Origin of the sequence: Streptomyces sp. NPDC050619 (genome assembly GCF_040654815.1) — a bacterium.
Taxonomy (GTDB): Bacteria; Actinomycetota; Actinomycetes; order Streptomycetales; family Streptomycetaceae; genus Streptomyces.
Genome location: NZ_JBFAIR010000009.1, coordinates 264,878 through 305,738, shown reverse-complemented (window position 1 = coordinate 305,738; position 40,861 = coordinate 264,878). Strand labels below are relative to the sequence as shown.

Below are 40,861 nucleotides of genomic sequence, written 5' to 3'. Positions count from 1 at the left end.
AACGCTCGGCTGGGAAACCCCAGCCGAGCGCCTGCATAAACTACTCACGGCCTGATCAAACCGACCACGTGTTGCGACGACCCCTAGAAACCGCCCTCCTCAAGAGGCCCTCTTGGGCATTCCGTAGGCCCGCTCCACCCTCAGCCGCAGCACCAGCCGGCGGTCGCGGACCATCGCGGCCCGGTAGTCGTCCCAGTCCGGATGCTCGCCCTGGACATCGCGGTAGAGGCGGACGAGTTCCTCGACCGTCTCGTCGTGCGGATCCCGCGCCACGGGCGTGAGGTCGGCCGTGCCCTCGGCGACCGTGTACGCCCACCGGTCCGGGCTGGTCACGTGGTACGACGCCCGCGGGTCGCGGCGCAGATTGCGGGTCTTGGCGCGGTCGTCGGTGATCGAGACCCGGATGATCCGCTCGTCCGGGTAGTAGGCGTGGCTGACGTTGGACAACTGCGGCCGGCCGTCGCGCTTGAGGGTCACCAGCACCCCGCCGTGGCTCTCGGAGAGCAGCCGGAGCAGTGCGTCCTCGTCCTGTGTCGCGTCATGGGTCATGCCTCGATCAACCGGCCGGGATGCCTCGCGCATTCCCGGCGAGCTCCAGGACGAGGGCTCGGTAGACACTGTCTACGTCCCACTGGTAGACAGTGTCTATGAACGAACCCGAGCCGGGCCTGCGCGCCCGCCTGGTCGATGTGGGCGTCGACCTGGTCACCCGCGAGGGCGCCCAGGCCCTCACCCTGCGCGAGATCGCCCGCCGGGCCGGCGTCTCCCACGGGGCCCCGCGCCGCTACTTCCCCACCCACCTGGAACTGCTGTCCGCCATCGCCCGCCGCGGCTTCGAGGAGCTGGCGTCCGAGGCGGCGGGGGTGACGGAGGCGACCGGCGACGGCATGGCCGACCCGCGCGCGCAGCTCACGGCGCTCGGGCGCCGCTACCTGGGGTTCGCGTTGGGCAACCGTGGCATGTACGAGCTGATGTTCCGTCACGATATTCTGGAAAGTGGGCACTTGGGCCTGCGAGGCACCAGCCTCCCGCTCTTCGACCGACTGGTGGACCTGGTCGGCCGGGTCCGTCCCGACGTCGACGCCCGGGCGGTCGCGGGCGCGTTGTGGGCCAATCTGCACGGCATCGCCCAGCTGTGGGGCTGGGGCAGCCTCCAACTCGCCACCGGTGCCGACGACTTCACACCACTGCTGCGAGCCGCCCTGGACGCGCATCTCGGTCCGGAGACCGCCGTATGAGCGACGTGACCGCCCGCCGCCGGCTCACCCTCGTGAGCAGCGTGGTCGGGGCCGTGATCGTCGCCCTGGACGGCACCGTCCTCACCGTCGCGCAGCCCACTCTGCAACGGGAGTTCGACGCCTCCTTCGCACAGGTCCAGTGGACCAGCACCGGCTATCTGGTCGCGGTGGCAAGCCTGTTGGTGTTCGCCGGGCGGCTCGGTGACCGCTACGGACATCAGCGGCTGTTCGCGGTCGGGATGCTCGGCTTCGGGGCCGCTTCGGCGGGCGTGGGGCTCGCGTCCGGTGTGGGCTGGGTGATCGGACTGCGGGTCGTGCAGGGGGTGTTCGGCGCGCTGTCGCAGCCCGCCACGCTCGGGATGCTGCGCGCCGCCTTCCCGCCGGAGCGGCTGCGGGCGCCGATCGCCGTACGCACGGCGGCCATCGGGGTGGCGGCCGCCGTCGGGCCCCTGGTGGGCGGGGCGCTGGTGGCCGGGCCGGGCTGGCGGGCGGTGTTCTTCCTCAGCGTCGTGCCCGCCGGCGTCCTCGGCGGGCTCGCCCTGGCCGTGCGGGAGCCGCGGCGGCCTCTGCCCGACCGTCCGGGCATGGACCTGCCGGGTGCTCTGCTGCTCGCGGTGAGCCTGGCGTGCCTCGTCCACGTCCTCGTCGCGCTGCCGGACGCCGACGCGACGACGGCGGCCGAGGCGGGCCTCCTGCTGGTCGCGGCCGCCGCCTTCGTCCGGCACGAGCGCCGCAGCGCGAGCCCGCTGATCCCACCGGACGTCGTCGGCTCGGCGGCCGTCGGCTCGGCGCTCGGCATCCTGGTGGCCGCCTCGGCCGCGCTCGCGGGCACGCTGTTCGTCGGCACGTACCTGCTTCAGTACACACTCGGTCTGGACGCTTTCCAAAGCGCCCTGCACAGCCTGCCGTTGGCGGTGCTGATGGTGCTCGCCGCGCCCGGCTGCGCCGTACTGCTGCGCCGCCTCGGCGCCCGCCGTACGACCATGGCGGCGATGGCCGTCCTGGCCCTCGGGATCCTGGTGCTCGCCCGGGCGTCGGGCACGCTCGCGCTCTGTGCCGGGTTCGGACTGCTGGGGGCCGGGTTCGGCACGGTGATGGTGGCGGCGACCCATGTCGTCGTACGGCACAGTGCCGTGGAGTCGGCCGGAGTGGCGGGCGGGCTCCAGCAGACCGCCATGAACGTGGGACCGGCGGTAGGTGTGGCCGCCGCGAGCACACTCATGGGGCCCGGCGGCGGCCGGGTACCGCCGCTCATGGTCCTCGCCGCGGTGGCCGTGGCCGGTGCGGTGGCGGGCGGTGCCCTGCCGGGACGACCCGCCCCGATCGACGATCATGGTGAAGTGGGGACCCGTTCACGTGTTCCTGCGCGACGATGATGTCTGAGGTTGTTCCTGCTGGGTATGCCGGAGCGCACCTCGCCCAACGTGACGGAGGAAAGCGATGGCACAGCTGCGACAAGAGGTGGACCCAGGTGAGGCCGGCCTGGATCCGAAGGCGCTGGACCGCCTCGACCAGCATGTCGCCCACTACGTCGACGAGAAACGCCTGCCCGGCTTCCTCGTGGCCGTCACCCGCGGCGGACGCGTCGCCCACCTCACGACGCACGGCCACCGCGACATCGCGGCCGGGCTGCCCGTCGAAGCCGACACACTGTTCCGGATCTACTCCATGACCAAGCCGGTCACCGCGGTCGCCGCGCTGATCCTGGTCGAGGAGGGCCGGCTGTCGCTGGACGACCCGGTCGACCTGCACCTTCCGGCCTTCGCCGAGCCCCGGGTGTACGTCAGCGGATCCGGCGCCGACACCGTGACCCGCCCGGCCGCGGGCCCCATACGGGTACGGCACCTGATGACCCACACCGCGGGCCTGACCTTCGGCTTCTACCACTCCCATCCGGTCGACGCCCTCTACCGCGACGCCCGCCTGGAGTCGTCGGTGGTACCGGGCTCGACCCTGGCCGAGACGACCGACGTGTACGCGAGCCTGCCGCTCCAGTTCGAGCCAGGCACGCAGTGGAACTACTCGGTCGCCTCGAATGTGCTGGGCCGCATCATCGAGGTGGTGTCCGGGCAGCCGCTCGACACGTTCTTCGCCGAGCGGATCTTCCGCCCGCTCGGGATGACCGACGCCGGCTTCCAGGTCAGCGACGAACAAGGCCGCCGACTCGCCGAGTTGTACGGCGACGCCGACGGCGGCGGTATCGAGCCGATCCCCGGACTCCCGCTGCACGGCCGCCCCCGCTTCCTGTCCGGCAGCGGCGGCATGGTGGCCTCCGCGCACGACGTCCACCGCTTCATGGAGCTGCTGCGCCACCGCGGCGAACTCGACGGGACGCGCCTCCTGGCCCCGGAGACCGTGGACCTCATGACCACCAACCGCCTCCCCGGCGGCGCCGACCTGCGCGCCTTCGGCAGCCGCCCCGCGCACGACGAACCCGGCAACGACGGCGTCGGCTTCGGCCTCGGCGTCTCCGTGGTGATCGACCCGGACCGCACGCAGGCCCCCTCGGGCCTGGGCACGTACGGCTGGAGCGGAGTGGCGACGACGACGTTCTGGGTCGACCCGAGCCGCGATGTGACGGTGCAGTTCATGACCCAGGTGCGGCCGAAGAGCTCCCTCGGGGTCGTCCCGGACCTCAAGAGGCTGGTCCACGAGGCGGTCGTCGGCTAGGACCTGACCGAACAGCACACCTAGGGCCTGGTAGGACCTGCTGAGCACCGGTCAGCAGGTGCGGGTCTCCGGGTCCCAGGTGAAGTGCGCGCGCCCGACCCGGCCTGTAGTGCGTAGGCACCAGGACAGGTGAGGGCTGGTCCGGGCGCACCAAGGGAAGACGGCGGCAGCGGACGATGCCCGGCGGGGCGCCGCGGTGAAGGGTTGAAGGCGCGTGCATCTCGCGCATTCCCCTCGCCCACGAGAGTGAAAAGGACGTCCATGTCCGAAGCTGTGTTTTCCCCCGCCGCCGTGGTTCCCCCGGTCCGCATCGGGAGGCTGTCGATCGTCGCCCTCGGCATCCTGGCACTCGCCCTCGGCACCCTCCAGTCCGTGGTGGAGCCCGCGCTCCCGCTGCTGCAACGTGAGCTGGGGGTGAGTCCTTCCGAAGGTGCGTTGATCGGCAACACCTTGCTCATCACCGGCGCGGTCGTCACACCCGTCGCGGGCAAACTCGGCGACCGCTACGGCGGAAAGCGGGTGCTGGTCCGGCTGATGGCCGTGGTCTCGGCCGGTGGTCTGCTGGCCGGCCTGGCGCCGAATTTACCGGTGTTGTTGCTCGGTCAGATATTGCAGGGCGTCATGGTGGGTGCGCTGCCCCTCTCCTTCATCCTGGTGCGCAAACACCTCTCGGCACGAGAGTCACAGGTGGCGATCGGGCTGGTGGTCGCGCTGTTCACGGGCGGCGCCGTGGTGGCGATGCTGTTCGCGGGGCCGATCGCGGAGGGAATGTCCTGGCATTGGATGTTCGCGATACCGACGACCGCGATCATCGCGACGACGTTGGTCCTGACTCGGCTGATGCCGCATGATCCGCCGATCCAGCCGGACAACAGGATCGACTGGCCTGGCGTTCTGCTGCTGAGCGGCACGTTGCTCGCGTTCATGCTCGGGCTCGTGACGGTGACGAGGGACGGCGGCCTGCCGCCACTCGCGGTCGGTGCCATCGCGGTGGGCGTGGCCGCCCTGGTGACCGGATGGGTCGTCGTCGAGCGCCGGGCGGCCTCGCCGATGGTCGATCTGCGCATGCTGGCAAAGCCTGCGACGCGGAATGCGTTCGTGTTCACCTTCGTCATCACCACCAGTTCCGGGATGGTGGTCTTCCTGCTCCCGCAGCTGTTCGGGATATCGGGCGACGGCTACGGCTTCGGAGCCGACACCACCGACATCGGACTGTTCCTGTTGCCCGGCACCATCGCCGGCTCGGTGAGCGATTCGGTCGGCGGGATCGCGGCGCGGCGTTTCGGTCCGCGTGCCGTGGTCATCGTGGGCACCGTCGTCACGGCGGCCACGATGATCGCCCTGGCGTCGGCGCACTCCGCGGAATGGCAGCTCGTCCTCGCGAAGGCGCTGACCGCGTTCGCCGCGGGCATCGGTACCACGGCGTTGCTCGCCGGCACCGCCACCGCCATCGAGACCAAGGACATCGGCATCGCCACCAGCCTGCTCGTGGTGACCCGCGTGATCGGCGTCGCCCTGGGCGCCCAGATCGGCGGCGCGATCCTCGACGCCGGGGCCGACCCGGTGTCGGGCCAGGCGACCGAAGCGGCCTTCGTCACAGGTTTCGCCGTCGCCGGCGTCGTCGCCGCGTTGTCCCTGCTCGTTGTCCGTATCACGAAGAAGGAAGCCCAGGCATGAGGTCCACCGGTCGGTCGAGGGACATGCGTACCACCGGCGCGAAGCGCGAAGTTCTGATCTCCGGGGCCAGTATCTCCGGACCCACGCTGGCGTACTGGCTGCACCGGTCCGGATTCGCGGTCACCGTGGTGGAGAAGGCAGGCGCGCTGCGCGGCGGCGGTTACCCGATCGACGTCCGCGGCACCGCGATTGAGGTGGTCCGGCGGATGGGGATACTGCCGCGACTGCGGGACGCGCACATCGACTCGCGTCGCTGCACTTTCCTCAACGCCGATGGCGGTGAAGTGGCCTCGGTCAACCCGAGCGCCGTTGCCGGCAGTGTCGAGGGACAGGACCTCGAGGTGCGTCGTGGGGATCTGGCCGCGAGCCTCTACGCGTTGGTTCGCGACGACGTGGAGTTCCTGTTCGGCGACTCCATCGACACCCTCGACCAGTCCGGACAAGGGGTCGACGTCACGTTCCACAGTGGGCGACGGCGCACGTTCGACCTGGTGGTCGGCGCCGACGGTATGCACTCACACACCCGGGAGTCCCTGTTCGGCCCCGAAGAACAGTTCCACCGCTACCTCGGCTACTGCTTCGCCATATTCACCCTGCCGAACACTTTCGAGCTCTCCCACGAGCTCGTGATGTGGAACACCCCCGGGAAAGCCGCAGCCCTCTACGCGGTCGGGGACAACGACGAGTTGCACGCCTTCCTGAACTTCCATCGACCAGAACCGCCGTTCGACGCCCTCCGGAACCCCGACGCCCAGCGAGACCTGGTCGCCACGGTCTTCGCAGGCGCGGGATGGGAGGTCCCCGGCCTGGTCGACGCCATGCGCGACGCGGACGACCTGTTCTTCGACACGGCCGGTCAGATCCGCATGCCCCACTGGTCCAGCGGCCGCGTCGCGCTCGTGGGCGACGCCGCGTACGCGCCCTCGTTCCTCACCGGACAAGGATCGAGCCTCGCGCTGGTCGGCGCCTACATGCTCGCGGGCGCCCTGGCCACGAACCGGGACCACACCGCGGCCTTCGCCGCCTACGAACGCGACGTCCGTGAGTTCGTAGCCATGAATCAGGCCCTGGTCGACAACGGCGCGGCCACGCTCTTCCCCACCACGACGCGGGCCCTGGAACAACGCAACACCATGCTGCGCAACCTCGACACCATGCCCTCCACGACAGCACGACCGGCCCACTCGGCCCTTGCGCTGCCCGAATTCGCTCCGATGCCGTGACCTGATACTCCAGAAATACTCCAGAAACCACCCCCATCAGGGATGCTCAGGGTTGCTCCGCTATTCCGGAATAACGTAATGTCGTGCCATGGCTGCTGAGTCTCTCCAGGAGCGGATCGCCGCGCTCGAAGAACGGGTGTCGCGGCTGGAGTCCGTACCGCACAAGCCCGTGTCGCAGGTGTCCCGGGGCGAGGCGTTCTGGGCTCTCGAGGGCCTGCGTCAGCGGCTCACGGGGAACGGGCAAGTGCTGTTCACCGGCGTGTTGGACCTGCCTACGGGCGAACACTACGAATGGCAGCAGGGTGCGGTGGCGGAGAGGCTGCTCGAAGCGGACTGGTCGGAACACGCCGCGCCATACGCCGCGTTGGGGCACCCGGTGCGGCTCACCCTGCTGCGCGCGGTACTGCGAGGGACCCGTTCCGCGGCCGAGTTGCAGGAGACGGCCGGACTCAATACGACCGGTCAGCTCTACCACCACCTCAAGCAGCTGACAGCAGCCGGCTGGCTCCATGCCGAGGGGCGCGGTCACTACCAGGTGCCCGCGGGCAGAGTCGTGCCGCTGCTCGTGCTGTTGTCCGCGGTGGTGCCGGCAGGGAACCGAACGACAGAGGAGTAGTTCATGGACCGACGGTCATTTCTCACCGCGGCGACGGCCGCGGCGGCCGGTGTGCCGCTGCCGGCCGGGAACGCCGTGGCGGCCGACGACGACTTACCGGCGCGGGTGCGGCGCTGTCTGGACCGGGCCCTGGCCGTGGGCAGCCCGAGTGCGGTGTGCGGGGTCATCCACGGTGCACGACGCTACGTCGCGGGCGCGAGTGGAAGCCGGGGCGCGTCGGCGCCGGACGGCAGGACCGTGTTCCAGCTCGGCTCGATCGCGAAGACATTCACCGCCACCGCTCTCGCCCGCGCCGTGCGGGCCGGCGAGACCCGCCTCGACGCACCGCTCGTTCTGCCCGCCGGGTTCCCCGTCCCGCGCGAGGGCCCTCGGCGGATCACCCTGGCCGACCTGGCGACGCACACCTCCGGTCTGCCCTCGCTGCCGCCGAACCTCCTGGCGGAAGCGGATCCGTACGACCCGTACGCGCACTACACGCTGGACGACCTGGCCGCCGGCCTGCGGGAGACAACGCTGAGCGCCGAGCCCGGCAGCTCTTACGCGTACTCGAATCTCGGTGTCGGTCTGCTCGGCCAGGCGCTGGCCTTCGACGACGTGGACGCGATGCTGCGGCGCCGCGTGACAGCGCCGCTGCGCATGCCCGACACGACGACCGCCCTGAGGCCGGACATGGCCTCCCGCAAGGCCGTCGGCCATCTCGAGGGCCGGCCCGTTCCCGACTGGCACGACCACGTTCTCAGCTCCGCGGGCACCTCGATGTACAGCACCGCCGACGACATGGTGCGCTTCCTGGGCGCGCAACTACGCCCCGATCGTTCGCCGTTGCGGGACGCGATCGAACTGACCCAGCGACCCCACTTCACTGTCGACCGGAATCTGCGGCTCGGTCTCGGCTGGCACCTCAGCCCACTGCCCAGCGGCCGGACCGCGACCTGGCACAACGGCGGCACCGGCGGATTCAGCACCTGCGCGGCGTTGAGCAGACGGAGCATGACGGCGGTGGTGATGATGGTGAACACCGCCAGTGAGGCGACCACGACCGACCCCCGCCCGGTCGATGCCCTGACCCTCGCCCTGCTCGGCGAACTCGACGCGGCCTGAGGCGCATCGCGTCCTCGGACTACGGCAGGCGGTCGGTGCCGCCGTCGGGGGTGGCGTGGGCCAGGCCCGTCCGGTAGGCGATGACGACGAGTTGCGCCCGGTCGCGGGCCTCCAGCTTCGTCATGGCGCGCTGCACGTGGGCGCGGACGGTGAAGGGGCTGAGGTACATCCGCTCGGCGATCTCCTGGTTGGACAGGCCGGTCGCGACCAGCGCCACCATCTCCCGTTCGCGCGGGGTGAGCGCGGCGAGCTGTTCGGTTTGGTGCGGCGGGGCGTTGTCCGGTGTGGCCAGGAAACGGGCGACCAGGGAGCGGGTCGCGGCGGGGGACAGCAGGGTGTTGCCGTCGGCGATCGTACGCACGGCGTCCAGCAGGTCCTCGGCCCCGATGCCCTTGCCGATGAAGCCGCCGGCCCCCGCGCGCAGCGCCTGAGCGACGTACTCGTCGGTCTCGTACGTGGTGAGGATCAGGATGCGGCTGGCACGCAGTTCCGGGTCCGCGCAGATCTCGGACGTGGCGGTGAGACCGTCCACCTCGGGCATACGGATGTCCATGATCACCACGTCCGGGCGCAGCTGCCGGGTGAGCCTCACCGCCTCCCTGCCGTCGGCGGCCTCGCCGACCACGGTGATGTCGTCGGCGGAGTCGAGAAGCAGCCGGAAGGCACCGCGCAGCAGGGCCTGATCGTCGGCGAGCAGCACCCGGAGCGTCATGGCGCATCACCGGCCTCTATGTCGCCTGTCGCTCCGTCAGTGTTCCGTGCCGTGTCCTTGACGGGCGGGAGGGGCAGCTGGGCGGAGACGAGGAAGCCGCCCCCCGGGCGCCTGCCCGCCAAGAGGTGTCCCCCGACCGCGGTGGCACGTTCCCGCATCCCGATCAGACCGTAACCGGGCGGACGGTCCCCCGCCGTGGACCCTCTCGGTCCCGTGGACGCGGTCGGCGCCGTACGAGCGCCCCCTCCGCCCCCTCCGTCGTCGGCGACGGTGATGGTCACGCGATCGCGGTTCCAGGCGAGGCGCACCCGGGCGCTGTCAGTACGGGCGTGCTTGGTCACGTTGGTCAGGGCCTCCTGGACGATGCGGTAGGCGGTGAGGTCCACTCCCGGCGGCAGCGGCCTGGCCGTGCCCTCCTGGTGCACCGACACCTCCAGCCCCGCGCGGCGGAAGGACTTGAGGAGTGCGGGAAGCACGGAAAGGCCGGGCGCCGGTTCGGCGGGCGCGGGCGCGTCCCCGGACTGACGCAGCAGACCGACCGTGGCCCGCAGGTCGTCGAGCGCGTCGCCGGTGGTCTCGACGAGCTCCTTCAGGCTCTTGCGGGTCTGCTCCGGGCGGGCGTCGAAGAGGTGGGCGGCGACCGTGGCCTGCGCGTTGGCCAGGGTGATCTGATGGGCCACCAGGTCGTGCAGTTCCCGGGCGATGCGCACCCGTTCCTCGGCCACTCTCCGGCGCGCCTCGCTGTCCCGGCTCTCCTCGGCCCGCCGGGCCCGCTCCTCCACGGCCGCCAGGTAGGCCCGTCGGTTCCGCACCGAGTAACCGAGTACGCCGGCCACCAGCGAGAACGCCGCCACCGCTGCCATCCTGCTCGCGTCCTTCCACGAGAGGTCCCCGGACAAGGGGGTGGAGGCGACCAGCAGCACCGCGGCGCTGAGCGACACCGCGCTCGCGGCGCGCCGTTCGGTGCGCGCGGCGAGCGAGTAGGAGAAGGCGGTGATCAGGGCGGGGGCCACGATGGGCGGGCTCAGCAGGAGGCCCAGGGGCTGCACCAGCACGCCGACCGCGGTCGTGGCCGCCAGGGCGGCCAGGGGCGCCCGGTGCCGCACCGGCAGCACGGCGCAGGACACCACGGCGATGAAGTAGGCGGCGGCCGGCGGCGCCGACAGCGTGTCGTCGACCTGTATCACCCCGCCGAGCAGACAGAGCGCGAACGCCGTCGCCGTGATCGCTGCCTCCCGCGACCACGTGCCGCGTGGTCGCGGGCCACCGCCACCCATGTTCGTCATGGCTCAGTGCCGGTGCCGGCCGACGGGGAGCGGCCGCACCGCCGCGTCCGGCACGGTCGCGGAGGCCGGGACACGCCTGCTCAGTTCCTCGCCCTCGATATCCACGTTCGGCAGCACACGGTTCAGGATACGAGGCAGCCACCAGGCCCGGTGGCCCAGCAGTGCCAGGACCGCGGGCACGATCGCCATCCGGACCACGAAGGCGTCGAAGGCGACTGCGGCGGCCAGGCCGACGCCCATCGTCTGGATGGTCGGCATGTGTATCCCGATGAATCCGGCGAACACGCTGACCATGATGATCGCCGCCGCGGCCACCACACGTCCGCTGTGCCGGAAGCCGCCCACGACTGCCTCGCCGGGCGAGGCGCCATGGACGTAGGCCTCCCGCATCCGGCTGAGGAGGAAGACCTCGTAGTCCATGGCGAGACCGAACACGATTCCGATGATGAGGATCGGCATCAGCGACATGACCGGTCCGGTCGTCTCGATGCCGATCAGGTCTGCCCCCCAGCCCCACTGGAAGACGGCGACGAGGACCCCGAAGGCGGCACCCACCGACAGCAGGAAGCCGAGCGCGGCCTTGACCGGCACCAGGACCGAACGGAAGACCACCATCAGCAGGAGCACCGCCAGGCCGATGACCACGGACAGGTAGGGGATGAGGGCGTCGGACATGGCTTCGGAGATGTCGATGTTCATCGCGGTGGCACCGGTCACCAGGACGGCGGCGCCCGTGTCGGCCTCGACGCCGGAGACCGCGCCCCGGATCTCGTTCACCAGGTCCTTGGTCTCACCGCTGGTCGGCGCGGTCTCCGGGACGGCGGTGAGGACGGCCGTGTCCTCGCTCTGGCTGAGCACCGGATCACCGACCGACGCGACCCCGTCCAGGCCCCGTACGGTCTGGACGACCTGGTCCGTGGCGGCCCGGGTGTCCCCGGACTCCGGTGTGTCCACGACCACGGTCAACGGGCCGTTGAAGCCGGGGCCGAAGCCTTCCGACAGCAGGTCGTAGGCGCGGCGCTCGGTGGTCTGCGTCGACTTGGTCTCGTCTCCGGGCAGCCCGAGTTCGAGGCTCAGCGCCGGTAGGGCGACGGCGCCGAGACCGAGTCCGGCGATCATCAGTACGGGCACCGGCCGGCGCAGCACGAACCGCGCCCAGCGGGTGCCGAGCCCGGGCCGGCCGGTCGCGACGGGCGCCCGGTGCGGGCACTCGCTTCCCGGCCGGGTGGCTTCGCGGACCTTGCGGACCTTGCGGACCTTGCGGGTCAGTATCCGCCGGCTGCCGAAGAAGCCGAACAGCGCGGGGACCAGAGTCAGTGCGACCAGTACGGCAAGGGCAACGGCGCCCGCGCCGCCCATGCCGATCCTGGTGAGTTCGGGGATTCCGACGACCCCCAGCCCGACCAGGGCGATGAAGACGGTCGCGCCGGCGAAGACGACGGCGGATCCGGCCGTGCCCACCGCCCGTCCGGCGGCCTCCTCCGGCTCGCTGCCCTGGGCGAGTTCGTCGCGGAAACGGGAGGTGATGAAGAGTGCGTAGTCGATGCCGACCGCGAGGCCCAGCATCAGGGCCAGGATGCCGACGGTGGACGTCAGGCCCAGCGGCACGGCCAGCGCGGTGATCAGGCCGAAGGAGATGACCACGCCGACGATCGCGGTCAGCAGCGACAGTCCGGCCGCGACCACCGACCCGAGGGCGAGGATCAGCACCAGCGCGGCCACCGCCACGCCGATCAGCTCCGTCGTACCGCCCGGTTCCTCCTCCGTTTCCAGGGCCGAGCCGCCGATCTCCACGGTCAGCCCCGCGTCCCGGGCCTGGTTCGCGGCGTCTTCGAGGGCGCTCTTCGTCGGCTCGGTCAGGTCGACGGCTGACTCGGTGTAGGTGATCGTGGAGTAGGCGATGGTGCCGTCCTCGCTGACGGCGCCGGTCTCATAGGGGTCGGTGGTCGACGCGACCTGATCGCCCCCGTCCAGCGATCCGAGCGTGTCCTCGACGGCCGCCTTGTTCTGGCTGGCCGTCACCTGCTGCCCGTCCGGGGCCTGGAACACCAAGCGGGCCTCGGCACCCTGGGAGTTGCTCTGGGGGAAGCGCTCGTCGAGCAGGTCGAACGCCTTCTGTGACTCGGTACCGGGCATGGAGAGGTCCTCTTCCTCCCCGGCCGGCGCCATGGCGGCGGCGATGGCCAGCACCAGGGCACCCAGCCACAGACCACCCACGAGCCGGCGCCGCCTGAAGGCCCACCGTCCGATCCGGTAAAGAAATGTCGCCACCTGTTGATCACTCCAGACGCCACTGGGCAAGGGGAATGCGCGAGATTCGCGCGCCTCCCACACTTCCCCGCGGCGCCCGGCCGGGCATCGTCTTCCGCCGCCGTCTTCCCCTGGTGCACCCGGACCAGCCACGCACGTGTCCCTGGTGCCTACGCACTACACGCCGGCTTGCCCACCAGCCGTGAAGTGGACGCCCTCCCGGGCGAGTTCGGCCAGCCACTCCTGGGACCGGGCAGCCGTCTCGGCGGCGCGGTTCAGGCCCGGTGGCAGGGAGCCGTCCAGGACGTGGCGGACGCCGAGTGCGAGCGTGCGGGAGACACAGCGGGCCATCGCGCTGTCCTGATCGTCCCCCACCAGGTCGAGCAGGTAGCCGCCCGACCAACTCCCTCCCGGCCCGCCGCGCACATCCAGCGACACGGCGAGGACGACGCGGTCCCGGTCGGCGTCCGTGGTCGGGTACTTCGCCGCCAGCCCCTGGGCCAGGGCCGCGATACGGGCGTCGTCGCCGGCCTTCAGCTCCGCGAAGACGGCGTTCCAGGCCCGCAGCCAGCCGTCCAGCCGCAGGGTGCCGCGCACGAAGGTACGCGGCTTCCAGGCGGGCGGCAGACCGTACTGCTCGACGAAGGGCAGGCTGTCGCGGTTGGGGTAGGCCTCGAAGGTCTCGCCGTCGACGACGTGCCGCCGGGTCGCCTCCCAGGGCCGGTCGGCGGTGGTCTCGGCGCCGTCCTCGATGTAGCGGGCGGGTGAGCGCAGGGCGTTGAGGACACCCAGGGGTGCCCAGCTGAAGCGGTAGCGGAAGTCGTTCGGTTCCGCGGGGACGCCGCCGCAGTAGGAGGTGAGGCTGTACGAGGCCGCCGTGTCGTCGCCGACCGCCGCCCGGGCCCGGGCGACCAGGCTGTGCGCGAAGAGGTGGTCGATGCCCGGGTCGAGACCGGCCTCGGTGAGAACGACGATCCCGGCCCTCGTGGCCTCGGGCACCTGCTCCAGGACGGCGTCGGACACATAGCTGGAGCAGGCGAAGTGCGCCCGCTCGCGGACGCAGAGGGCCAGCAGCGGGGCGTGCTCGGGAGCCGGCAGCATCGACACGACCACGTCACCGGGGGCCAGTTCGGCCCTCAGCGCGTCCGGCGTGTACGCGCGAGGTTCGGCACGGCCGGTGAGGTCCAGCGACGCGAGGGCCTGGGCGGCGCGTTCCTCGGTGCGGTGCCACAGCCGTACCCGCTCGGCCGCCTCGCACAGCGCGGCCAGACCGCTGCCGGTGGACAGACCCGCGCCGATCCAGTGGACGGTACGGCTCGCGGGAACGGCCTCGGACACGACCTCAGACGTCACGGAACTCCCTCTCTACGATGCCCAGTTCGCGGCAGGCCTGATGGAACCGGTCCAGACAGCGCCCCCACGGTCCGCCCACGCCGAAGTCGAGCAGCTGGGGCAGCAGCGACGCCGAGAAGTCGGTGCTGGACTCCTTCGGCAGCAGGGACGGCAGGTTGTCGATGGCGATCAGGTCCAGCGGCGGCTCCTTGCGCAGTCGCCGGGCCGGCTGAGTCCAGTCGGTGGTGCGGTCGTAGACCGGCAGGACGTTCAGCGGTGAGCCGACATCGCAGGTGACGTCGCAGAGGGTGCGCAGCCGGCGGGCGGGGGCGTCCAGGTCCGCCTCGCGCAGGAAGGGCGGGACGGGGGTGGTGGCCAGTACCGCGTTCACCATCACGTCGTGGTCCAGCAGGGCGCGGCGGTCCAGGTCGCGGGTCTCGGCGAGGTCCCAGCAGGTGGGCTCGAGCCCGGCCGTGTGGAAGGCGACGCGGGCACCCCGTCCGCTGCGGCCGAGCGCGCCGATCACCAGGGCGGTGAACTCCGCGTCCCCGGGGGCCGGGCGCAGTGTCTCGTCCAGCGCGTCCTTGTCGGTGGGCGTCAGCGGCGCGACGAGCCTGCCGCGGTGCTGGAGCACGGCCAGGGCGGCGCCCAGGTAACCGGCCCAGAACCCGAAGGCGGCGAGCCGTCGGCCGTTGTCGTCCACGAGGTATTCGAGGTCGAGCAGCGCCCCGCCCCCGGCGGCGAACCGCCCGAGGAGCTCGCCGGCTCCCGGCTGCCGCTTGTAGGCATGCCCGAAGAAGATGTGCCGGTGCCTCAACTCGGCGGGTTCGTCGGGAAGTTCCTTCAGCCCGAGGACGACGGCGTCCTGAGGCGCCGACACCCACGAGCCGGCCGGCGCGACCCGGCATCCGGCCGCGGCGTACTGAGCCACGGGGAAGATCCGCTGCGGGGACTCCTCGACGGTGAGGGTCACTCCGCTGTCGACGAGCCGCCGCGCGTCGGACGGGACGATCGGCGTGCGCCGCTCGGTGCCGCGGGCCTCGTGGCGCAGCCACAGATGGAGCTCGGTCATACCAGGTTGCCCTCCGGGCGCGGGGCGTCGGCCGCGAACCGGCCGGCGCTCAAGGGGCTGACGTCCACGAAGGGTACGCGGCCCAGGTACAGGTCGCGGACGACCTCGCCGACGGCGGGCCCTTGCAGGAAGCCGTGCCCGGAGAAGCCCGTCGCATACAGAAAACGGGATACCGAAGTCGCCTCGCCGATCAGGGCGTTGTGGTCCGGCGTGATCTCGTACAGGCCCGCCCAGCCGCCGGTGCGGCGCAGATCGAGGAGCGCGGGGGCGCGGCGCTCCATGGCCTCGTACAGGCGGGGGATCCAGCGGTCGTGGGTGTCGGTGGCGAAGCCGGGCCGCTCGTCGGGGTCGGACATCCCGACGAGCAGGCCGGGCCCCTCGGCGTGGAAGTAGAGGCTGGAGGTGAAGTCGATGGTCATGGGGAGATCCGGCGGCAGCCCCTCGACCGGCTCGGTGACCGCGATCTGTCGGCGCAGCGGATCCACCGGCAGGTCCACGCCGGCCATCGCGCCGACGGCTCGCGACCAGGCGCCGGCCGCGCAGATCACCGTGTCGGTGGTGATCCGGCCCAGGCTCGTCACCACGGCCGTGATGCGCTCGCCGCTCAGTTCGATGCCGGTGACCTCGGTGTGCCGCAGGATCCGCGCGCCGTGGCGGCGGGCGTCGGCCGCGTAGCCGGTGACGACGGCCTCGGGTGTGCAGTGGCCGTCGTCGGGCGAGAACGCCGCCGCCAGCAGCCCGTCCGTGCTGATCAGCGGGGAGAGCCGGCGGGCCTCCTTCGGGGTGATCATGCGGCTGGGGACCCCGAGGGAGTTCTGGAGGCGCACCCCCGCTTCGAAGGACGCGACCTCCTCGGGCGTGGACAGCAGGAACAGGTAGCCGACCCGGTGCAGCCCGATGTCGTGTCCCGTCTCCTCCTCGAACCGCCCGAAGGCCTCCAGACTGCGCGCGCCCAGCCGCACGTTGAGGTCGTCGGAGAACTGCGCCCGCACCCCGCCCGCGGCCTTCGAGGTGGAGCCGGCGGCGAGTTCGTCCCGCTCGACGAGGACGACGTCCCGGACGCCGGCGCGGGCGAGGTGGCGGGCGATGCTGGTGCCGATCACCCCACCGCCGACGATCACGGCCTGAGCCTCAAGATTCACGGGCGTGTCTCCTATGACCTAGGACCCGGCCTATGACCCGACTCTGCCCCGACCTGTGACCGCGCACACCGCACGGCGCACAGTCAGGACAGATGCGCCATCGCGTCCAGATGGGGCAGGTGGTGGTCCATCCGCTCCCGCTTCGTCCGCAGATAGGTGATGTTGTTCTCGGACGGCGGTATCAGCAGCGGCACCGTCTCGGCGACCTGGATGCCGTGCCGCAGCAACGCCTCCCGCTTGCGCGGGTTGTTCGACATCAGGCGTACGGAGTTCACGCCCAGGTCGTGCAGGATCTCGGCGGCGACGCCGTAGTCGCGGGCGTCCACCGGCAGACCGAGCGCCAGGTTCGCCTCGACGGTGTCCAGGCCCTCCGCTTGCAGGGCCATCGCCCGCAGCTTGGCCAGCAGACCGATGCCCCGGCCCTCATGCCCTCTCAAGTAGACGACGATGCCGCGGCCTTCGGCGGCGACGGCGCGCAGCGCGGAGGCCAGCTGGTCGCCGCACTCGCAGTGCTGGGAGCCGAAGGCGTCACCGGTCAGGCACTCGGAATGCAGCCGCGTGAGAACATCGTCCGTGCCGATCTCGCCGTAGACCAGGGCCACTTGTTCGTCACCACGGTCGTGGTCGAGATAGCCGACCGCCTGGAAATTCCCGTACACCGTGGGCAGCGAGACATTCACGACGCGTTCCACACCCGTGCACTGTGGTGGCTTCTTGCCGAGTACACCAATTTTTTCTGTCATGATCTGGTTCCTAAGCAGAGACGAAAGGCCGTGAAAAGATGAGTGGTTCGGGAATACGGCCGACGGCATACGGTCTGGTGCCGGCGGACACTACGGAAGACGTACGGACACGAGGCGCGGGCGTCTCAACGCAGGTCGCGGTCCTTCCCGTCGGGAGCTTCGAGCAGCACGGTCCGTTCCTTCCGCTGGCGACCGATACCCTCGTCGCCTGTGCCGTCGCCCGGGAGATCGCCGCCGCGTACCCGGTGCACCTCCTTCCTCCGGTGACCATCGCCTGCTCGCACGAGCACGCGGCCTGGCCGGGAACCGTCAGCATCTCCTCCGTCACCCTTCACGCGGTGGTACGGGACATCGCGGCGTCGCTGCGCCGATCGGGCGTCGAGGCCCTGGTGGTGGTCAACGGGCACGGCGGGAACTACGTCCTGGGCAATGTCGTCCAGGAGTCCTCCGCGCGTGGTGAGCGGATGGCGCTGTTCCCGGCCCCGGAGGACTGGGAGGCGGCGCGGGAGCGGGCCGGGGTGTCGACCTCGCTGCTCACCGACATGCACGCCGGGGAAATCGAGACCTCCATCCTTCTGCACGCCCATCCCGAAATGGTCCGACCCGGTTACGAGTCCGCCGATTTGGTCGCGGACGACCGTCGTCATCTGCTTACCGTCGGGATGTCCGCCTATACCGATTCGGGTGTCATCGGCCGTCCTTCCCTCGGGTCCGCGGAAAAGGGGAAGGAACTGCTCGCGAGCCTCGCCGATTCCTTCGAGACGTATTTCTCGATGCTCACTTCGGCAGCGGGCACCACCGCGGAGGCCGCGGAAAGCGCGCGCGGGTAGCGGCCCTTGAGCGCGTGGTCGTGGGGCTCCGGGTCCGTTTCCGCTACGACGGTCCCTGCCCCGTCTCCGTCCCCGCGCAGGCCCGTGTACCAGCGGGCGACCAGGACGAGGGCGCCCGGCAGACTGGCCACGAAGCTGAGCACGCCGTACACCACGGCGACCGCCAGTCCGCTGCTCGCGCCGAGGCCCGCCGCACTGAACGCCCAGACGGTGACGCCCTCGCGGGGCCCCCAGCCGCCGACGTTGAGCGGCACGCCCATGGCGAGCAGGGCCAGGACCGCCAGGGGCAGCAGGACGGCGACGGAGGCCGCGGATCCGGCGACCCGGGCGGCGACGACGAACATCGCGAGGTGGCCCGCCAGGATCACCGCCGAAGACAGGGCGACACCGGGCCAGTTGCGGCGGGACAGCAGTCCCTCGCGGGCCTCGACGAGGACGGCGCGCAGGGCGCGTCCACGGCGGGAGCCCCGGCGGGAGGGGGCCCGGTTCATCCGGAGGGCCACGACGACCGCGAGCGCGCCCAGCGCGGCGAGGCCGATCAGCGGGGCGAGTTGGCGGGCCTCGGTCAGCACGGGCGACGGCATCGTCAGCAGCACCGCCGCGCCGACGACCGCCAGCACGGCCTGTCCCGCGGCCCGTTCGAGGACGACCGCGCGGACACCGCGGCCGAGGTCACCGGCGCTCTGCCCGTGCCGGACCGCCCGGTGGACGTCGCCGATGACACCGCCGGGCAGGGCCGCGTTCAGGAACAGGGCGCGGTAGTAGTCGGCCACGGCCGGCCCGAGCGGCAGCCGGATCCTCAGGCCCCGCGCCACCAGCGCCCAGCGCCAGGCGCTGAACACGGTGGTGACCAGGCCGATCCCGACGGCCGCCAGCAGCGTCGGCCCGTCGATCCTGCGCAGCCCGTCCAGGAAGACCCCGGTACCGAGGCGCCACAGGAGTACGGCGAGGATGGCGATCCCCGCGACCGTGCCCAGGTGGGTGCGTACGGCACGGGAGTTGAGGCGGGCCAGGACGCCGCGCAGGGCGGTGCGCCACCGGGGGGAGTCCGGTGCGTCCGGGGTGGCGCGGGACCGGTCCTCGGTCACGATCACGCCGATCCGCGCCTGGGAGACGGCCACATCCGCGGGGGGCCGCGCGAGCACCTCGGCCACATCCGCGGGTGCCGTCGCCGGGCCGCCGACCCGCACGAACACCTCGCCCACGTCAGCCTGCTCGGCCACACCCGCCGGTACCGTCCCCGGACCGCCGACCCGCACGAACACCTCGCCCACGTCAACCTGCTCGGCCACACCCGCCGGTACCGTCCCCGGACCGCCGACCCGCACGAACACCTCGCCCACGTCAACCTGCTCGGCCACATCCACCGGTACCGTCCCCGGACCGCCGACCCGCACGAACACCTCGCCCACGTCGACCTGCCGTGCGCACGGCCCGGCGTCGGGCCGGACCGCCCGGGTCCGCACCGTCTCGATGCTCATGACGCCCCGCCCGTCGGCCGGGACAGGGCGAGCAGGTCGCTGTGGTGGACCACGACCCGCAACTCCCCCGCCGCACAGGCGGCGAGGCGCTCCCGCAGATACGGTTCCGCGCGCGGCGCCAGCTCGGGCCGCTCCTCGACAGCCGCGCCGACCCAGCCGCGCAGCCACTGGGCCGTCAGCGCGGATTCGGCGGGACCGAGCCGCCAGGGGCTCGGGTGCAGCCGTACGGTCGCACCGCGTTCGGAGAACGCCTCGCAGGCCGCGGTGACCGCGTCCGGGCCCAGCAGACCGTCTCGGCGCTGATGGGCGTTGAACGCCTGGGTGATCTCCGCGTCGAGCGGATGGGACGGGGTGAGGTCGACGCGGCCGGCCACCGAGAGCGTCAGCAGGGCCGGGCAGCCGGCTCCGGTGCAGGCGTCGGCGAACGTGTCGATCTCCTCGCGGGTGAGGACGTCGAGCAGCGCGGAGGCCGTCACCAGGGACGCGCCGGCGAGGGCGTCCGCGGTGAGCCGGCCGACGTCACCGCGCCGGGACTCGACCGTGACCCGGCTGCCGTCGGCGGCGGAGCGCGGTGAGGCGACGGCGGCGAAGTGGAGCAGGTAGGGGTCGCGGTCGTGCAGGATCCAGTGCTGGGCGCCGTCCAGGCGGGGCGCCAGCCAGCGGCCCATCGAGCCGGTGCCGCAGCCCAGGTCGTGCACGACAAGACCGGCCTTCCCGGGCAGGTTGGCGAGCCGGATCCGCAGCGGGTCGAGCAACTCGTGCGCCCGCGCGGCGGCGTCGGCGGGCTCCCGCAGCTCCAGCCATTCGGGGGCGTAGCGCGGCGGATCGTCGGGCCCGGCGTCCCGCAGCCGTACGGTGGGCCGCTCACCGGGGCGGAGGGTGGGGCCGGCCCCGGCGATGACAGGTGTCGTCGCCCCGGATCCGTCCCCGGTCACCGGTTGGGTCGGCGGGGCGGCGTCCATCGCGTCCGCGAGGGCGAGGAACGATCCCGCCGGGCGGGCGGCGTCCGCGGGAGCCGTGCCGGCGATCACCGATTCCGTCGACTCGACGGTCCCCCCGGGACCGTCCTGCGCCGCAGTCCACTCCGCCTGCTGCGTCATTGACGTCCTCCTCATGCCGCCCTCCTGGGTTCGCTCGGCAGCCGGCCCAGTACTCCGGCCAGGCTGCGGGCCGTGGTCGCCCAGCCGTCCAGGGCGGCCCGGCGGCTGCGGGCCGCCGCTTTCAGACGGCGTCGTACGTCCGCCTCGCCGAACCAGCCGCGCAGTTCGGCGGCGAGGGCGGCGGGGTCCTCCGGCGGGACGAGGATGCCGGGCACGCCGCCGTCGGGGGCGCGGCCGATCGCCTCCGCCAGACCGCCGACGTCCGTCGCCAGCACGGGGATGCCGCGGGCGAGCGCCTCCGTCACCGCCATGCCGTAGGTCTCGGCGTAGGAGGCGAGGACCATGAGGTCGGCGGCGCCGTAGCTGGCGTCGAGTTCGGCACCGGCCTGCGGGCCCGCGAGGTGCAGGCGGCCCTCGAGGCCGTACTTCCTGATCAGGACCCGCAGTCCGGCGACGTACGCGGGATCGTGCGTGAGTCCGCCGACGCAGACGCAGCTCCACGGCAGGTCGGTCACCGTGGCCAGCGCCTCGACCAGCCGGTGCTGCCCCTTGCGCGGGGTCACCGCGGCGACGCACAGCAGCCGGGAGACGCCGTCGGTGCCGGAGGCGAGGGGGGCGATGTCGGCGCCGGGGGCGGCGACATGGACGCGCTCGGGGGCCAGGCCGTGGTGGGAGACGAGGCGGCGGACGGCCCAGTCGCTGGTGGCGATGACCGCGGGGACGGCCCGCAGGACGGTGCGTTCCTTGGCGTCCAGCTCCGCGGCGACGGCGGGTTGGAGTCCCGTCTCGTCGCCGAGCGGGAGGTGGACCAGGACGGCCAGCCGCAGGCGCCGCGCCTCGGGGACGACGATCTCGGGGACGCCGCAGGCGACCAGACCGTCCAGCAGGACGACGGTGTCGTCCGGCAACTCCCCCAGCGTGCACGCGAGTTCCGCTCGGGCGTCCGCCCCCGGCCGGGGCCAGCCGCCGGCCACCGCGTGCTTGTGCACCTGCCAGCCGAAGCCGGCCAGGTCCAGACTCACACGCCGGTCGTAGGCGTTGCCGCCGCTCGGCGCGGTGAGGTCGTCCACGCCGCCCGGCATGACGAAGTGCACGGAGCGCAGGGACATGGGGATGATCTCGGCGTTCTTGAGGGCGGAGTGCTGTACGGGCACGTAGTCGAGCCCGGTCGCCCGCTCCATCGTCGTGTCGGTCACAGGGCACGCTCGTAACTCGCCCAGGCGACGTGCGACTCGTGCAGGGCGACGGTGAGGCCGGCGAGCCCTCTGGCGCCCTCGCCGAGCGCGCCCTTGTGGATCCGTTCGGCGAGGCGGTCGGCGATCACCTTCGCCAGGAACTCCGTGGAGGTGTTGACTCCGGCGAAGTCGGGCTCGTTGTCGAGGTTGCGGTAGTTCAGTTCGCTGACTACGGCACCGAGTTCCTGTGTGGCCAGTCCGATGTCGACGACGATGTTGTCGTCGTCCAGCTGCTCGCGCCGGAACGTGGCGTCCACCAGGAACGTCGCTCCGTGCAGGCGCTGCGCGGGCCCGAAGACCTCGCCGCGGAAGCTGTGGGCGATCATGATGTGATCGCGGACGGTGATGCTGAACAACGGACGACCCTCCAGGTGCGGCGCGTCTGGTCCCCCGCCTGACCCTGCCGGGGGATGCCGTGTAGTACGGCTCTTCGCTTCCCGTTGTTCAGCCGACGCTCACCCTTTTCTCAGGTCAGGCGCTCACACGGGCGTTCAGTACCGGATCCGGTGGCAGAGCGCCTCAATGTCGCCCGAGGCCAGCTTGGGCATCACCTCGGGCAACTCCTCGAAGCCTGACTCACCGGTGACGAGGGCGTCGAGGGCCGGGTCGGCGAGCAGGTCGAGGGCGAGGGCGAGCCGGTCGGCATAGGTACGGCTGGAGCGGCGGGCCGGGGAGACGGTGCCGACCTGGCTGCTGCGGACCACCAGGCGCCGGGAGTGGAATGCCTCGCCGAGCGGGAGGGCGACCTTCCGGTCGCCGTACCAGCTCAGTTCGAGGACGGTGCCTTCGGCCCTCAGCAACTCCAGGGACCGGGCGAGTCCCTGCTCGGTGGCGCTGGCGTGCACGACGAGGTCGCAGTCGCCGAGGGCGTCCTCGGGTGCGGCGAAGTCGACGCCGAGGGCCTCGGCGGTCCTGGCGCGGGCGGGATCGGCGTCGACCAACTCGACGCGCACACCGGGGAACCGGGCCAGCAGTGCGGCCACCGAACTGCCGACCATGCCGCCGCCGACGACGGCGATCCGGTCGCCGACCAGGGGCGCGGCGTCCCACAGGGCGTTCACGGCGGTCTCGACGGTGCCGGCGAGCACGGCCCGTTCGGCGGGGACCTTGTCGGGTACCACCGTCACCGCGCTCGCCGGAACGACGTAACGCGTCTGGTGCGGATAGAGGCAGAAGACGCTCCGCCCGACGAGAGCCTCCGGCCCCTCCTCCACCACCCCCACACTGAGGTAGCCGTACTTCACCGGCCCCGGGAAGTCGCCCTCCTGGAACGGCGCCCGCATGGCCGCATACTGGCTCTCGGGTACCCCGCCACGGAAGACGAGGGTCTCGGTGCCACGGCTGACACCGGAGTGGAGCGCCCGGACGACGACTTCGCCCTCGGCGGGGTCCGGGAGGTCGACTTCGCGTATCTCACCCTGCCCCGGCGAGCTGAGCCAGAACGCACGTGCGGTGCGCTTCATCGGCATCCTCCTGAACGATCGGGAATCGGTTCACGTACCGAGGTGTGCACAGGCCGCGCACAGTACGCGGCCTTGATCGACTCTGTCACCTGGCCGGAGGAATGTGCGGTGGCCCTGAACAACACTTACGACGCGAGGCTGGTCCAGCAGGAGACCGCGGTGGGAGCGGGCTTGCAGATCCTGCTGCTGGCCCTGCTCGGCACGGCGATAGGCATGGGGCCGGCGGGCTGGCTCACCGGCCTCGCCTTCGCCATCGCCACCTGGGCGGTGCTCTCCCGGGCGCTGCATCGCGCCCGGCCGTGCTCCTTCGGCCCGGCCAACCGCGTCACGCTCGGCCGGGCCACCCTGGTGGGCGCGGTGACGGCCCTGGTCGCGGACTCCTTCCAGAGCTCACCACCGGTGACCCTCTTCGTCGGCCTGACCGCGGTGGCCCTCATCCTCGACGGGGTCGACGGCAAGGTGGCCCGCGCCACCGGCACGTCGACCCCGCTGGGCGCCCGCTTCGACATGGAGGTCGACGCGTTCCTCATCCTGGTGCTGAGCGTGTACGTCTCGATGTCCTTGGGCCCCTGGGTCCTGCTGATCGGCGCCATGCGCTACGTCTTCGTCGCCGCGGCCCGCGCCCTGCCCTGGCTGAACGCGCCCCTGCCCCCGAGCACGGCCCGCAAGACGGTGGCCGCGCTCCAGGGCATCCTGCTCCTGGTGGGCGCCTCGAACCTCCTGCCGTACGCGGCGACGTTCGCGGTCGTCGCGCTCGCGCTGGGGCTGCTGGTCTGGTCGTTCGGCCGGGACATCCTGTGGCTGTGGCGGACTTCGCAGACTTCGCTGCCCCAGGAGGCCGCGGTGGCGAAGGTGCTGGAACTGGAGTTCGCGCCGGAGCCGGAGCGGGAGCCGTTGGCGTCCTGAGGCGTCAGCCCTTCAGCGGCACCCGGTACACGGTCGACTCCCTGGGCCGGAAACCCAGCCGTTCGTACACGCGGTTCGCCGCGGCCCGCTCCGGGCGCGAGGTGAGGTCGACGGTGCGCGCCCCGGCCTCCCGGGCCAGCCGCAGGGCCTCGTGCGTCAGCAGCCCCGCGACTCCGTGGCCGCGCGCCGCATGGTCGACGACGACGTCCTCGATGCGGGCCCGCAGCCCGCTCGGCACGGGAAACATCACCAGCGTCAGGGTGCCGACGATCGCGCCGCCCGAGCGGGCGACCAGCACGGTGTTCGTGTCGCAGGTCAGGATGCGGTCGACCGCGGCGAGATCGAGGGACGCGGCGGCCCGGGACAGCTGCGGCAGCATCCGGCCGAACGCGTCGACGAGTTCCTGGTCCGCTGCCCGGACGATCTCCACCTGGATGTCCTGATTCTCCATGGCGTGGACCCTACCGGCGCGACAACGACCGGACCGCCGCGGCCGGCAGGAGCGGTGTGGCGGGCACTGGACACTTCAGGGGCCTCCGCGTCGGTGGTGATTCTGCGCAGCACCACGTCCACCGCCCGTTCGGCCCCGCCGCCGTCAGCGTCACCGCGTTTCCGCCAACTCCCTTGTGGGTGAAGGTTGTTCGGGCGCCGCCTCGGACCTGTGAGGTCGAGCCCGCCGCGGCCGGCGCACTCCGCCCGCCGCGCTCACCGCGAACGCCCCGAGCAGGGCGAGTACGGCGGCGGGGGCGAGGACCGCCCAGGGGGCGCGCTCGGCGTAGGGCTGGTTCTCGGCGAGCAGGAGGCCCCATTCCGGGGAGGGCGGTTGTGCGCCGAGGCCGAGGAAGGCGAGCGAGGCCAGGGCGAGCGCGATGCCCGGCAGGCGCAGCAGGGCGTGGCGGGTGACGGGCGGCAGGACGGCGGGAAGGAGTTCGTGGCGCAGGAGGTAGCGGCGGTTCGCGCCGAGGCCGCGGGTGGCGGTGACGTGGAGGGCGGCTCGTTCCTGGCGCAGGAGGGCGGAGGTGTGCGCGGCGAGGGGCGCCCAGGCGACGGCGCCCACGGCGAGCGCGGGTGTGGCGGATCCGCTGCCCGCGACGGCGGTGACGAGCAGGGCGAGGAGTACGGGCGGTACGGCGTTGACCGTGTCGACGAGCGGCCCCGAGAGCCGGGGCAGCAGCCCGAGGACGACACCGGTGAGCAGCGTGGCGGCGCCGATCGCGAGGGCGAGCAGCAGGGTGTCGAGGGCGCCGTGGGCGACCCGGGCGAGCAGGTCCCGGCCGAGGGCGTCGGTGCCGAAGGGGTGGGTCCAGGAAGGTGGTCGCAGGCGCCGGCCGGTGTCGAGAGCGAGCGGATCGCGGGGCAGGCCGAACGCGACGACGCCGAGCAACAGTCCACCGTATACACAAGGCAGGATCCTGCGGGCGGGTGGCGTCGGTCGGTGGAGCGAGGTCAGCGCGCCGTCGCGCAGGGCGGGGCCGACCAGGAGGCGAGCGGCGAGGGCGGCGAGGGCGGTGGCCGCGGCGGCGAGCAGCAGGAGCGCGAGCGTGCCGGCCTGGAGGACGGGCAGGTCCTGGGCGAGGGCGGCCTGGAGGGTGGTGCGGCCGAGGCCGGGGATGTCGAAGATCTGCTCCACGGCGACGGCCCCGCCGGTCAGGCCGACCACGAACAGCCCGAGGTTCGGGAGCAGTCCGGGCAGGCAACGGCGCACCGCCTGGCGGGCGATGCTCCGGCCCGGCAGTCCGCGCGCGGCTGCCGCCAGCGCCCAGGGCTCGGCGAAGGCGCCGGGCAGCAGGTCGTCGAGGAGCCGCCCGACGACGGCTCCGGCGGGCAGGCCGAGGGCGAGGGCGGGCAGCACCGTCCACTGGGGCCCGTACCAGCCGAGGGCCGGCAGCCAGCCGAGTTGCACGCCGACGACGGTGGCGAGCACGGACGCGGTGAGGAACTCCGGCAGCGCGGCCAGCACCGCCGAGCCGCTGCCGGTCGCCCGCCGCCCGTCGAGCCGCCGGTGCGCGCCGAGCCACAGCGTGCGGGCGCAGACCAGGCCGGCGGTGCCGGTCGCGACCGCGAGGGCCACCGCCATCAGCAGCAGGGACACGCCGAGGGCCTGGAGGACGGCGGGCGTGACCTCGCCGCCGGAGAGCCACGACCGTCCGGCGTCCCCGCGCCACAGCCCGCCGAGCCACTGCCCGACCAGGTGGAACGGGCCCTGATCCAGGCCGAGTTGGGCCCTGATGTCCGCCAGTACCTCGGGCGTGGGAGCACGCTCCGCCGACCGCGCCTTCAGCACCGTGAGCGCCGGATCGGTCCGGGTCAGCCAGGGCAGCAGCCCGATGCCGCACACCAGGACGGCGGCGAGCACGGCACGCCACCCGAGCGCGGCCAGTTGCCGTCGCACGGTTCAGCGCCGGGTTCCGGTGCCGACGAGGGTGCGCTCGTACGGATCGAGGAGCACGCCGCTGACCGAGGTGCCGACGCCGGTGATGACGCGCTGGTGGACCAGCGGTACGACGGCGTCGGTGCCGAGGATCGCGGCCTCGGCGGTCATGGCAGCGTTCTGCCGCTCGGCGGTGTCGGCGATGCCCTCGGCCCTGGACACGGCCCGGTCGACGGTCTTGTCGCACAGCTGCGCGATGTTGAAGCCGCCGTCGCAGGTGTAGTCGCCGGCCAGGACGGCGACGGGGTCGCCGGTGTCGACCAGCGTGTTGCGGGCGAGGACGAAGGCGTCGAACTTCCCGTCCAGCGCGTCGCTCTCCAGCCGGGAGTACTCGCGCACCTCCAGCGTGACCTCGAACCCGGCCTGCTCCAGCTGTTGCTTCAACACCTGGGCGGTTTCCGGGAGTTCGGGCCGGTTGTCGTAGGTGGCGAGGGTGAGCTTCGTACCGTCGGGCGCCGTCGGCTTCGCCCGCCCGGCCGGCTGCTGTCGTTTGCCCTCGGCCCAGGTCACGGCGGGTCCGTAGATGCCGGTGCCGGGGTCGGCGTATCCCTCGTAGACGCCTTCGGCGAGCGCGGAGGGGTCGACGGCCGCACGTGCCGCGGCGCGCGGCGCGGGGTCCTTGAAGGGGCCCGACCCGGCATTGAGCAGCAGGCTCGTGGTGCGGGTGGTGGCCGTCTCCTCGCGGGTGGCCTGGTCGAGGGTGGCGGCCTGCGCGACGGGAACCGCCTCGGCGATGTCGATCTCGCCGGTGCGCAGGGCGCTCGCGCGGGCGGTGCCGTCGGCGATGAACCGGACGTCGACGCCGGAGGCCTGGGCGCGCCCGCCCCAGTAGTCGTCGAAGCGGTCGAGGGTGGCACTGGTGGAGCCGGTGACCTTCGTCAGCTCGAAGGGCCCGGTGGCGGTGCCGACCGGATCGACGCGGTCCTCGTCGTCGTACGCCTTCGGGGAGAGGACGGCGAGGCTGGGGCCGGCCAGCCGCAGCGGCAGGACGGGGTCGGGGGCGCCGGTGGTGATCCGCAGGCCGGTGCTGCCCGCCGCCTTGGCCGTGAGGGTGACCCCGGAGAGCGCGGCGGGCGCGGGCTTGGCCTCGGTGGCGTGGGTGAGGGCGGCGGCGACCGTGGCCGGGGTGACGTCCGAGCCGTCCTGGAAGGTGGCCTCGCGCAGGGTGAACCGCCAGGTGCGGTCGTTCTCGCGGCGCCAGGACTCGGCGAGCGCGGGGGCGGCGGCGCCGTTCGCGTCGAGGGAGGTCAGGCCCTCGGTGACGCCGAGACGGCTGAGGATGGTGGCGTCCGCGCCGTACGGCGAGAGGTTCTCGGCGGGCGGGAAGGCGAGGGCGACGCGCAGCCGGGAGCCGGAGTTGGTGTCGGCGTTGCCGGAGGAGCCGCCGGTGCCGGAGGCGAAGCAGGCGGTGAGGAGCGGGGCGAGCAGGAGGGCACCGAGTATGCGCAGGCGCCCTATGGAGAGGCCGGGGAGGCTGGGGAGGCGTCGCATGCGGTCACCGCTCCATCGGGATCTCGAAGTGCAGGACGCCCTGGCCACCGGCCGGGTCCTCGCGTTCGTCGTGGACGAGCTTGCCGAGCGACCGCCAGAAGGACTCGGCGCCCGGCACGGCCGGATCGGTGTGCAGATAGACGGCGCGGTAGCCGCCGTCCGCCGCCGCGAAGGCGAGCAGTTCGTCGACCAGGCGGCGGGCGAGGCCGCGCCTGCGGTGCTCGGGCCGGACGTACACGCGGCGCAGTTGGGCGGTCTCGCCGGAGGGGAAGCGCTCGGCGAGGTGGCGCGGGTTCGGCGGGTGGGCGGGGCCGCGGGAGTCGAGCGCGGCCGTGGCCACGACGTCGTGGTCGCGCGGGTCGAGGGCGACGAGGAGGGTGTGGCGGGCCGGGACGAGATAGGCGGCGGCCGGATCGACTATGTCGGCGTGCCACCGGGGCACGTAGCCGGTACCGAAGTCGCGGTAGACGGTGTCGAGCATGACGGCTCGCGCACCGTCGAGGTCGTCCGGGCTCGCGGCCCTGATGCTGTAGTTACGCACTTGCACATCATATGCATTAAGCGATTGAGGTGATCACGATTTGACACCCGCCAGGTCACCACCTAAAACCTACCGATATGACATCCATTTTCAAAAAGGTGGAGCGGTAGTGCGGATCGCGTTCGTCGGCAAGGGCGGCAGTGGCAAGACCACCCTGTCGGCGCTCTTCTCCCGGCAGCTGGCCCGCTCCGGCGCGCCGGTCCTCGCCATCGACGGCGACATCAACCAGCACCTGGCCGAGGCCCTCGGACACGACGGCGGCGACCTGGGCGCACCCCCGCTGGGCGCGCACCTCGACGACATCAAGGACTTCCTGCGCGGCACCAACCCGCGCATCGCCTCCCGCGAGGCGATGATCAAGACCACCCCGCCCGGACGCGGATCACGCCTGCTACGCCCGCTCGGTGACGACGAGTTGCACACGCGGCACGTCCGGCTCGCGGGTGACGTGCCCCTGATGGTGACGGGCGAGTTCGACGAGAGCGACCTCGGCGTGGCCTGCTACCACTCCAAGCTCGGCGGCGTCGAGCTCTACCTCAGCCACCTGGTCGACGGCCCCGGCGAATACGTCGTCGTCGACATGACGGCGGGCGCGGACGCCTTCGCCTCCGGACTGTTCACCCGCTTCGACCTCACCTTCCTGGTGGCCGAACCCACCCGCAAGGGTGTCTCGGTGTACCGCCAGTACCGGGACCACGCGCGGGAGTTCGGGATCAGGATCGCCGTGGTCGGCAACAAGGTGACCGGCGAGGACGACCTGCTCTTCCTCAAGGAGCAGGTGGGCGACGACCTCCTCACCCACCTGGTGCACTCCCCCTGGGTGCGCTCGGCCGAACAGGGCAGCCCGCAGGGTGAGTTGGAGCCCCACAACCTGCACGCCCTGAACCTCCTGCGCGAGGCCGTCGACTCCCGCCCCCGGGACTGGGCCACCCTCCACCGCCACGCCGTCGACTTCCACCTGCGCAACGCCCGCGCCTGGGCGGACCGGGCGACGGGCCAGGACCTGGCAGCGCAGGTGGACCCGGACTTCGTACCGGGCCCGGCAGCACTCGACTGATCCCCCCTCCATTCCGCCATTCCCCCAACCCCATCCATTCCCCCGTTCACCCCCTCCACCGACATCACCACTGACAGGAACCCCTCACATGTCTCTCGACGTCTCCCCGAAGCTCCTCGCCGAAGCCGAGCACGGTGCCATCCGCGAGGAGGACTTCGTGGCCACCGTCCGCACCTCCCTGCCGTACGCCTACGACCTGATCGCCTCCCTCGCCACCGAACTCCACGACGGCAAGGACGAGTTCACCGACAACCAGACGCCTCCCCCGTCCGAGAAGGAGCGCGGCCAGCTCCTGCGCGCCCTGGCCAGCGACGCGATCCGCGGCAGCCTGGAACGCCACTTCGGCGTGACCCTCGCCTTCCAGAACTGCCACCGGGTGGCGGCGTTCCGGCCGGGCTCGATGGACGGTGAGACGTACGCGCGCTTCACCTCGACGCGCTCGCAGGTGCTGAACCAGTCGCCGGAGTTCAGGGACTGCTGACCCGGCTGAGAAAACCCCCGGCAAGCGCCACGAACCCCTCCCCGTCGTCCAGCCACGGGTAGTGCCCGGCGCCGGGCTGGACCACCAGCTCGGCGTTCGGGAAGAGGGCGGTGTACTCCGTCATCGCGCGGGGCGGGGCGCCCACGTCCACCGCGCCGGCCAGGACGAGTACCGGGGCCGGCAACGCGGCGAGGGACGTGCGGAGCTCCTCAGGGGCGAAGGCGCCCTCGCTCGCGTAAACGGCCGCCGCCTGCTGGTTGCCTCGCTCGGCGCCGGCCGCGTGGAAGGCCCGGGCGGCCTCGTCCCAGCGGCCGTGGGAGAAGGGGGCGACGGCCTGCCAGACCTCGGGGGTGGGGCGGCCCTGGTTGATCGCTTCCAGGGCCGCGTACGCCTCGGCGAACCATGGTTCGCCGCTGCGCAGGCGGGCGGTGGACAGGCGTACCTCGGTGGGGATGTCGATGCCGGCCGCGAAGACGCTCGGCGTGATCAGGGCGAGCCGGGCGACCCGGTGGGGGTGGGCGGCCGTGTACAGCAGGGCCAGGTTCGCGCCCGCGCTGTGTCCCAGCAGGTCGACCTCGTCGAGGTCCAGGTGGGTGCGCAAGGCCTCGACATCGGCGACGAGTCGGTCGCAGCGGTACGTCGCGGGGTCCGCCGGAGTCTGCGACTCACCCGTTCCTCTCAGGTCCAGGCGGATCAGGCTCCGGTGGGCGCTCAGGCCGCCGAGGTCGCCCAGGTAGGCGGAGGCGTGCATCGGGCCGCCGGGCAGGCAGATCAGGGGCGGGCCGTCGCCGGACACGTGGTAGGCGAGCCGGGTTCCGTCGGGTGCGGAGAAGATGGGCATGGGGGGCGAGTGTGTCAGCGGGCTCGGTGCCCGACAACTGGGTTACGGCGCCCGCGATCGGCGTACTGGCGCTCAGCCCACGGACCCACGCCCGCCCGCAAGGCCCAGCCGTGCCCGGGCCTTGCACGCAAGGGCGGCCCCCGCCCGCGTACGGGAGGGGGCCGCCTCGCGTGCTACCGCGTCGGCGTCGAGACCGATGCCGACGTCGGTGCCGGTGCCGGTGCCGGTGCGTAGCCGGTGGGCCGGGTGGTGAAGGTGCCCCGGCCCTGGGTGCGGCTGCGCAACCGGGTCGCGTAGCCGAACAGTTCGGCCAGCGGCACGGTGGCGGTGACCACCGCCGCGCCCGCGCGCGTGGCCGAGCCCGAGACCCGGCCGCGCCGTGCGGCCAGGTCGCCGAGGACGGAGCCGACGGTCTCCTCGGGCACGGTGACGGTGACCTCGACGACCGGTTCCAGCAAGGTCATCGCGCAGGCGCGCAGGGCTTCCCGGAGCGCGAACCGGCCGGCCGTGCGGAACGCGGTGTCCGAGGAGTCCTTCACATGGGTCGCCCCGTCGGTGAGGGTGACGCGCAGCCCGGTCACCGGGTGCCCGCCGAGCGGCCCTTCGCCGAGGGTGTCCCGGCAGCCGGCCTCGACCGCGCGGACGTACTCCTGCGGCACGCGACCGCCGACGACACTCGAGCGGAACTCGAAGCCGGCGGCTGCTTCCAGCGGCTCCACGTCGAGGACGACCTGCGCGAACTGCCCTGCCCCGCCGTCCTGTTTGACGTGCCGGTACACCAGGCCGGACACCCCGCGGGCGACCGTCTCGCGACAGGCCACCCTCGGCCGCCCGACGGCGACCTCCAGCCCGTGGTCACGTCGTACCTTCTCCACCGCGACCTCCAGGTGCAGTTCGCCCATGCCGGACAGCACCGTCTGGCCGGTCTCGGGGTCGGTCCGGACCACCAGCGACGGGTCCTCCTCGACCAGCCGCGCGAGCGCCGAGGCCAGCCGGTCGGTGTCGAGGGAGCTGCGCGCCTCGACGGCCACGGAGACGACCGGGTCGGCCACGCCGGGCGGTTCCAGGACGAGCGGGGCGGCCGGCGCGCACAGGGTCGAGCCGGCCCGGGCGGACTTGAGCCCGACCACGGCGACGATGTCTCCGGCGACGGCCCGCTCCAACTGGGCGTGCCGGTCGGCCCGTACGCGCAGGATCCGTCCGATGCGCTCGGTGCGCCGAGTGCCCGTGTCCATGACCGTGTCTCCCTTCTCGATCGTTCCCGAGTACACCCGCAGATAGGTCAGCCGACCCGTCGGGGTCGCGTTCACCTTGAACGCCAGTGCCGCGAACGGCGCCCGCGGGTCGGCGGCCCGCTCCTGTTCCGTGCCGTCGTACGTTGTTCCGCGTACGGCGGGCACGTCCAGCGGCGACGGCAGGTACGCAACGACGGCGTCCAGCAGCGGCTCGATCCCGCGGTTGCGGTAGGCCGAGCCGCACAGCACGACCACGCCCTCGCCGCTGCGGGTGAGGTCGCGCAGGGCGCCGACGAGTGTCCGCGTGTCGAGCGTCGACCGGGTACAGAACTCCTCCAGTGCTCCCGGGTGGAGTTCGGCCACCGCCTCCTCCAGGAGCCGACGTCGCCGCAGCGCCTCCTCCCGCAGGCCCTCCGGGACCGGTCCTTCCTCGACCTTCTCCCCGCCGTCGTCGGCGGACCAGTTCAGCGCCCGCATACGCGGCAGATCGACGACACCGGTGAAGGTGTCCTCGCGTCCGATGGGCAACTGCACCACCAGCGGGGCCGGGTGCAGCCGCTCCCGGATCGACGCCACCGCCGTGTCGAGGTCGGCGCCGGCGCGGTCCAGCTTGTTGACGAACGCGATGCGCGGCACGCCGTGCCGGTCGGCCTGCCGCCACACCGACTCGCTCTGCGGCTCGACGCCCGCGACGGCGTCGAACACCGCGACCGCGCCGTCGAGCACACGCAGCGAGCGCTCCACCTCGTCGGCGAAGTCGACATGGCCCGGGGTGTCGATCAGGTTGATCCGGTGACCGTCCCAGGTGCAGCTCACCGCCGCGGCGAAGATCGTGATGCCGCGGTCGCGCTCCTGCGGGTCGAAGTCGGTGACGGTCGTGCCGTCGTGGACCTCGCCGCGCTTGTGCGTGGTGCCGGTGGCGTACAGGATCCGCTCGGTGACGGTGGTCTTGCCGGCGTCGACGTGGGCGAGGATGCCGAGGTTGCGGACGACGGTGAGGGTGTTGAGGTTGGTGCGCACGGCCCAGGGCCTTTCGGACGGTGGTGACAGGGCAGCGCGATTCCCAACAGGCAGGGTTTTGTGCCCTGGTGTCGGACCCGTGATCCGTGGTCAGCCGGTCGTCACGGGCATCCGGTACCGGCCGCGCAGCGGGCACCGGACGAACGAGGACACGAGGAGCACCTCGTACTGCGAGGAGGCAACGACAGCGGACGGCGAAAGGACGACAGCCGGGGGAACGACAACAGCGGCGCGGTCACGCACGGCCGGTCTCCCCTCACTCGTCTGCCCGTCAGTACACGCGCGCCGCCCTGCCATGCGGTGGGCGGCGCGTGATCCCTGGTGAGTGTAGGGAACGGGAGAGGAGCGGGGCACGGCATTTTTCCGGCATTGGGCGGCGCTCGGCCAGATCGGCCGGCCGATGTCGGAGCGAGCGCCGAGACCACGTCAGGCCCGCAGCCCCTGGATTCCGTCGTACACGGACATCACGACCTCCAGTCCGCGAGTGTCGTCCTCGGGCTCGCGCATCTGGTTCGTCACGTACGCCACCGCCATGCGGGCCTCGGGCTCGATCATCACCAGCGAGCCGCCCCAGCCGCCCCAGCCGTAGGTGTTGCCGAACAGGCCGTAGCCCATGCCGTAGCGCATCTCCCTGCCCAGGACGCGGTCCTCGCCCGCGAACTGTTCCTCCCACGCACGCGCGCAGCCCTCCGGCGACAGCAGCCGTACCCCGTGCCCCGCTCCCCCGCACGCCATCACCGACTGCACGCGAGCGACCGAGCGCGCGTTGCCGAATCCGTTCGCCGCGGGGATCTCCGCGCGCCGCCAGGCCACGCTGTTGCCGTCACGGACCCGTATCCCGCTCCCGGTGGCGGTCGGCGCGGCTGCGCCGGGCGCGCTCGCCTTGTAGTCCTCGTCCCGCGACGGCGGCGGGAGGGTGAGCGCGACCCGGGAGTCGTGCTCGGCGGGCAGACCGATGTGGAAGTCCGCGCCGAGCGGGCCGGTCACCTCGTCGGCGAGGAACTCCCCCACGCCACGGCCGGTGATCCGGCGCACGACCTCGCCCACGAGGAATCCCTGGGTGAGCGAGTGGTATCCGGCCGCGGTGCCCGCCTCCCACCGCGGTTCCTGCGCGGCGAGCCGTGCCGTGACGGCCGGCCGGTCGTAGAGGTCCTCGGGCCTCACCGGACCGTCCCAGTCGGGCAGGCCCGCGGTGTGCGAGAGCAGGTGCCGCACGAGCGTCTTCTCCTTGCCCGCCGCGGCGAACTCCGGCCAGTAGCGGGCGACCGGCGCCTCCAGGTCGAGTTCGCCGCGGTCGGCAAGGATCAGGGCGCACAGGGCCGTCATCGTCTTGGTGACGGACCAGACGTTGACGATCGTGTCGCGCCGCCAGGGGATCGTGCGGTCCGCGTCCGTGAAACCGCCCCAGACGTCCACCACCGGTTCGCCGTCCACGAAGACCGCGACCGAGCCGCCCGCGTCTTGGGCGTCCAGCAACGCGGCCAGCGCCTTCGGCACCGCGATGAACAGTTCGTCGTACGTGCCCTCGATGTCGGCCATGCGCGGTATTCAGCCCGCCGCGCTTGCCTACCGTCAACTGAATTAGCGCCGCGGCGAGGGCGACGTGTCAGGCGAGCTTCTTGAGCAGCTCGGCGGCGAGCGGGCCGGAGGAGGCCGGGTTCTGGCCGGTGACGACGTTGCGGTCGACCTCGACGTGCGGCGCCCACGGCTCACCGGCCTCGACCTTCAGACCTGCCTCGGTCAGCCGGTCCTGCAACAGCCACTTCGCCTTCTCCGCGTTTCCGGCCAGCCGCTCCTCGGCGTTGGTGAAGGCGGTGATGCGGTAACCGGCGTACGCGTTGGCACCGTCCTCCTTGACCGCCGCCAGCAGCGCGGCCGGACCGTGGCACACCACGCCCACCGGCATGCCGCCCTCCACCGCCCGGGCCAGGAGCCGTCCGGAGTCGGCGTTCACCGCCAGGTCCTCCATGGGCCCGTGTCCGCCGGGCACGTACACGGCGTCGTACTCGTCGAGGCGTACGTCGCCCAGCGCGACCGGGCTCGCGAACTCGGCGGCGCCGTCCACGACGTTCCTGAGCCGCGCGGCCTGCTCCGGGCCGCCGACTGCCTCGGGGGCGAGGCTGGCCGGGTCGACGGGCGGGACCACGCCGCCGGGGGTGGCGACCGTGACCTCGTGGCCCGCGTCCTTGAAGGCCTCCAGGGGTACGACCGCTTCCTCGGCCCAGAAGCCGGTGCGGTGCCCGCTGCCGTCGGCCAGCGTCCACTGGTCGGCGCCGGTCATCACGAACAGGATCTTCGCCATGGTGTCTCCGTAAGTTGTTGGGCGGCGTTCTTCGACCGTAGGGGCACCCGCCGTCGGAGAGCCAATGGACATGCTGATCCCGGCACCGGATCAGAGCGAGCGGTAGAAGTCCGGGGCGAAGAGGATCACCCTGCTTTTCGGGGGTCGTCCGGGCATGACTCCAGTCGCTGAACCAGGGGCGCGAGGCCGGGACAGGGTGCGCAGCCGGGGGTCGAGACAGCCGAGAGTGCCGAACGAGCGCAGGACCGCGTGGGTGGCGCTGTTGGAGACGTCGATGAACACGTCGGCCCGCGCGGCCTGTGACCTGTCGGGCGGCAGCGGGGCGACGGCGTTGGAGATCAGGTTGTCCTCCCCGCCACGGAGCTCACGGAGTTCGCCGGCCGGCGCGGCTATGGCTCAGCTCTGCGGGCTCAGTCCCGCCACGGCCAGCCGGAACAGCCGGTCCGCCCGTGCGGCGGGATCGGGGTGGTGCTCCGTGGCCAGGGCGATGCCGACGACCAGCGTGATCAGGTCGGCGACGGTGACGCCTGTCGCCACCGCGCCCTCCCGCACGGCCCGGCGCAGCAGCGGTTTCCCCGCCTCTTCCAGCGCCGCAGAGCAGGCGTTCTCGTGCACCGGGTCGGACCCGGCACCGTCGTAGGACAGTGCGGCCGCCAGCCCGCGGGCGGAGACGCAGTAGGCGACGACGTCACTCAGCCATTCCAGGAGCGCGCTGCGGCTGTCGCCCTTGCCGGTCAAGTCGTGGGCGCGGACGCACAGGGCCTCGATCCGTTGCCGGGAGACCGCCTCCAACAGCGCGTGGCGGGTGGGGAAGTGCCGGCGCACGGTCGCCGAGCCGACCCCCGCGGTGCGGGCGATCTGTTCCAGGGAGGCGCCGGCACCGTGGGCCGCGACCTCCTCCTCGGCCACGGCGAGGATGCGCGTGTAGTTGCGCCGGGCGTCGGCGCGCTGGCGCTCGGGCATGGCGCGACCTCCCTGTCTTGTTAAGTGGCGAGCCCCGCCATATCGTACCGGAGGGAAAAACGGCGGGGCCCGCCGCTTAATTGCCGAGCACCGAGGAGCGACGATGTCCACAGATTCCGCACCCGTCCTGGTCACCGGCGCCACCGGCAGGCAGGGCGGGGCCACCGCCCGCGCACTGCTCGCGGCAGGCGTTCCCGTCCGCGCCCTGGTGCGCGACCCGGCCACCGACCGGGCCAAGGCCGTCGAGGCGCTCGGCGCCGAACTGGTCAGCGGCGACCTTCACGACCGCGATTCCGTGATCCGGGCCGCCGAGGGCACCCGCGCCGTCTTCTCCGTGCAGATGCCCGGCATCACCGCGGAAGGCTTCGATTTCGCAGGGGAGGTAGCCCAGGGCGTCAACCTCGTCGAGGGCGCGAAGGCCGCCGGAGTGCCGCAGTTCGTGCACACGTCCGTCACCGGCGCCGGCCGGCACACCGAAACTCCCGGCTGGGCCGAAGGCCGCTGGGCTTCGATGGAACCCACCCTCGGCGCCAAGAGCGCGGTCCAGGACCGGGTCCGCGCGGCCGGCTTCCCCCACTGGACGCTTCTCAAGCCGGGCTTCTTCATGGAGAACTTCCTCCCGTCCATGGCGTTCCTGTTCCCGCGCGGCATCGAGGGCGGCCTGGTGAGCGTCCTGAACCCCGAGACCCGGCTGTCCCTGGTCGCGGTGGACGACATCGGCAGCGCGGCCGGCGCGGCCATCGCCGCGCCGGAGCGATTCGACGGGATCGAACTGGAGTTGGCGAGCGACTACCTGTCGATGACCGAGATCGCCGAGGTCCTCTCCCGCGCACTGGGCACGCACCTGTCCGCGCCGGACATGACCGAGAAAGAGGCCCTCGCCGCCGGAATGCCGGCGATGGGCGCCGCGCACGAGTGGCTGAACGTGGCCGGCCAGCCGGGCCGTCCGCAGTACGCGAGGGACCTCGGCATCCCACTCACCAGCTTCGAGGAATGGGCGCGGGAGCACGTGCGGGCCACGGCCTGACACGGCTCCGCGTCTCGTCCGGTTCCGCAGAAGGCCAGGTCCTCTCCGGCTACGACGCCGATACGGCCTGCGCCGTCGGCCAGGGCCGCGACAAAGCGGCGAGCACGGGCGGCCTACAGCCGGCCGCTCAACCATGGGCTTCAGACCGAGTCGCGGACGACAACCTTCGCGGGCACGGGCTCGAGACCGGCGCTGTCCAGGCCGAGGGCGGCGCGCGCGGCGAGGCGTCCGTGCGATTCGGCGTCGATGTGGACGGTGGTGAGCGCCGGGCTGACCAGCGCTCCGTACTCGGTGTCGTCGTATCCCATGACGGCCAGGTCGCCAGGTGCGCCGAGGCCGAGGTCGTGCAGGGCGGTGAGGATACGCAGGGCCACGTCGTCGTCGAAAGCGGCGATCGCCGTCACCTCGGGGTGCGCGGCACGGAAGGCGCGGACCGCGTCGGTGCCGGCCTCCCTCGGCCGGGGTACGACGAGGGACGTCAGCGGGGCGAGGCCCAGGCGCTGCGCGGTCTGAGTGGCGAACCGCAGCCGGACATCGGCCAGCGGGGTCTCGGGGTCCGGCAGGGCCAGGGCGATGTGCGTGTGATCGTGTTCGGCCAGGTGACGGATCTGTAGGGCGGCATGGGCGGCCAGGCCGTCCTTCCAGCCGCCGCCTCGGTCCTCGAGGTCGCGGCCGGTCCGATAGACCTCGGCGAACTGGATGACCGCACGGGGGGTGATCGCGTCGAGTACTCGCTGGGTCGACCGGGGCGCGTGATGCCCGTGGCGGACCAGCAGGACGTGGTCGTGCGCGGCCAGCTCGTCGTCGAGACCGCGTACGAAACTGCGGGAGTAGTTGCCCTCCAGACCCCAGTCGATGTTCAGCACGACGACCCGGGAACTGCCCTCGCGCAGCGCCCTGGCGAGCCCGTGCGGGACGTAGCCCAGCTCACGCGCGGCCTGTTGTACCCGGGCACGGGTGGCCGCCGAGATCGTCTGACGGGGGTCGTCGTTGAGGACGAAACTGACGGTGGCGCGCGACACGCCGCACGCCGCGGCGACGTCGTTCAGCGTGACCCTTCCGGAACCGCCCATCACCCTGCCCTATGCGACGTGATGCGCCAGGTGCTTCTCCGACGTGACGCATGCTCAGTCTAGGCAGATCCGCACCGGCCGAGGTTGCGGGCTCGTGGCCGCGGCCTGTGATGACGCCGGTGCAAGCAAAGCGTGCACCGCACCGACTGCACCGCCCTCGCCACGGGGAGAACCGCTCTGCTAGCTTCGCGACTTGATCGATTTAGTTGCCCGTACTAGATCGATCTAGCGCCACCTCTCGATGATGAGAAAGAAGGAGCCGCATGCCAACCCCCAGCCTTCAGGACGGCATCGACAGGGCCGGATCGCCGGTCAGGTTGCTGTGGAAGCCCGGTGCCGAGCCCTGGACCCCCGAGGTCGTCGAGCGCGAGTACGCGGGGTGGCGGCAGGAGCAGAACGCGTGGCACGAGGGCGTCGCCCTCCTCAACCTCTCGCACCACATGTACGACATGTGGATCGAGGGCCCGGACGCCACCCGGCTGCTCGCCGACCACGGCGCCAACGACTTCGAGAACTTCGCCATCGGGCAGGCCAAGCAGTACGTCCCGGTGACGAAGGACGGCAACATCGTCTCGGACGGCATCCTGGCCCGCCAGGCAGAGAACACGTACCTGCTCAGCGGGGTTCCCGCCGCGCAACACTGGGTCCAGTACCACGGGGAGCGGGGCGGTTACGACGCCTTCTTCGTCACCGACCCGTCCTCCGCCTTCCGCCCCGGCGGCGGCGACCCCACGCTGTTCCGTTACCAGATCCAGGGGCCGCTGGCCCAGGAGCTGGTGGAGCGGGTCTTCGGCGGACCGCTGCCCAGGACGAGGTTCTTCCACTCCTCCCCCGTCGCCCTGGACGGCCGCGCCTTCCGCGCGCTGCGCCACGGCATGGCGGGCCAGGCCGGCTTCGAGTTCTTCGGCCCCTGGGAGCACGCCGCGTACGTCCACGAGGCGTTCCTCAAGACCGGTGAGCCGCTCGGCCTGGTCCAGGTCGGCGCGCTGGCGTACACCACGCCGAGCGTGGAGAGCGGCTGGATCCCCTCCCCGGTGCCCGGCATCTACACCGACCCGGACCTGCTGGAGTACCGCAAGCAGCTCGCGCTCTTCGGCATCGAGGGCAAACGCCCGCTCAGCGGCAGCTACTTCTCGCCGGACATCGAGGACTACTACGTCTCCCCGTACGAACTCGGCTACGGCAAGGTCATCTCCTTCAACCACGACTTCCTGGGCCGGGAGGCCCTGCACAAGGCGAAGGACGACGTCCGCCGCACGAAGGTCACCCTCGTCCTCGACGCCGACGACGTGCGCGCGGTCATCGGCCAGGGCCAAGACCCCGGCTTCCACCTCACCTACGCCCGCCACCGCGTGGAGAACGTCACCGGCATGGTCGGCATGACCATGCAGAGCGCGACCATCGACCCCGTAGGCACCGTCCTGTCGCTGACCCTGATCGACACGGAGCACGCCGAGCCCGGCACCGAGGTCTGGGTGGTGTGGGGCGAGCACCCCGGCCCCGGTACCGACCCCGAGGCCGACCTCGGATTCCCGCGCATCCGCGCCACCGTCCAGCCCGCGCCGTTCAACCAGCACGCGCGCACCCTGTACCGCCGAAACGCCTGAACCGCGTTCACGGACTCCGCCGCACTGAGACTCCTCGCGGCCCACCCCGTAGCAGGACATCGATGAAGGAGCACGATGAACCCCGGTCCCCTGTCCCCGGCAGCGGTGCGCACATCGCTGCTGGCGGACTTCTCCCTGGAGATGACGGGCAAGGACGTTCCCCAACTCGAGGAAGCCCGCGACACCATCCCCCCGGGCACCCGTATCAACGTCACCTTCCTCGGCAACGAGGACGTACACATGCGCCTGGACGCCGCACGAGCGGTCAAGCGGCTCGGCTTCGTCCCCGTACCCCACATCTCCGCCCGCCGCCTCGGCTCCCGGGCCGACCTCGAACAGTTCCTGGCCGGTCTTCAGGCCGACGGCACCGGCGAGAACGTGTTCGTCGTCGGCGGCGACCCGGCCACCCCGCAGGGCCCCTACGAGGACGCGCTGGCCGTCATCCGCACCGGGCTGCTGGAGCACTACGGCGTACGCCACATCGGCATCAGCGGCTACCCGGAAGGCCACCCCGCCATCACGGACCGGGTGCTGTGGTCGGCGGTGACGGACAAGCACGCGGCGCTCGCCACGCAGCGGTTGACGGGCGAGGTCATCACGCAGTTCGGCTTCGACGTCGACCCGGTCCTCACCTGGGTGGAGGAGACGCGCAAGCGCGGTGTCGGCCTCCCCATCCGGATCGGCGTCCCCGGACCCGCCGGAGTCAGGCGCCTGA

Annotated in this window: 37 protein-coding genes and 1 pseudogene (1 of these 38 only partly in view); 14 read left to right on the top strand and 24 right to left on the bottom strand. The window is 72.1% G+C overall.

Features of this window, described 5'->3' with window-relative positions; translation table 11 throughout:
• Positions 1-99: 99 nt before the first annotated feature.
• Entirely contained in the window at positions 100-549 is a 450-nt protein-coding gene (locus AB0I77_RS17910) for a PPOX class F420-dependent oxidoreductase (RefSeq protein WP_363283510.1), read from the bottom strand.
• A 98-nt stretch (positions 550-647) separates the two neighbouring features.
• Here AB0I77_RS17910 and AB0I77_RS17905 point away from each other — a divergent pair, with 98 nt between their 5' ends.
• From AB0I77_RS17905 to AB0I77_RS17875, 7 genes are all read left to right on the top strand, one after another.
• The gene (locus AB0I77_RS17905) at positions 648-1,238 is read left to right on the top strand and encodes a TetR/AcrR family transcriptional regulator (RefSeq protein WP_363283509.1); all 591 of its coding nucleotides are present in this window, start codon (positions 648-650) and stop codon (positions 1,236-1,238) included.
• Positions 1,235-2,614: an MFS transporter gene (locus tag AB0I77_RS17900; protein WP_363283508.1), complete on the top strand. Its 1,380-nt coding sequence runs from the start codon at positions 1,235-1,237 to the stop codon at positions 2,612-2,614. Before AB0I77_RS17905 ends, AB0I77_RS17900 begins: the two co-directional genes overlap by 4 nt.
• 64 nt (positions 2,615-2,678) lie before the next feature.
• Positions 2,679-3,908: a serine hydrolase domain-containing protein gene (locus AB0I77_RS17895; protein ID WP_363283507.1), complete on the top strand. Its 1,230-nt coding sequence runs from the start codon at positions 2,679-2,681 to the stop codon at positions 3,906-3,908.
• A 261-nt stretch (positions 3,909-4,169) separates the two neighbouring features.
• Positions 4,170-5,585, top strand: a complete 1,416-nt coding sequence (locus tag AB0I77_RS17890; protein ID WP_363283506.1) for an MFS transporter — start codon at positions 4,170-4,172, stop codon at positions 5,583-5,585.
• Entirely contained in the window at positions 5,582-6,808 is a 1,227-nt protein-coding gene (locus tag AB0I77_RS17885; protein WP_363283505.1) for an FAD-dependent monooxygenase, read from the top strand. The genes AB0I77_RS17890 and AB0I77_RS17885 overlap by 4 nt, the downstream gene beginning before the upstream one ends.
• An 88-nt stretch (positions 6,809-6,896) precedes the next feature.
• Complete coding sequence (locus tag AB0I77_RS17880) at positions 6,897-7,424, top strand: winged helix-turn-helix domain-containing protein (RefSeq protein WP_363283504.1); 528 nt, start codon at positions 6,897-6,899, stop codon at positions 7,422-7,424.
• Between the two features lie 3 nt (positions 7,425-7,427).
• Positions 7,428-8,525 (top strand): serine hydrolase domain-containing protein, encoded by a 1,098-nt coding sequence (locus AB0I77_RS17875; RefSeq protein ID WP_363283503.1) that lies wholly within the window; start codon positions 7,428-7,430, stop codon positions 8,523-8,525.
• 19 nt (positions 8,526-8,544) lie between these two features.
• Here the strand turns inward: AB0I77_RS17875 and AB0I77_RS17870 are convergent, their stop codons facing one another.
• From AB0I77_RS17870 to ribA, 7 genes are all read right to left on the bottom strand, one after another.
• Positions 8,545-9,237 carry a response regulator transcription factor gene (locus tag AB0I77_RS17870; protein WP_363283502.1) on the bottom strand — a complete coding sequence of 231 codons (693 nt, stop codon included), beginning with the start codon at positions 9,235-9,237 and terminating at the stop codon, positions 8,545-8,547.
• The gene (locus tag AB0I77_RS17865; RefSeq protein WP_363283501.1) at positions 9,234-10,523 is read right to left on the bottom strand and encodes a histidine kinase; all 1,290 of its coding nucleotides are present in this window, start codon (positions 10,521-10,523) and stop codon (positions 9,234-9,236) included. Before AB0I77_RS17865 ends, AB0I77_RS17870 begins: the two co-directional genes overlap by 4 nt.
• Before the next feature lie 3 nt (positions 10,524-10,526).
• Positions 10,527-12,794 carry an MMPL family transporter gene (locus tag AB0I77_RS17860; protein WP_363283500.1) on the bottom strand — a complete coding sequence of 756 codons (2,268 nt, stop codon included), beginning with the start codon at positions 12,792-12,794 and terminating at the stop codon, positions 10,527-10,529.
• Positions 12,795-12,950: 156 nt separating this feature from the next.
• Positions 12,951-14,111 (bottom strand): saccharopine dehydrogenase family protein, encoded by a 1,161-nt coding sequence (locus AB0I77_RS17855; protein WP_363283529.1) that lies wholly within the window; start codon positions 14,109-14,111, stop codon positions 12,951-12,953.
• Positions 14,112-14,115: 4 nt separating this feature from the next.
• On the bottom strand, positions 14,116-15,177 hold the full coding sequence (locus tag AB0I77_RS17850; protein WP_363283498.1) for a saccharopine dehydrogenase: 1,062 nt from the start codon (positions 15,175-15,177) through the stop codon (positions 14,116-14,118).
• On the bottom strand, positions 15,174-16,319 hold the full coding sequence (locus tag AB0I77_RS17845) for an FAD-binding oxidoreductase (protein WP_363283497.1): 1,146 nt from the start codon (positions 16,317-16,319) through the stop codon (positions 15,174-15,176). Before AB0I77_RS17845 ends, AB0I77_RS17850 begins: the two co-directional genes overlap by 4 nt.
• Positions 16,320-16,402: 83 nt before the next feature.
• Positions 16,403-17,062 (bottom strand): GTP cyclohydrolase II, encoded by a 660-nt coding sequence (gene ribA / locus AB0I77_RS17840; RefSeq protein ID WP_363283496.1) that lies wholly within the window; start codon positions 17,060-17,062, stop codon positions 16,403-16,405.
• A gap of 38 nt (positions 17,063-17,100) precedes the next feature.
• Here ribA and AB0I77_RS17835 point away from each other — a divergent pair, with 38 nt between their 5' ends.
• The gene (locus AB0I77_RS17835; RefSeq protein ID WP_363283495.1) at positions 17,101-17,892 is read left to right on the top strand and encodes a creatininase family protein; all 792 of its coding nucleotides are present in this window, start codon (positions 17,101-17,103) and stop codon (positions 17,890-17,892) included.
• Positions 17,893-18,065: 173 nt separating this feature from the next.
• Here the strand turns inward: AB0I77_RS17835 and AB0I77_RS17830 are convergent.
• The 5 genes and pseudogenes from AB0I77_RS17830 to AB0I77_RS17810 all read right to left on the bottom strand — a co-directional run.
• Positions 18,066-19,373: pseudogene (locus tag AB0I77_RS17830) on the bottom strand (lysylphosphatidylglycerol synthase transmembrane domain-containing protein); the annotation flags it as partial.
• Positions 19,370-20,335, bottom strand: coding sequence for a class I SAM-dependent methyltransferase (locus AB0I77_RS17825; RefSeq protein ID WP_363283528.1), 966 nt, complete (start codon positions 20,333-20,335; stop codon positions 19,370-19,372). The gene AB0I77_RS17825 and the pseudogene AB0I77_RS17830, both read right to left, overlap by 4 nt.
• A gap of 149 nt (positions 20,336-20,484) precedes the next feature.
• Positions 20,485-21,669, bottom strand: a complete 1,185-nt coding sequence (locus AB0I77_RS17820; protein ID WP_363283494.1) for a glycosyltransferase family 4 protein — start codon at positions 21,667-21,669, stop codon at positions 20,485-20,487.
• Positions 21,666-22,064, bottom strand: a complete 399-nt coding sequence (locus AB0I77_RS17815) for a 6-carboxytetrahydropterin synthase (protein ID WP_363283493.1) — start codon at positions 22,062-22,064, stop codon at positions 21,666-21,668. The genes AB0I77_RS17820 and AB0I77_RS17815 overlap by 4 nt, the downstream gene beginning before the upstream one ends.
• A 135-nt stretch (positions 22,065-22,199) precedes the next feature.
• Positions 22,200-23,171, bottom strand: coding sequence for a zinc-binding alcohol dehydrogenase (locus tag AB0I77_RS17810; protein WP_363283492.1), 972 nt, complete (start codon positions 23,169-23,171; stop codon positions 22,200-22,202).
• 108 nt (positions 23,172-23,279) lie between these two features.
• On the opposite strand from AB0I77_RS17810, the gene AB0I77_RS17805 reads away from it, so the two are divergent.
• Positions 23,280-24,077 (top strand): CDP-alcohol phosphatidyltransferase family protein, encoded by a 798-nt coding sequence (locus tag AB0I77_RS17805; RefSeq protein WP_363283527.1) that lies wholly within the window; start codon positions 23,280-23,282, stop codon positions 24,075-24,077.
• 4 nt (positions 24,078-24,081) lie between these two features.
• Here the strand turns inward: AB0I77_RS17805 and AB0I77_RS17800 are convergent, their stop codons facing one another.
• The 4 genes from AB0I77_RS17800 to AB0I77_RS17785 all read right to left on the bottom strand — a co-directional run bounded on the left by AB0I77_RS17800 (position 24,082) and on the right by AB0I77_RS17785 (position 28,540).
• A complete protein-coding gene (locus AB0I77_RS17800; RefSeq protein WP_363283491.1) occupies positions 24,082-24,528 on the bottom strand; it encodes a GNAT family N-acetyltransferase in 447 nt (148 codons plus the stop codon).
• A gap of 150 nt (positions 24,529-24,678) precedes the next feature.
• Positions 24,679-26,469 carry an ABC transporter permease subunit gene (locus tag AB0I77_RS17795; protein WP_363283490.1) on the bottom strand — a complete coding sequence of 597 codons (1,791 nt, stop codon included), beginning with the start codon at positions 26,467-26,469 and terminating at the stop codon, positions 24,679-24,681.
• A 3-nt stretch (positions 26,470-26,472) separates the two neighbouring features.
• Entirely contained in the window at positions 26,473-27,999 is a 1,527-nt protein-coding gene (locus AB0I77_RS17790; protein WP_363283489.1) for an ABC transporter substrate-binding protein, read from the bottom strand.
• A gap of 4 nt (positions 28,000-28,003) precedes the next feature.
• A complete protein-coding gene (locus AB0I77_RS17785) occupies positions 28,004-28,540 on the bottom strand; it encodes a GNAT family N-acetyltransferase (protein WP_363283488.1) in 537 nt (178 codons plus the stop codon).
• A gap of 109 nt (positions 28,541-28,649) precedes the next feature.
• Between AB0I77_RS17785 and AB0I77_RS17780 the strand changes: the two genes are divergently transcribed.
• Together AB0I77_RS17780 and AB0I77_RS17775 are read left to right on the top strand one after the other, a co-directional pair.
• Positions 28,650-29,597, top strand: a complete 948-nt coding sequence (locus AB0I77_RS17780) for an ATP-binding protein (protein ID WP_363283487.1) — start codon at positions 28,650-28,652, stop codon at positions 29,595-29,597.
• 88 nt (positions 29,598-29,685) lie between these two features.
• Positions 29,686-30,078 (top strand): SCO5389 family protein, encoded by a 393-nt coding sequence (locus AB0I77_RS17775; RefSeq protein ID WP_363283486.1) that lies wholly within the window; start codon positions 29,686-29,688, stop codon positions 30,076-30,078.
• On the opposite strand, the gene AB0I77_RS17770 is transcribed toward AB0I77_RS17775, so the two are convergent.
• The 6 genes from AB0I77_RS17770 to AB0I77_RS17745 form a co-directional block, all read right to left on the bottom strand.
• A complete protein-coding gene (locus tag AB0I77_RS17770; protein ID WP_363283485.1) occupies positions 30,065-30,919 on the bottom strand; it encodes an alpha/beta hydrolase in 855 nt (284 codons plus the stop codon). The genes AB0I77_RS17775 and AB0I77_RS17770 overlap by 14 nt on opposite strands.
• Positions 30,920-31,092: 173 nt before the next feature.
• Positions 31,093-33,174: an elongation factor G gene (fusA, locus tag AB0I77_RS17765; protein ID WP_363283484.1), complete on the bottom strand. Its 2,082-nt coding sequence runs from the start codon at positions 33,172-33,174 to the stop codon at positions 31,093-31,095.
• A 90-nt stretch (positions 33,175-33,264) separates the two neighbouring features.
• Positions 33,265-33,417 carry a hypothetical protein gene (locus AB0I77_RS17760; RefSeq protein WP_363283483.1) on the bottom strand — a complete coding sequence of 51 codons (153 nt, stop codon included), beginning with the start codon at positions 33,415-33,417 and terminating at the stop codon, positions 33,265-33,267.
• A gap of 183 nt (positions 33,418-33,600) precedes the next feature.
• On the bottom strand, positions 33,601-34,713 hold the full coding sequence (locus AB0I77_RS17755) for a serine hydrolase domain-containing protein (RefSeq protein ID WP_363283482.1): 1,113 nt from the start codon (positions 34,711-34,713) through the stop codon (positions 33,601-33,603).
• 67 nt (positions 34,714-34,780) lie between these two features.
• Positions 34,781-35,476, bottom strand: a complete 696-nt coding sequence (locus tag AB0I77_RS17750; protein WP_363283481.1) for a type 1 glutamine amidotransferase domain-containing protein — start codon at positions 35,474-35,476, stop codon at positions 34,781-34,783.
• A 396-nt stretch (positions 35,477-35,872) separates the two neighbouring features.
• The gene (locus tag AB0I77_RS17745; RefSeq protein ID WP_363283480.1) at positions 35,873-36,439 is read right to left on the bottom strand and encodes a TetR/AcrR family transcriptional regulator; all 567 of its coding nucleotides are present in this window, start codon (positions 36,437-36,439) and stop codon (positions 35,873-35,875) included.
• A 103-nt stretch (positions 36,440-36,542) separates the two neighbouring features.
• Here AB0I77_RS17745 and AB0I77_RS17740 point away from each other — a divergent pair, with 103 nt between their 5' ends.
• Entirely contained in the window at positions 36,543-37,466 is a 924-nt protein-coding gene (locus AB0I77_RS17740; protein ID WP_363283479.1) for an NmrA family NAD(P)-binding protein, read from the top strand.
• 140 nt (positions 37,467-37,606) lie between these two features.
• Here the strand turns inward: AB0I77_RS17740 and AB0I77_RS17735 are convergent, their stop codons facing one another.
• Positions 37,607-38,539, bottom strand: a complete 933-nt coding sequence (locus AB0I77_RS17735; protein ID WP_363283478.1) for a LacI family DNA-binding transcriptional regulator — start codon at positions 38,537-38,539, stop codon at positions 37,607-37,609.
• A gap of 263 nt (positions 38,540-38,802) precedes the next feature.
• Here AB0I77_RS17735 and AB0I77_RS17730 point away from each other — a divergent pair, with 263 nt between their 5' ends.
• Together AB0I77_RS17730 and AB0I77_RS17725 are read left to right on the top strand one after the other, a co-directional pair.
• A complete protein-coding gene (locus tag AB0I77_RS17730) occupies positions 38,803-40,146 on the top strand; it encodes an aminomethyl transferase family protein (protein ID WP_363283477.1) in 1,344 nt (447 codons plus the stop codon).
• A gap of 75 nt (positions 40,147-40,221) precedes the next feature.
• On the top strand, positions 40,222-40,861 hold the 5' portion of the coding sequence (locus AB0I77_RS17725; protein ID WP_363283476.1) for a methylenetetrahydrofolate reductase. It continues 227 nt past the right edge of the window; 640 of the gene's 867 nt are visible here — the first part of the coding sequence; its start codon is at positions 40,222-40,224; the stop codon falls past the right edge of the window.

What these genes read in the sequence shown, in the direction of transcription:
- AB0I77_RS17910 (WP_363283510.1), bottom strand. Translation starts at nt 549, where the DNA reads ATGACCCATGACGCGACACAGGACGAGGACGCACTGCTCCGGCTGCTC.
- AB0I77_RS17905 (WP_363283509.1), top strand. Translation starts at nt 648, where the DNA reads ATGAACGAACCCGAGCCGGGCCTGCGCGCCCGCCTGGTCGATGTGGGC.
- AB0I77_RS17900 (WP_363283508.1), top strand. Translation starts at nt 1,235, where the DNA reads ATGAGCGACGTGACCGCCCGCCGCCGGCTCACCCTCGTGAGCAGCGTG.
- AB0I77_RS17895 (WP_363283507.1), top strand. Translation starts at nt 2,679, where the DNA reads ATGGCACAGCTGCGACAAGAGGTGGACCCAGGTGAGGCCGGCCTGGAT.
- AB0I77_RS17890 (WP_363283506.1), top strand. Translation starts at nt 4,170, where the DNA reads ATGTCCGAAGCTGTGTTTTCCCCCGCCGCCGTGGTTCCCCCGGTCCGC.
- AB0I77_RS17885 (WP_363283505.1), top strand. Translation starts at nt 5,582, where the DNA reads ATGAGGTCCACCGGTCGGTCGAGGGACATGCGTACCACCGGCGCGAAG.
- AB0I77_RS17880 (WP_363283504.1), top strand. Translation starts at nt 6,897, where the DNA reads ATGGCTGCTGAGTCTCTCCAGGAGCGGATCGCCGCGCTCGAAGAACGG.
- AB0I77_RS17875 (WP_363283503.1), top strand. Translation starts at nt 7,428, where the DNA reads ATGGACCGACGGTCATTTCTCACCGCGGCGACGGCCGCGGCGGCCGGT.
- AB0I77_RS17870 (WP_363283502.1), bottom strand. Translation starts at nt 9,237, where the DNA reads ATGACGCTCCGGGTGCTGCTCGCCGACGATCAGGCCCTGCTGCGCGGT.
- AB0I77_RS17865 (WP_363283501.1), bottom strand. Translation starts at nt 10,523, where the DNA reads ATGACGAACATGGGTGGCGGTGGCCCGCGACCACGCGGCACGTGGTCG.
- AB0I77_RS17850 (WP_363283498.1), bottom strand. Translation starts at nt 15,177, where the DNA reads ATGACCGAGCTCCATCTGTGGCTGCGCCACGAGGCCCGCGGCACCGAG.
- ribA (WP_363283496.1), bottom strand. Translation starts at nt 17,062, where the DNA reads ATGACAGAAAAAATTGGTGTACTCGGCAAGAAGCCACCACAGTGCACG.
- AB0I77_RS17835 (WP_363283495.1), top strand. Translation starts at nt 17,101, where the DNA reads ATGAGTGGTTCGGGAATACGGCCGACGGCATACGGTCTGGTGCCGGCG.
- AB0I77_RS17825 (WP_363283528.1), bottom strand. Translation starts at nt 20,335, where the DNA reads ATGGACGCCGCCCCGCCGACCCAACCGGTGACCGGGGACGGATCCGGG.
- AB0I77_RS17810 (WP_363283492.1), bottom strand. Translation starts at nt 23,171, where the DNA reads ATGAAGCGCACCGCACGTGCGTTCTGGCTCAGCTCGCCGGGGCAGGGT.
- AB0I77_RS17800 (WP_363283491.1), bottom strand. Translation starts at nt 24,528, where the DNA reads ATGGAGAATCAGGACATCCAGGTGGAGATCGTCCGGGCAGCGGACCAG.
- AB0I77_RS17790 (WP_363283489.1), bottom strand. Translation starts at nt 27,999, where the DNA reads ATGCGACGCCTCCCCAGCCTCCCCGGCCTCTCCATAGGGCGCCTGCGC.
- AB0I77_RS17775 (WP_363283486.1), top strand. Translation starts at nt 29,686, where the DNA reads ATGTCTCTCGACGTCTCCCCGAAGCTCCTCGCCGAAGCCGAGCACGGT.
- AB0I77_RS17770 (WP_363283485.1), bottom strand. Translation starts at nt 30,919, where the DNA reads ATGCCCATCTTCTCCGCACCCGACGGAACCCGGCTCGCCTACCACGTG.
- AB0I77_RS17755 (WP_363283482.1), bottom strand. Translation starts at nt 34,713, where the DNA reads ATGGCCGACATCGAGGGCACGTACGACGAACTGTTCATCGCGGTGCCG.
- AB0I77_RS17750 (WP_363283481.1), bottom strand. Translation starts at nt 35,476, where the DNA reads ATGGCGAAGATCCTGTTCGTGATGACCGGCGCCGACCAGTGGACGCTG.
- AB0I77_RS17745 (WP_363283480.1), bottom strand. Translation starts at nt 36,439, where the DNA reads ATGCCCGAGCGCCAGCGCGCCGACGCCCGGCGCAACTACACGCGCATC.
- AB0I77_RS17740 (WP_363283479.1), top strand. Translation starts at nt 36,543, where the DNA reads ATGTCCACAGATTCCGCACCCGTCCTGGTCACCGGCGCCACCGGCAGG.
- AB0I77_RS17735 (WP_363283478.1), bottom strand. Translation starts at nt 38,539, where the DNA reads ATGGGCGGTTCCGGAAGGGTCACGCTGAACGACGTCGCCGCGGCGTGC.
- AB0I77_RS17730 (WP_363283477.1), top strand. Translation starts at nt 38,803, where the DNA reads ATGCCAACCCCCAGCCTTCAGGACGGCATCGACAGGGCCGGATCGCCG.